We start from the raw sequence: 57,671 nt of genomic DNA, 5'->3' as shown, positions 1-57,671 counted from the left end.
CTCATTTCCAATTCTTCGTAGAAGTCAACTTGCGGTATCGTGTAAGTTGACAGGAGAATCGGCAGATCTTGATCAAGCGGAACAAGTTATTACTCGCACATGAATGCATGTTTGTTATCGTTACATTACCAATTTCGCCCTGCTTAGTAGTTTATATTATTACCATATATTAACGCAGTGTTGCATTAAAATATTTAGACATAAAGATGGCTGTCGATACTTTCTCGACAGCCTGAGAGCTGACTCTTGCGGTCAGCTGTTTTCGTTTTTAATAGATAGCTCTTCTTACATGCCTATGCTCCGTATACTTCAAATTCGAACAGCGAGTAACCATATGCTGTAGCTCGCGCTGTTGCATGTACTCTCACATATTTTGCCTGAGTTGCGTTGAAAGTCAAATCATCAACAGCGCCATCACCGGATGTCGTTGTGTATACGGTCGTCCAATTGCTTGGGGCTCCCGCATCATTTGAGACTTGAACCGTATAGGCAGTAGCATAAGCAGCTTCCCAATTCAGCTTCACTCTATTGATGGATTGGCTTGAATCAAGATTGACGTAGATCCACTGCGGGTCTACTCCCTCCACACTCGCCCAACGAGTAGCGGCGCTACCGTCAACCGCTTTGTTTCCTTCAAACCCCGCTCCTTCAACTGAGCTTGTAGTTGTCGTCTTGCCTGCTGCCAAATTGGCAACAGTTATTGACGCTCCATATACTTCGAAATCCCAAAGTGAATATCCATAAGCCGTACCTCTTGCCGTACCGTTCACCCTCACATACTTAGCGTTTTGCGCAGGGAATGTAATGTCATCAACTGCTCCATCTCCTGTATTCGTGCTGTAAACAGTCGTCCAATTTGTCGGTGTTCCACTGTCATTGGATAGCTGAATGGTATAACCTGAAGCATAGGCAGCTTCCCAATTCAATTTTACTTTGTTAACAGATTGGCTTGATCCCAGATTAACATAAATCGACTGTGGATCTACTCCCTCCACACTCGCCCATCTAGTTGAGCTGCTGCCATCAGTTGCTTTTGATGCTTCAAAACCTGTGCCCTCCGTTGTACTAGCGGTCGCTGGCTTGTTAAGCGCTAAGTTGACACCTACTGGAGAAGACGGCAGGGTCGTTGCACTTGCAATGTTGCTGTTACCTGACATATTTCCAGCTCCATCAACGGCTTTAACTGTATAACTATAAGCTGTACTTGCAGTCAGACCAGAATCAACGTACGACAAGCCCGTAGCAGTTCCGACCTGGCTACCCCCTCGGAAAATGGTGTAGCTCGTTACGCCGACATTATCAGTTGAAGCGTTCCAGCTTAGATTGATCGTGCTACTGGAAGACGCATTTGCTACCAATGCTCCAGGTACGGTTGGTGCTTGGTTGTCTGTTGTTCCTCCTACGACTGGTTTCCACCAGTTTCCGGACATAAACAGCATCGTCAACAAATTATAAGAATCATTGTAGTAACTTTCTTTTTTGTTTTTCATCCAGTCCCATCCCGCGTTAACCCAAGCCTGATGGCTAGTGTTCGTCGTACTCGCCGCTATAAACGGGGAAACGAATACGGCAGGCGCATAGCCTCCGTAAGTCGTTCCATTCAACTGGTATCCATCCCTTATGTTGCCCGGTATGCCATTTGCTTTCCCTTTAGCCCATGTCGCCATCTTGTCAGCAATTGCCTTACCTCTCGTATCTCCATACATTGCATAATCCATCACGATCCTGAGCGGTACACGGCTTGCATTATAGTAATATATATTGGTTTCTGGAAACTCATCCAAGAAACCTTCACCTGCTGGCTCCGGTGGATTGTTGATGACAAAATCTGAGATGAGTCCAGTAGTTGGTGAATACGTCTGGCTAAATGTTGTATAAACGTTATACAAATTGTCAATGACATTTAGCCACGTCTGATCACCAGTAAATTCATGGAACGCTTTAAGCTGCGCTAACATCCAGTCAGATGGACGAGTATTCAATGCGCTTTTTGAATCCCAGTCACCCAAATTTAGACGATTATTTGTTGTTACATTGCTAACTTTAATACCATTTGTAATCATATTTTGAGCTTCTGCCAAATAATTGATTGTTCCGCTTGATCCCCATTGCTTATGGGCAAGAAGCAAGGAATAAGCAATATCCAAATCTCCATCAGTAGCTGATCTGTAGTGTCCCTGAGCATTGATATGGTCAGCAACTATCCAGCCCATCAGATTAGCGTTTTTAGCACTCTTGAATGCTCTTGCCGTTTTAAATAACCCATTATAAATGCTCTGGGCATTGGCATCATGCCCTGCCATTAATGCCGTAATAATCATTCCATATCCTTGACTCTCTGACGATCCAAGGGCATTGAAACCCTGTTGGTTTCCCGTAACATGGCCTTTAACATAATAGCCCCCAGGGAGCGAGGATAAATCATTTTTCAAATACTGGGCTTTCCAGTAGTCATAATAAGTGGATACAGCCGTATTCATTGCAGCTTGTGTTACATGATTAGGTTTAATTATGCCCGCGTAGTTCACTGCCTGTGGAAACGGTTTTAATTCGCCAGCTGCGTGCACAACGTCTTGCCGTGGAGCCGGAATAACGATAAGCGTCAATAAGAGTAACGTTGCGAGTATAACAATTAATACCGGTTTTAGCCTTGGAGCTTTAAACACGATTTTCATTGGATTCACAATAACTCCTCCTTATAATGGTTTGACCACTTAAAGCATGAACTGCCTCCTTCCCACAAAAGTTTAAGCGCTTTAACTTTTGAATAAAAAAAAAGGAAAACGATGATGTGCTTATAAAATAGCATATCTCGAATCCCCTGAACATCCTTTTTTTAAAAAAATTTAAAAGAATGATACTATTTACGGTTACTCGACCGTTTACATAGTGAAATCCCCACCACTAGGCGGCCCAAATGATATTCTCTGCTGCAACTTGTTAATACTTCTGATCTTCTTCTAACCATGAATTATCGAGCAATCTTGAAAAGTGCGATGAATACGCCAAGCCCATTCCACTTTATTAATTAAAATAATGATGGCATTACGTAGGTGTCGCCCGGACAGACCTTACTTATTGCTAACATTGATAGCACTGAAGCAGGATGTGATGAGGAAAATTGACTGTACAGAGCGTACAAAAGCATATTCACAACAAATTAATTGAGAAGGTAATGGATGACTTAGTCAAGTTAGAGATATCAATTAGTGAAATTGCTTACCTACCGGGGTTCGAACATCCGCTATATTTTAGTAAACTTTTCAAAAGCACAACAAATGTATTTACATTGGATTTTAGAAACTCGTTCCATTGAACATACAATTTTACATTTTAAAGTGTCTGAGATTTTCAGTGCTAGCAAACAAAAAATCGTATACACTCATCCTTCTGCATAAACAAAAGCTTCAAGACTACAATAGTCTCGAAGCTTTTACATTTCTATTTCATTAACCTATTACTTTATTTGACCGTTACAGTCATTTCATTACTCGTTGTCATCCCAAATGAATTTGTTACTTCTATCTTATATTTGTAAACACCAGGTGCTTTACCCGTAATGGCATACTCTGCTGATTGTGCATTCGGAGAATTGTCTATGAGAGTACCCGTGTGTATTGGAGCTGTTCCTCCATCCTCATACAACTTCCAAGACGTCCCGTTATTCCCCCAATGAATATCAAAACGAATATTAAAAGCACTTAAATTGCTCCAATTGTTATGTGACAACGAAATGTTGCCTGGTTTTCCTGTTGCTAATATCGGAATCTGTACATGAATCTTTATCGGCGCTGATATCGTTTTTGAAATCGCTCCATTTCTAGCAATAATTCTATATTGGTGAGTAAACTTATCTATAATTGCTGCATCGCTGTATGTCGTACCCTTTACGTCTTGAGCTAGTATTTTGAATTCACTATTATTTATCGATCTATAAATATCATAACTTAATGCCCCATTAGACTTACTCCAATTTAATTCAACCGATTTTTTATGCAACTTGGCTGTCCCAGAAAAATCTCCTAGATGACTGTTTGAATCATATACGAATGATAGAGTAAATTCTGCATTCGGATTTGTAAAAAAAAGCATTATGCACATCATGAATAGGCATCCATTGATACAACTTTGTTGCATTGGCAAGTACAACTTCAACTAAAAAGTTTTTGTATATAATAATAGATGTACCAAATGGTCCTTTTATTAAAAATGGGTTTGAAGCAAATACGGATTGTCCATTTACCGTTTGCGTAGTGACTAGTGGATTCGGATTAACTTTTGAGTTATCTCCACTATCTACTGGATACAACTTTACTGTTCCCTCCACCGGAACACCTTGAACATCAGTAATTGAAACAGCTATTTTCTTCGGAAAATATTTGTACGATTCATTCGATGTTGGGATAAATCCGTTAGTCGCATTAATTAGATTAATTGAATGTTGATCCCAAGCCGTAGTAGCATAGCTATTGTTCATAACAGAGGGCGGTGATTCATACGTATCGCCACTAATTGGATTCGAGGAACTGCTCAACACATCGTATTGATATAGATCAAATGCATTTCCTAAGTAATGGCCAAATTCATGAATAAGTATTGCCGTATGGTTTTGATCAAACCAACCTTCCTTGCTATAGGCTCCAAATTGAATCGCTTTATCATCTTGATGATAGTAACTACGCTGAGTAAAGTTACTATAAACTAACTTCCCATCAGCATCTGGAAGTTTCATCTCCAGTGCTGCATCGCTTCCCTCTTGTGTATTTGGATACGTAAAAAATATAGGAATGATCGTAAGAGGTGAACTATTATTGAATCCCGCAGTGTTTAAGTTATTCTCTACTGCCCCTAATTGATCTAATACTTTATTTCTAAAAGTAGGCGAATCAACGTTATCGGGTATACCTACTTTCATGCGGTATTGCCAAGAAACAGAATTAGATGGAATGTGCGTATGAAATAAAATATCCCATCCCGTTTCATTCCCACCGTCCGTATATCTCATCCTAGCTGAATACATAGTATAGGGCTTTAGGTTCGTAAAAGTATAACCCCCCTCCTCGGCCGCATTATTTCCTCGTTCTTCTACTAATTCATATTCTCATTTCTCAAAATTATAATATTGTATCGAAAGCTTGTTACTGACATTACCCGAGATCGGGAATTTCACATCTACAACTGCTGAGTTTGTCGTAATAGATGTCACATTTATCGGTGGTTCCACAAAGCCATTCGCACATAATGGAATTGACGTGATCACATCTGAACCGTCTTCCGTATGAATCTGTTTGGCTGTTACATTCGAATTTTCTTCTACATGTGCACTTACTACACTTGGCAATGCAGACATTACTGACATTACCATGACTAGAATAATCAAACTTAGCCACTTCAACTTCTTAAACATTTCTCCTCTATCTCAATAAATTAGGTTTCACATTAATAGATTATAAAGAATGGAAGATGAAAAATAGTAGAATTTTAGGAGATAACAGCGACTATTCACAAATTTCAATTAATTTCCATATTTACCTCCTACCCTTCTTGATTCAGCATACTTATTTATAATTTTCATTGATGCATAATTTCCTCAACAAAAATAAACCCCGACCTCTTGAGGTCGGGGTTTTACTATCTATTCTTCCTGTACTTCCACTAGGTCAATAATTTGCTTAATATCTTTAACATTAAGTGCATCTGCAATTCTTTCAATATGGCTAAAGTTGATATTCTCTCTTTTCCCATTCGATAACTCACTCAAAGCAGCATGCCTAACATCGGACAGACGCGATAGCTCTCTCAATGTTATTTTATGTTCTTTAATCAATTCAGGAATTTTGACAACTACTTTCTTCATCTTCCGATCACCAACTATTATTTAATTTACCCATTGACTATACGCAAAAGCGTATCATATAATAAATTAATAAATGGTACGCTTTTGCGTAATTATCAATATAATGGAGCTGAAGTATATGGATGCAATGATTAGTGTCTATGAACAGCTAGTTGCGGAAGAGGAAGAGTTATTACAAAACATTGAGATCTGTGAGGGCTGTATTTCAGTAGTTTTTCAATACATTTCGGGTAAAGAAGATCCACAAATCGGCGAGTCCATACTCACTGCTATCCATACCATCGAAAAAGACTTGCAAACGGAGTTACTTCATTTGAAATTAGAGAAAAGCTTGTTGGCTAATAAGATAAAATTATTGAAAAGTTAAAATAACAGCACTTCCCGCAAATATCATAGCTGCTGGATTTCAATCTCTTATTACAATTACTTTTACAACATATCTATACAATCACAGCTGTACAACTTTATATTTGCATTAGTAAAATTGTATCTCTCCCTAATGAAACATCCCGACCTTAAGTGGTCGGGATGTTTCATTAGGGAGAGATGAATCGTAACTGTATAAGACCGTAATTCGCTTTCTAGGGCAGATAGGTGGATCTAATAAATAAATGGTGGAGTACATCCCACATTGCAATTTAATTTAGCCTCATTTAAACCGGACAAAGCCTTTATCTTAATAGGTAGTAAATACCATTATTTCAAATAATCCGTTTTAATATAACTATACAACTTATAATCAACTGCACTTTCCATAATCATATTCATATGGACAACAGGCTCTTCCTTGTTCTCATTATTGGACATGACCGTCTGCTGTACGGATGATTGATCTGGGGTTCCTTTTCCTAAATAATAAAAATCTGTTCCTTCATCATCATTCTTTTTTATGAAAACATGAACGTCTATCTGGTTTTCTGTTGCCCTTATGATTTTCTGTACTTCTTCTGACTTTAACGTTCTATTTCTTCTGGTATACCATTTAAAGATCGTTGGTGATAAAAATTCATCGCCATACTTAATACCAGAATCTAATTCATCATGTTTATTATATGTTACAAAAATCGGACAAGTACCGAATTTAGTCTTATATCCATACATAGTTGAGCTTTCATCAGTCTTCCAATTCAAAAGCTTACAAGCATCTTTCCTTGTATATTTTTGATATTTCGTCAGAGGTTGAGTAGAATCATAATCTTTTGCTTTTTGTTTCGCACATTCGATAATATCGGATATCATTTCTTTAAAATATGAATTCGTTTTTAAGCTTCCACTGATATCATCGTTTAGTGTTATTTCGTTAGTGTCATTCAAATGACAAATAGCCTTATTCCCATACTTCTCTTGTTGAGCCTTTACAAAAAATGATAAATTCATAACTCCAAAAACAGATGCAATCGTTTCTTCATCAACTCGACAATTCTTTTGCTCCAAAGCAGAAATATAATCAACCAATAATACGTGTTTTTGACTCATTAACAGATCAAGTAATATAGCTTCATGTGCTCGTTTCCCATCAAGTACCTCCATGGATAACATAATTAAAACTTTTTGTTCGTATGGAGTTAACGTTGGCACATCTTCATTGATCTTAGTTAAAAATTCATGATAGCTAGGGTATGCTTTTGTAATTACAACAGGGTCAATTGAATTATTGACTATGAAATCGTATAGATATGGTCTGCGACCAATTCTATTTTTCAACTCTTGATACGCTTCCCTCAATTTCTTAAGATCCGTTAGTCGACCATCATTAATTGACTTATAAATCTGTTCCTTGGCAATCTCCTCGAAATTAATCGTAGATACACCATTTATATAACTACTATCTTTCATCTTTCTACGAATATTATCTTTGTTAAAAGATTGATCTCCCGAAAGTGAGATTGGGATTAAATAGTTATTTTTATAGTTACCAATAAAATCAATAATCGTTACAAACTCTTTATCTTTATGCTTGCGCAGACCACGACCAAGTTGCTGTATAAAAACGATACTGGATTGGGTATTACGCAACATAACAACCTGATTAATACAAGGGATATCAATTCCCTCATTAAAAATATCAACAGTTATAATATATTCCAACTCACCATTATCAAGAGCCTGTATTTTCATCTCTCTTCTATTAATTGAGTCTTCTCCTGTAAGTGCTATCGTTTTATATCCTTTATTATTTAAAGCTACGGCTAACTGTTGTGCTTCCTCTTTTCGACTGCAAAAAATTAACCCCTTTACCTTACTACCTGAAAATCCGTAATACTCTATTTTTTCGATTAAATGATCCACACGACTATCCGTAACTAGCTTAGATAACATTGTCGTATCATTAATAACTTCCCCATCAAGAACAAGATCAGTAACTCCGAAATAATGAAATGGGCATAACATATCTTCATCTAATGCTTCTTGTAGTCGAATTTCATAGGCTACATTGTAATCAAACAATTGATAAATATTAAAATCATCCGACCTTTCAGGAGTAGCAGTCATCCCTAGCAAAAATTTAGGTTTGAAATAATCAATAACCCTTTGGTATGAACTAGCACCTGCTTTATGTACCTCATCTATCAAAATATAATCAAAATCTTCGGTATTGAATTGATTCAATACATCGATCTTTGACATCATTTGAATAGTTGAAAATAAATATTTTGCATTTATCCCTTTGTTGGTACTAGACAATAGGCCATATTCTCCTTCAAGTCCTCCGATAACTTGTAAGAAATCTGACTTAGCTTTAATTAAAATTTGTTCTTGATGAGCAATAAATAGCACTCTTTTAGGGTCAAAATTCCTTACATCAAAAGCTGATAGATAGGTTTTCCCTGTCCCAGTTGCTGATATGACTAATGCCCTTCGCTGGTTATCGATTCGCACCTTATTAAGATTATATAGAGCAGCTTGTTGCATTTTGTTAGGCTCAATGGTTGTACTTAGCGTCGAATCCTTTGACTCATGTGCTAAAGCAGCCATCTCTTCTTCAATAATCATCTTGGCTCTATATTGAACATAAGTTTTCTCATAGTTTATAATCCAAGCATCGTTTAGTGAACTCGCGCTATGCCATACTTCTTCAAATTGATCACGTATCTTTAGCATTAACTCATCATTTGGGTTTAAAACAAGCTTAACATTCCACTCGTAATTCATTTTCAATGCTTTTGCAGTCAAGTTTGAGCTACCGATAATAAGTGCATGATGTTCTTCATTATTGAAGATGTACCCTTTAGAATGGAAACCCTTTAGGTCTGTAAGACGCACATCCATATTTGATATTTTTAAAAGTTCTCGAAAAACTTTAGGGTGATTAAAGTATAAATAAGTGGAAGTTAATAGCCTTCCTCTGATTCCTTTTCGCTTCAAATCATAAAAATGAGTTTTCAAAGTTGCTAATCCACTTTCTGTCACAAAGGCAACTATGAACATAAAAGACTGACATTGAGATAACTGCTCTAAAACAGTTGAAAGTATATTTACATTTTTAGAAGGATTATTGATTAATAACTGAGGGGAGTAATTTATAAGATTCTCATCTAATGTGGGCATAATATTACTATACGACGTGGGTGCCATATTATGGGTTGTGTTTGTCAAGTTTTACCACTCACTTTAGTTTTAGCTTAATTGTAGTGCTACTGGAAACATATCACAATCAAATAAATGGAAAAAAGAGGACTTCTGCACTTTTCATGCTGATGTCCTCTTCAATAATTTGTTTTAGAGTATAGTAATAGCGGTATCTAGCTAACTACCTAGTATGTTGACCCATAATTTTTTGAATTGCAGGTACATCAGCAGGAGCCCAGTCTAGTGTATCTAATTCCTTATATGGTAACCACTTGATAGCAGCATGTTCTGTCAAAACTGGTGTTCCCTCTATAAGTCTGCAATAGAAAGTCGTCAAATGTACGATCCCAAAATCATATTCATACGTTGTATCATCAATATGATCACCAACTGCAATTGTACAATGCATCTCTTCTTTAATTTCACGGTGCAACGCTTCTTGCGCTGTCTCACCCGACTCAATCTTACCTCCTGGGAACTCCCATTTAAGAGCTAATGACTGGTTCGCCCCTCGCTGAGCACATAAAATTTTACCTTCTTGCTCAATTACAGCCCCAACAACATAAATATTTTTCTTCATAACATCCACCTATCCAAATGTTTTATTGCTTTTATCATACTTGTCGTGGGTGATGTGGGCAAGTTTTAAAGATATTAGTGATAGAGCTACAGCCCTTTATCGCCCGGCGACTCATTATTAGCTTTGTAAAAACCACAACTCCGAACATAATAGTACCATTTACTTCCATTTTACTAAATGTAACTAACGACTTCTTCAATTCCAAATCAACATAAAAAACAAAAAAACCGATCTCTGTGAAGTGACCCTTCAAGTAGACACTCTTAAAAACCTATGTGATAACATGAGGCAATAAGTGATCTTGGAGGGGATAATACCACCTCACGAGATCGGATTTTCCATTGACTTAAATACTCTAACCCTACTAATTAAGTCCAAACCATCATTTCGTTCAAAACTACATAATAATAGTAGACCACCAATTAGCTACTATTTGATTTTATCCTCTCCTGACCTAATCACCATACCTATTCCATGCTATAGTGAAAAATCGGTAACGCCTTTTTTATAGGAATATTTCAAAGCATATGTTTCTTCTTTTCCATAGGGCATTGTAGCAATTTTTATACGTGTATAATCAAGTCTACTATCTCTTAAAATCTTTTTTACCAAGGCTATGCTCCGCTCTTCTTCCGTAATGACACAAAAGATATTAAGCGCATATTTTTTCGGATCCGAAATGCATTTCCCCCTATCAAAGCCATCAACATGGCCTAAGTTAGCATTTGCTAAAGATATCTCCAAGTATTCCATTACTGTATCCCTTAACCAGTGGTCACGTTGGCTGCCTTTTTCGCTTTTGAGAGGATACTGTACCACTAACCAAAATTTTTCGCTCATTCAGATTCACCAGCCCGTATACAGATTATTGTGCACGTAGAAAGGTTATAACTAAAACATACAGCAAAAAAACGAAATTGAATACCAGCAATTACTCTCATATAAATCAGTCTAGCAAAGAAACATTGTAAAGGGTACGTTTATTAACAATAGCAAAAACCCCGACCTCTTGCGGTCGGGGTTCTACATGGTGGAGGCGAGGGGATTTGAACCCCTGTCCGAAGATCACGCCACACGGCCTTCTACGGGTGTAGCTGCAGTTTTGATGTCACCTATGGAGTCCCCCTGCAACACGGTACTCTATAGGTCAGCCTGATTGTCTTCTTCAGCACACCCCAGGCGGAGATGTGACAGCGTATTCCACTACTTGTTAGCCCCTATTCCAGTCACATGGACGATGCTGGGTAGAAGCACGCACACAGTTTCTTAGGCTGCGAAAGCGTAGTTGTTTTGTTGTTTGCCGTTTAATAGGCTTTAGCGTTGATGAAGCAGACGACTCCCTGCTACCCGCTAACACGCGCTCGTCCAATCCCCGTCGAATCCATAAACGCCCCCGATTGGGCATAAACGCTGCGTATGTCCCGCTCCGATCTCTCGAAGCCAATAACGGACAACCAAACGTCTAGCTGACAAAACGGGACTTCTGGATCAATGGCAATCTATTGACTGCACATATCAGTACATCTATTTGTTAATTCGTATTTCTTAATCCTTAGCTTACACATTTCGTACTGGCACAATACGTCGTTGCCGTACACTTAGTATACCACGAACTCTTCAAAAAAGCTCGGGGTTGTTGCTGGTAGTTCTGGCGTAATCCATCCATGGAAATAGTGGATTATCTAGCCACCTTCTGCTTCTCCCTGAGCGCACGCTGGATATCACGCAGTGCATCTTTCTTCGCGGCTGTATCGCGCTTGTCGAACTGCTTCTTACCTTTACCAAGTCCAATCAGTAGCTTAGCGTAGCCGTTGCGCACATAAATCTTCAGTGGCACGATAGAGTAGCCTTCCTGCTTCGATAGTCCTAGCAGCTTGCTTATCTGCGCCTTGTGCAGCAAAAGCTTCCTTGTACGTGTTGGATCGGTTGGGTTATGAATATTGCCTTGGTCAAATGGACTGATGTGCATGTTGTGGATGAAGATTTCACCATTTCGAATCGTTGCGAACGCATCACCTATGTTCGCTCTACCATTACGTAGCGATTTGATCTCCGTTCCCATCAGTACCATACCCGCCTCGAAGGTTTCCTCAATGAAATAGTCATGGGATGCCTTCTTATTCTGTGCGAGCTGCTTACCATCATTTTTCTTAGCGCCCATGCTAGTTCACCTCATTTCTGTTGCCTTCAAGATCAGCGACTCTGTTGGTTCATTGTAGCAACTTTACATTTGAAAATCAACAGCACCAGCTGGTAGACTTTCCATATAATAATACTTCCCCAAAAAATGCGAAAGACCGCCTCAACCAAAGGTCGAGAACGGTCTAACCGAGATTAAGCTATTAAAGCTTAACTACGTTTTCTGCTTGTGGTCCACGGTTGCCTTGAACAACGTTGAACTCAACGCGTTGGCCTTCTTCAAGAGTCTTGAAGCCGTCGCCAGAGATTGCTGAGAAGTGAACGAAAACATCGTTTCCGCCTTCAACTTCGATAAAGCCGAAACCTTTTTCAGCGTTAAACCATTTTACTGTACCTTGTTGCATGTGTAAAACCTCCAAAAATTTATTAATATGCGCCTGTTTCGTCTTTAAACAAAAAATTCACACATTGAAAAGGGTTTCATGACTCTAATGACACCCTTTTCAATATGTGAATTCAGGTTCATATCATCGATTGCCTTGAGTTTACTATACCAGCAGACAAAAAGCAAGTGACAAGCTTAAATATATTTTCCCATTATGTCCAGTTGACGGCACTTCCATTCCCTCAAAGGAAAAAAGAAATGCCGCCCTGAAATTCACCTTATATTTTCCATTATGCAACTCGGATTACTTGCGATTTTTACGAACAAAGGCTGCTGTTGCGTTGCCAGAGCTACCTTTACTTTTACGTTTCTTCTTTTTCACTATACTTACGTCAACAGGAACTGCGTCCGATTTCGGTTTTGCTTTGAAAACGCCTCTACTTGTTGTGTTGTTGCGACGTCCGCCGTCCCCGTCTTTAGCCTTACCTCTGTTGTCATTATTGCCGCCTCGATCATCTCGATTGGCTTCAGTATTACGTCCACCCCCGCCACGGATTGGAAGACCCCACATGTCTTTTCGTGAATCATTACGACTACGTGTTTCCGTTTCACTAGCGTTAGTCCGACTTGTACCTTCACCTTCCGATGCAAAGCCCCCAGACACTCCCTTAGTCTTCGGACTATCGGGATCGCTGATGCCGCCGTTGTCTCCCCATGGATTGCTGCCGCCTTGAGGTTTACCGCCTGGGCGACCTTGCTTGAACTTCCCACGCTCATTCCCTTTGCCTCCAGCTGCATTGCCAGCGATGCGACGTTGCGCTCCATTAGCATTATCACCGCTGCTTGCTGAGCCGCTAGGGCGACCAGTACCGCCTTGGCCTCCGCCTCCGCCTCCGCGTCCTCCACGGCCTGAACCTCTTCGTTCACGATCAGTTCCGCCTTGACCTCCTGTTCCACGATCACCACCGGAACTGCCACGTCCTCCGCCTGATCCGCCTCGATTGCCATAGCCCCCGCGCTTACGTCCACCGCCTGCGCCAAAGCCTGCATCTGCTACTCCTCTGTAACTGCCGCGCGGCTTCATATCGACCATTTCGAAATCGATATTAAACTCTTCCATATCGACACGTGCGACACGAATCTTCACTTCGTCGCCGATTCGGTATACCTTCGAGGTGCGCTCTCCGATCAGCACCATATGAAGCTCATGGAAGTGGTAGTAATCATCAGACAAATCGCTGAGTCTAATTAGGCCTTCTACTGTATTATCGAGCTCAATAAACATACCGAAGCTCGTTACACTGCTAATAATACCGTCGAACTCTTCGCCGACTTTATCAAGCATGAACTCACACTTTTTCAACTTATCCGTATCCCGCTCCGCATCGACCGCTACACGCTCCCGCTCAGACGAGTGCTGCGCAATCTCTGGCATACGAGCAGTTAGCATCCCATGTCTTGATTCCGTGAGCGCACCTTTTCCATCCAGCACCTCACGTATAACTCGGTGAATAGCAAGATCGGGATAGCGGCGAATTGGCGATGTGAAGTGGGAATAGAACTCCGCCGCAAGTCCAAAGTGACCTAAGCTCTCCGCATCATACTTAGCCTGCTTCATCGATCTAAGCATCATCGTAGAGATCACAGTTGCTTCTTTCTTGCCCTGAATCTCTTCTAACAGCGTCTGTAGCGCACGAGGATGAACGGAATTGCCTTTACCCTTAACGACATAACCAAAATTAGAAGCGAACTGCATAAATTTAAGCAGCTTCTCTTGATCCGGGTCCTCATGAATACGGTATAAGAAAGGCACGCGCAGCCAGTGGAAATGTTCCGCTACTGTCTCATTCGCAACAAGCATAAACTCCTCAATAATTTGCTCCGCTACCGAACGCTCACGTTTGACGATATCGACAGCTTTTCCAGCCTCATCGACAATCACTTTCGACTCCACGAAGTCGAAATCTATAGCGCCTCGCTTCATTCTTTGCGAACGCAGACGCATAGCAAGCTTCTCCATACTTGAGAACATACCCAGTAGATCTGCGTAACGCTCCTTCAATTCTGTCTCAGGCTCTTCTTCGCTCGCAGTCAGAATACGTTTCACATTCGTATACGTCATACGTTCAGTCGTACGAATAACACTCGTGAACACATCATGACGTACCCGTTTCAGCGTCTTCACATCAAATTCCATTTCGCAGGACAACGTAAGCCGATCCACCTGTGGATTTAGCGAGCAAATACCGTTCGATAAACGATGCGGCAACATAGGGATAACTCGATCTACGAGATAGACGCTGCACCCTCTGCGGAACGCTTCTTGATCGAGCTCGGATCTCTCCTTCACGTAGTAGCCCACATCTGCGATATGAACGCCTAGCAAGTAGTTGCCGTTCTCCAATATCTTCACATGAACAGCATCGTCAAGATCCTTAGCATCTTCACCGTCAATCGTAACGATGACTTCTTTGCGCAAATCTCGGCGACCTTGCTCCTTAATTTCTTCCTCTGTAATGACGTCAGGCGCTGCTTCTGCCTCAGCCATTACTTCTTCAGGGAAACCCTCCGGCAATTGATGCTTGCGAATGATCGATAGAATATCAACGCCGGGATCATTTTTGTGACCTAACACTTCCAAAATCTCGCCTTCTGCTGCTGAACGACCCTCCGGATAAGTGACGATCCGCACAACAACCTTTTGCCCTGAAACTGCGCCCTGGAAACGACCCTTCGCTATAAAAATATCCCGATTAATCCGTTTATCATCTGGTATTACAAATCCGTACACCTCGTGATTTTCGAACGTGCCTACGATCTGCGTAACTGCACGTTGAACGATGCGAGCGACCTCACCCTCCATACGTCCGCCGCCCTCGCTCTGCGACGTAATACGAACTAATACGATATCTCCATTCATTGCACTCTTCAAATCATTAGCGTGAAGATACACATCAGGATGATCCTTTTCATCCGGTATTAGAAAAGCGAATCCCTTCGCATGGGCTTGAATCTTGCCTCGTAGCAGATTCATTCTTTCCGGCACACCGTAGCGCTCATTTCGTGTCCGAATAACCTTGCCTTCATCCTCAAGCTTATTAAGCAGCTTTAGAAATTCCTTAAACTCAGCTGCACCCTCTATACGAAAGTGTACCTCTAGCTCTTGATACGTCATCGGCTTGTATGCCGTCTCTCTCATAAAATCAAGCAATTCCTGCTCTTTATCCATCATCAATAATTGTTCTCCTCAAGGAACCGCCGCAACTATAGCCCTGCTAACGGTTTATAGAATGTCATATACCATGTAGTATACACGATATGGAAGTCGTGCATCCGCTATTGCCCGGAAAAAACAAAAAAAGCGAGGAAAATCCTCGCTTTTTACAGAAGTCTTATTATTTTTGAACGAAATATGAAACAACAAGTGACAAAACAAAAAATCCAACCGCAAATGCTACTGTCAAACGCTGTAGAAACAGGTCTAAACCGCGAGCTTTTTGCTTACCGAATAAGTGCTCTGCACCACCAGTAATCGCACCAGACAAGCCAGCACTCTTACCCTTCTGAAGCAATACGACTGTAATCAAGCCGATTGAAAATAATACAAGCAAGATCTTCAATGTGATTTCCATTCAATCCACCTCCAGCGTAGCCGATCCCTAAAAACACATAAGCCGATTGTACCATAGCCAATCAGGATTTACAATAGTACAAGTTTATATTCAATTCCAGTTTCAGTACCCCAATTTTTTCAAATAATCAATATTAGCTTGAGCAGAATGTAATGAGCTCTTCAGAAAATGCTCCTGCTCCACAAATAAGTACTCCACTCCAGCAGGTTCTAGCTCCTTAAGCAGCTCTTTGCAACCCACAACACCTTCTCCAAGCTCAACATCTTTACGACCTTGGGCAAAGTCTCTGATGTGGACAAGAGGCACTCTTCCCTTGTACTTTCGAATGTAGTCAACAGGGCTATATCCCGCCATATAGACCCAGCCTAAATCGAGCTCCACAGCAATTAGTTCCTCAGGTACAAGCTCTAATAAAAGATCAATCGCTGGTTTCCCCTCTACGAGTTTAAATTCAAAATCATGATGATGAAGAGCATAGTTCATGCCTGCATCCTTCACTTGCTGACCGCAATGCGTCAACACTTCTGACAGGAACATTATATCATCCATTGTAGGCTGCTCTTGAATCGGAATCCAAGGTGTAACGATGTAATTAACACCTAACAATCCTGCATAGTCCAATTCCTTTGCAAAATCATTTTGCAGCTTTCCAGGCACCTTAAAGTTTAACGAAATGAATGTAGACGGAATAACTAGTCCCACTTGTTCCGCTTTCTCCTTAAGAATCGGAGCTTTCGCATTGAAATAACCCATAGGCTCAATTGCCTCATATCCCATCTCTGCTACTTTTTCCAATGTGCCCAAAAAATCTCGTTCTGCCTCGTCACGCAGCGAATACATTTGAATTCCGACCATCGGCTTTTTTCCCATTCCTTAGCTCCCTTTTCCTATGCAGCACACTATACTTTCATTATGCGCTTTGTACATCAGAGAGATACTTTGGAATATTGCTTCTAAGAAGCTCCGTTCAAAATAGTACGTATACGAGCGATTCGCTCACTAGCTATCCCCTCTAAGAAACTTCCATTATGTCGAACTCCCGAGCCGAAATGGACTTCTGGAACGCCCGTTGCGCGCAGGAAGTCACTGACGTTGTCACCATTCAAACCATAGCCGCCCATAATTTTAATGGCTAGCCCATGAGAGGTCTCTTGCAGAGCACGAATTGACTCGGTAGATTGTAGTGCCGGCAACGTCCCACCGGCTGTTAAAACTCGGCTTATTTGTGGATATTGAGCAAGTACATGTAAAGCCGTTTGTTTATCCTGCACCTCATCGAAAGCACGATGGAATGTAATATCGAGCCCTTCCGCTGTGCGAATAAATCGCTCCAATTGTCCGATATGAATATCCCCATCAACATCTAATGATCCTATTACGATACCCGCTGCTCCTGCTGCTCGAATGACCTCTATATCTCTAAGCATAATCGTCATATCGCTTTCACTGTAACAAAACGACTGGCTATGAGGTCTTACCATTACGTTAACCGGAAGCGAAGACGCCTTCACCGCAGCTTCAACTAAACCTACGCTAGGCGTTAGCCCGCCCTCAGCAATACCAGTGACAAGCTCAATCCGATCTGCACCACTTGCAGCTGCAATCTCAACATCTTCAACTCTAATGGCTATTACTTCGATGATCATTACTCGGCTCCCCTATCTTCGAACTAAATAACATATCCCGTCCTTGTTCCTCAATTGTATCATTATCGCCACTCGTCGCCAGTCTTTAGCAACACACAAAAAAAGAGCACACCCTATCGGGCATGCTCTTTCTCTATAATCAGCAGTTAAACTGCTAATAACTTATTTGAAGTTTTTCAAGTTGTAAAATGCTGCTTTGCCGCCGTATTGAGCTGTTGAACCTAATTGGTCTTCGATGCGAAGCAATTGGTTGTACTTAGCTACACGGTCCGTACGGGAAGGAGCACCAGTTTTGATTTGACCAGCATTGGTTGCAACTGCGATATCAGCAATTGTGCTGTCTTCGCTTTCGCCTGAACGATGGGAGATAACTGCTGTGTAACCAGCGCGTTTCGCCATTTCGATAGCGTCGAAAGTTTCAGTCAATGTACCGATTTGGTTAACTTTAACCAAGATGGAGTTACCTACACCTTTTTCGATACCGTCGTATAGACGCTCAGTGTTCGTTACGAACAAATCGTCACCAACGAGTTGAACTTTGCTGCCAAGTTTCTCAGTTAGCAACTTCCAACCATCCCAGTCATCTTCAGAACAGCCATCTTCGATCGAAACGATCGGATACTTGTCTACCCATGAAGCTAGAAGGTCAACGAACTCAGCAGGTGTGAAGGATTTTCCTTCGCCAGCAAGTACGTATTTGCCATCTTTGAAGAACTCAGTGGAAGCAACGTCCATACCTAGGAATACGTCAACGCCTGGCTTGTAGCCTGCGCGCTCGATTGCAGAGATAATTGTTGTAATTGCTTCTTCGTTGGAACCAAGGTTAGGAGCGAAGCCGCCTTCGTCGCCAACAGCTGTGTTAAGACCTTTATCATGCAATACAGCTTTAAGGTTGTGGAAGATTTCCGCACCGATGCGAAGAGCTTCTTTGAAGTCAGCAGCGCCAACTGGAAGAACCATGAACTCTTGAACATCGATGTTGTTGTCAGCATGCTCGCCGCCATTGATGATGTTCATCATTGGAACTGGAAGCGTCTTAGCGTTGAATCCACCAAGGTAAGTGTAAAGAGGTACATCCAAAGCGTCAGCAGCAGCGCGAGCAACAGCCATGGAAACAGCTAGAATTGCGTTAGCACCAAGTTTAGCTTTGTTAGGCGTACCATCAATTTGAATCATTTTGCGGTCGATAGCTACTTGATCAAGAGCGTCAAGACCGATGATTTCTGGAGCGATGATTGCATTAACGTTCTCAACCGCTTTAAGTACGCCTTTGCCAAGGTAACGAGATTTGTCGCCATCACGAAGCTCAACAGCTTCATAAGCGCCTGTGGATGCGCCAGATGGAACGATTGCACTACCTTTACCACCGGACTCAAGAGTTACTTCTACTTCTACTGTTGGATTTCCGCGGGAATCCAATACTTCGCGTGCGTAAACGTCAACGATAATTGACATGATGTAAACACTCCTTTTGATTTGAAAAATATTTAAACCCATACCCTAAGTCTACTATTTAGAGCCCAGTAATGTCGAGCCTGTCATCTCAATCGGTTTCGTAAGTCCAAGCAAATCGAGCATCGTTGGTGCAATGTCGGCAAGAATGCCGCCTTCGCGCAACGTCTCTCCTTCTCTTGTTACGATAAACGGAACCGGATTGGTTGTATGAGCAGTATGCGGTTTGCCATTCTCATCGAATACCATATCCGCATTACCGTGGTCTGCTGTAATAAGACATACGCCACCTTTTGCAAGAACAGCGTCTACTACTTTACCCAAACATTCATCCGTCACTTCAACCGCTTTAATCGTTGGTTCAAGCATACCGGAGTGTCCAACCATATCCGGATTTGCAAAGTTAAGAATAATCGCATCATGTTTATCCGCTTCAATTTCTCGAACGGTTGATTCCGCAAGCTCATACGCACTCATCTCTGGTTGAAGGTCATAAGTAGCTACCTTCGGTGAGTTAACAAGTACACGCGTCTCGCCAGGAAGCTCAGCTTCACGTCCGCCGCTGAAGAAGAACGTCACATGTGGATATTTCTCAGTCTCTGCTGTACGAAGCTGTGTTTTGCCATTCTGCGCAAGAACCTCGCCAAGTGTATTGTCCAAGTTCTTAGGTGAATAAGCTACATAGCCGTCTACTGTTTCACTGAACAATGTCAAGCAGACAAAGTGCAATTTAACGGGATGTTTCTCTCCACGATCAAAACCGCGGAAATCTTCATTCGTAAATACTTGAGACAATTGGATAGCACGATCTGGGCGGAAATTGAAAAATACGACTGCATCTTCAGATTCCACAAGACCAACAGGCTCGCCATCAACACCTACAATAACTGTTGGCATAACGAACTCATCATAAACTGATTTCGCATAGGATTCAACTACAGCTTCTAGAGGGTCAGTATATTTAGGACCTTCTCCATAAACCATCGCGTTATACGATTTCTCCGTACGCTCCCAGCGTTTGTCACGGTCCATCGCATAATAACGACCTTGTACGGTAGCAATTTGGCCTATGCCAACTTCTTGAATCTTTGCTTGTAGCTGTTCTACATACCCTTTTGCACTGTCAGGAGAAACGTCACGTCCATCCAAAAAGGCATGAATGTACACATCCTGAAGCCCTTCTTTCTTAGCAAGGTCAAGCAATGCGAACAAATGTCTAATGTGGCTGTGCACGCCGCCATCAGATAGAAGACCATAAAGATGCAGTTTTTTGCCGTTTTGTTTAACATGACGAACCGCTCCTAGAAGCGTTTCATTATCGTAAAATTCGCCGTCGCGAATTGACTTACTGATTCTCGTCAAGTCTTGATAAACGACACGCCCTGCACCAATGTTAAGATGTCCAACTTCAGAGTTGCCCATTTGACCCTCTGGCAAGCCCACTGCTTCTCCACATGCTGTCAGAGTAGTGTTTGGATATTGGTTCAAGTAACGGTCGTAATTCGGTTTATTTGCTTGAGCAACTGCGTTTCCCGTTACATCGTCGCGAAGTCCGAATCCGTCCAAAATTATTAATGCTACAGGCTTGCGAGAGGCCATATTACTTGGCCCCCTCGATCAATGCGATATAGGAAGCTGGCTCTAAGCTTGCTCCGCCTACTAGCGCTCCATCGATATCCGCTTGTCCCAAATACTCAGCTACGTTATTAGGCTTCACGCTGCCGCCGTATTGAATACGAACTTTTGCTGCAACCGTTTCGTCATACAGACCTGCAATAACGTTACGAATGTAGCCGATAACATCTTGTGCATCCTCGGAAGTAGAGGATTTGCCAGTACCAATTGCCCAGATAGGCTCATAAGCAACAACAACTTCAGCTGCTTGCTCTGCTGATAGTCCTTGGAAAGCTGCTTCTGTTTGCACTTTGCAAAGTTCTTTTGTTTGGCCAGCTTCTCGCTCTTCAAGCTTCTCGCCAACACATACGATAGGCGTCAAACCATGCTTAAATGCAGCATGAGTTTTCTTGTTTACGATCTCATCCGACTCAAGGAAATATGCACGACGCTCGGAATGTCCGATAATAACGTATTTCACGCCAAGATCCTTCAACATTAGTCCGCTAATTTCGCCAGTGAAAGCACCATTGTCTTCAAAATGAAGGTTTTGTGCTCCAATTGAAATTGTTGTACCTTTAGCTGCTTCAACAAGTGCTGGAAGCGCTGTGTAAGGTGCGCAAATTACGCTTTCTACGCCAGCCACTTCAGCTTTACCTTTCACTTCAGAAAAGAAAGAAACAGCTTCAGAAACTGTTTTGAACATTTTCCAGTTACCTGCAATAATTGGTGTTCTGCTCATCTCAATACCCCCGACACATAATGTAATATTTGTTTTCAATTGATATGTTTATTTTGAACTTACTTATCATTAAGAGCAACTACACCTGGAAGCACTTTGCCTTCCATGAACTCGAGGGAAGCACCGCCGCCAGTGGAGATAAAGTTCATTTGATCTGCAAGACCAAACTTCTCCGCTGCCGCTGCGGAGTCGCCGCCGCCGATTACTGTGTAAGCCGAAGTTTCAGCAGTTGCTTGCGCTACTGCAAGTGTACCATGGGAGAATGGCTCGATTTCAAATACGCCCATCGGTCCGTTCCAAACAACAAGCTTGGAGTTTTTGATCACGTCAGCATAAAGCTCGCGTGTCTTAGGTCCAATGTCGATGCCTTCCCAATCAGCAGGAATGCCGTCAATATCAACGATTTGTGTATTCGCATTTGCGCTGAAATCATCCGTTACGACAACGTCTACTGGAATCAGGAAGTTTTTGCCTAGCTTCTTCGCTTTTTCAATAAACTCAAGAGCTAGATCAAGCTTGCTGTTGTCCACTAGTGATTTACCAATTTCATGGCCTTGTGCTTTGAAGAACGTGTAGGAAAGACCGCCACCGATAATAATGTTATCGGCAAGTTCAAGCATTTTATCGATAACAGCGATTTTGTCCTTAACTTTAGAACCGCCTACGATTGCTGTGAATGGACGCTCAGGATTGTGAAGTGCTTTACCTAGAACTTCAAGCTCTCTCTCCATAAGAAGACCAGATACAGCAGGAAGGATATGTGCAATACCTTCTGTCGAAGCATGAGCACGGTGAGCAGCTCCGAATGCATCATTTACGAACAAGTCAGCCAGTTTAGCAAAAGATTTCGCTAATTCTGGATCATTTTTCTCTTCACCAGGGTAGAAACGTACATTTTCAAGCAACAATACGTCGCCATTTTCAAGAGAAGCTACTTGTGCTTCTACTGCTTCGCCGATTGCTTCATTAGCTTTCATAACTGGCTTGCCTAGAAGTTCAGCTAGACGAGCAGCGGATGCCGTATGACGAAGTTCTTCTACTACTTCACCGTTTGGACGACCCAAATGGCTTGCAAGAATAACTTTTGCGCCTTTTTCGATTAAGAAGTTAATCGTCGGAAGCGTCTCACGAATACGCTTGTCATCTGTAATGTTGCCATTTTCGATTGGCACGTTGAAGTCTACACGTACAAATACGCGTTTTCCTGCTAATTCTGTAATGTCACGTACACTTTTTTTATTCATGTATGAAACCCTCCTAAATATGTGGTAGTTACTTTATGGTCTCGTAGATAAGTAGACAAAAAGAGGAGGGCGCCCCTTCTTTTAAGGAAGGAACGCCCTCATGGTCAGACCCTGCGAAGGGTAATAGACCTAGGGCCGAAGCTCGCTATAAGGAGCTACGACCCGTCAGCTTTCTTTCCTTACAGACCTTTTTTTGCGATATAAGCAGCAAGATCAACTACGCGGTTTGAGTAGCCCCACTCGTTGTCATACCAAGAAATAACTTTAACCATGTTGCCTTCAACAACCATTGTAGACAAACCATCGATTGTGGAAGAAGCAGGGTCACTATTGTAGTCGCTTGATACAAGCGGCAATTCGTTGTAGTTCAAGATACCTTTCAAAGCGCCTTCGGAAGCTTCTTTGAATGCTGCGTTTACTTCTTCAACTGTAACGTTAACTTTCAATTCAGCAACTAGGTCAGTTACGGAAACGTTAGGTGTAGGAACACGCATAGCCATACCGTTCAATTTGCCTTTAAGTTCAGGCAACACTAGGGAAACTGCTTTTGCAGCGCCAGTGGATGAAGGAATGATGTTTTCTGCAGCTGCGCGAGCGCGGCGCAAGTCTTTATGTGGAACATCTAGAACGGATTGATCGTTTGTGTATGAGTGAATTGTGTTCATCATACCTTTTACGATACCGAACTTGTCGTTTAGTACTTTTGCAAATGGAGCAAGACAGTTAGTCGTGCAAGAAGCGTTGGAGATGATGTTGTGAGCAGCTGCATCGTATTTATCTTCGTTTACGCCGATAACGATTGTGATGTCTTCGTTAGAAGCTGGAGCGGAGATAATAACTTTTTTCGCGCCACCTTTAAGGTGAAGCTCAGCTTTTTCTTTGGATGTGAAAATACCAGTAGACTCAACAACGATTTCAGCGCCTACAGAACCCCAAGGAAGGTCAGCAGGGTTACGCTCTGCAAATACTTTAACTTCTCTGCCGTTTACGATCAAAGCGCCTTCTTTTGCTTCAACTGTAGCGTCAAGCGTACCATGAGTTGTATCGTATTTAAGAAGGTGAGCCAGCGTGTTTACGTCTGTCAAATCGTTTACTGCTACGATTTCAACCTCGGAATTGTTTAGTGCTGCGCGGAATACGTTACGACCGATACGTCCAAAACCATTGATACCAACTTTAACCATTTGAAATTCCTCCTAAGCGATTTTAAAATTTTATACATTTATTTCAAGACGCTATCTCGGCTATCGCCAAAGGCGGCCGTTATTCGTCGAGATGCCATTTACTACGTTTCTTGTTTACAAGATTTGTACTTTTTCATCAAGCAGGGCAACTATTTCATGAGCAGCCGCTTCATCTGTAATGAGCACGTCATTATGTCCGAATCGCATTACTGCTTCAATCGCTTCGCCTTTCCCCTTGCCGCCAGCTACTGCTATAACAACTTCAGTTTTAACAATATCCTCAAGGCGTAACCCTACTGTCTTCATTTTGTGGACGACTGCCCCGCTTCGGTCGAAATAAAATCCGAATGCTTCTGCTAATGCACCTTCCGACGCAATTGCTTCAACAAGTTCCCGATCAAGCTTTCTTCGCCTCGCCATGACCATCGCATCACCAATGCCGTGCACAACAATTCGTGCATTGCGGATTACTTCCACAATCTCTCGAATGTTAGGCTCCTGCATTAATGAAGCAAATGCTTCTTCACCCAAATGATCCGGTACATGCAATAAGCGATATTGTCCGCCTGTTCGCTTCGCCATCGTTGATGCCAGGGTGTTGGCTTGATAATCAAGACTTTCACCGAGTCCACCTCGTGCCGGTACGAACCACATATGCTTCATCACTGAGGAAGTCGTTAGTTGGTTAGCTACTTGCGCGATTGTTGATCCACCTGTTACAGCGACCACATCATTCGGCTTCATAACTTGTCTTAATACTTGGCAGCCCGCTCTTCCAAGCTCCCGTTTCGTTTGAACAGAGGATTCCGAATCACCTGGCACTACGATTACTTGCGTTAGACCAAAGTAGTCACGCAGCCTTTCCTCCATCTCAGACAAACCGAACATCGACTTGTATAATGGCTCAAGCTGTTCCAGCATCGTTTTGCCAAGTTCACTGATTCTCATACCTGCTGTATGGATCTCAAGCAAACCTTGATCCTTAAGAAAGTCTGTTTCTGCTCGCAGTACCCGCTCCGTCATCTCCAGCGTATTCGCTAAAGTCCGACGACCGATTGTATCCGATAGCATAACCTGATGCAGGATCAAATACCGTTTCTTCATTACATCTAGAAGATCTGGCACAAGCTGCTGCTGCAGTTCAATGATCTTTCGCATCTCTAATCCTTCACTCCATCGGTTCGAGCCCATTTGGCTCTAAGCATATATTGTGCCACGAGCTAGGGACCTCGTTTCCGAGTTTTGCAAGTTACTGGGACTCGATTCGTCCCGTATGAACTTTTTTAGTCCCACCTCTATCTTAACTAAAATTTGCTTCGTCTGCAAGACCTGAAATGAAGATGAAAACGATTACTATCGCAATTTACGTAAAATTTATTTTTGCCATCTCCCTTGCTTTCGCCCCATTAATAACATATAATCATTTTTGCTACTGTTTTTTGCAATATGCGCCCGTGGTCCAATGGATATGACGTAGGCCTCCGGAGCCTGAGATCTAGGTTCGATTCCTAGCGGGCGCGCCAATCATACTATAACCAAGCTGTTCTGCGATATACGCGGGACAGCTTTTTTGTTGTTTTGTATTTTTTGTATTTGTTTCATTATCACTTGTCTGTATTATTTACTCTTTGTTCTTTATTCTTTATTCTTTGTTCTTTATTCTTTATATAAATCATCTTTTAATCCTTTCTTTCTCTATTAATAGGTAAAGCGTGTCCAATAAGGGCATAGCGCTCCAAACTCGCAGTCACATAAGTACTCGAAGTTGATCAGTCGTTATTCATGGCGGGTGTCCAGAGGGCGCAGCGCCTTGGGGCCCTCCCTTGGAAGGGAGGGTTCGGGAGGGTTCGGGAGGGTTCGAAAGCTCTTATCAAGAGTCCCAATTGCCCCTCTGACTATCTTTGACTTTTACAAATCAATCCGTTATTATAGGAATACGATTCCAATATTAAAGCTTTTCGTTGACGAAGGAGGATTGGTTAGAGATGAATTTTGTGCCTATGGTAATTGAGCAAAGCAATCGAGGGGAACGCTCTTATGACATCTACTCTCGCCTGTTGAAAGACCGCATTATTTTTCTTGGATCTGGTGTGAATGACGTGGTGGCCAATTCTATCATCGCGCAAATGCTATTCCTCACAGCTGATGACCCGGAAAGAGATATTTCCTTATACATTAACAGCCCTGGCGGTTCCATTACAGCTGGTATGGCTATTTACGATACGATGCAATACATTAAACCAGATGTATCCACGATCTGTGTAGGTATGGCGGCTTCTATGGGCGCATTCCTTCTCACAGCTGGAGCAAAAGGCAAACGTTACGCATTGCCAAACAGTGAGGTTATGATTCACCAACCTCTTGGCGGCGCAGAAGGCCAAGCAAGCGACATCGAAATTCGTGCTCGCCGCATTCTGAAGATGCGTGATAAGTTAAACAACATCTTAGCGGACCGCTCCGGTCAACCGCTTAGCAAGATCGAAGTTGACACAGACCGTGACTACTTCATGAGCGCTCATGAAGCTAAAGAATACGGCCTAGTGGATAAAGTTATCGAGAACGCTACAACTGTGTAATCAATCGTAACTTAAAAGAAGCTTTCTGCCGATCCATTTCAATGGATATAGCAGAAAGCTTCTTTTGTTTCATATATTAGCTCATCCTTTATATGTTTCATGTAAGACAAATCATCTACTATTATGAAGTCGTTTTCTGAAAAAGACAGTACGCTACAATCAATCGATATTGTTCATTCTATTTTTTTATATAAGAAGTTAGTGCTCAATCTTTGCGTCGAAATAATCCAACCAGGAATAGCCAATGCTAAATCAGCACCTTCCTCACCACCGACCCATTTGAGTGAGCCTAGCTCCTTATCCAATTGAAAAATATTTTCCGAGTCCCCATCCCAATGGATTACATACGCATCTTCACCAAAAAGAGAATATTGACCTCCATTAAGTGACCACAATTGACTTCCTTCTCGTTCATACATAACAAGTGCATTTGAACCATACCAATACCCGGTTGTTATTTCTGGGTCTTCAAGTGATGTCATTTCCCTGGCCTCTTGAAAGGTCGACAATTTGCCTGTTGGAACATCATAAGCTTTATAAATAATATTTTCCTTGCCCAATTTCCGCTCCCCATATATGAAGGACTAAAGCATTCAATTAACAATCTATTCTCATCTAACCAATTTACAATATTAATTCTTTCCTCCGAAGAAGAGTTTAATGTTGACACAAGCTTACCATTACGATTATAAACAGAAATTCCTTGTGCCGACACAAGAATGGCATTATCTGATTGTACCCCTTGTTCATTACCCTTCTGCGCATACTCTAGGGCGAATCTACTGCCCTTCTTGTTCCATAGAACTTCAGGATTCGTTTGTAAAGAATCTTCTATGTTAAATTGTGAAACTACATTACCCGTTTTTGAGTCTACTATGCGGTAATCATTAGTCACATTCAAGTCACCTATCATAATGTTATACACGAACCTCTCGAGGTTCGGATCAGGGAACACTAAACTACGAGATGGGGCACTGCCTGGATCACCATAAGAGTGGTACAACTTTCGATGAGACTTACTCACCTCTAACATATTTAAGTCGACCACCCACAGCTTACCCTTTAAAGTGGTTATCATCATTTTAACCTTTTTCCCATACTCATCTTCAGCAAAATAGGTAGTTAATAATCCATCGTTCTCGTATTCTTTAGTATTTTTCTCTACCTCCCAAAATGGGGTGACATCGTAATAACTCCATTCTCCATGTCCAGCACCGCTACGTCATACACCAAACGATCATGCTCCACCATTCGCCTTGTAAATACTACATGATTTTCATCAATCATATCGACGCCATAGACACTAGAATAATCATCCCTTTGCGTTTCATACAACGGATATTTCTTCAAACTATTTTCATCAGGTTTCACAACCATAAGCTCATATCGTCGCTTTGTCTTTTCAGTTCCTTCCTTCTGATCCGGGCTATAATCAACAAGATGTACAACTGTACTTCCCATGCTGTCTTTCCCTATAATGTAACCGCCCACTCCGATTTCAAGCTGACAGCTGCCCAACGCAAACTCTGTTTCTAGACAAAGCGCCCCTTCCGCTTTTATCTCATCTTCTCTAACTGTTAACGGTGATGATGCTATAGTAGAAGCTACATTCAATGAGAGCAAATTTCCGTCTGAACTTGTACTTTGTAATGTGAGCTCGACTTCATTTTCTTTCTGGGACATTCCTTTATTGAAGAGTAGAAATAAAATTACAACCGCAATACCCGCAATTGCTATTAAAATGAGTTTGGTTCGCTCAGTCATCCTTTCCATCACCTTCCCTTAATATGTGAAGTTAGATTTCAAACAACTAGACATGCCTAATTTGGAAAATGTTTCTTTTTCAGCAATTACCCTCTGTGACCTCAATCACATCACATCGCTCATACAAGTGCTATATTGGCTTCAAAAGCTACATCTACAGAGTATCTATTTGGAGGCAAACCTATGGAAATTGAAGCCTTATTAAAAGTTGAGCAGCTTGCTTTGAAAAAGCTGCGGACTTACCAGCAAAGTATATGGCGCTACTTATCACGAGCCATTCTTGCTGGCATGTTCATCGGATTCGGCGTCATCGTCGCATTCAAGTCTGGAAGCCTATTTCACTTAGAACAGTCTCCCTTCACTTACCCAGTCGCGGCACTAATGTTCGGATCAGCTATCATTCTGATTAGCTACGGTGGCGGTGACCTCTTCACGGGCAATACGTTTTATTACAGTTACGCCGCCCTCCGCAAAAAGATGAGTTGGTCCGACACTTGGAAGTTATGGATATTAAGCTACGGAGGCAATTTGATAGGTGCGGCAGTATTTGCCTTCCTCATATGGATGACAGGGCTTTTCGCAGACCCGAGTGTAAATAGCTTTTTATTTGAAGTAGCTGAAAAAAAGATACATGCACCTACAATCCAACTTTTCTTCCGTGCTATTCTATGTAACTGGTTAGTCTGTCTCGCCTTCTTCGTTCCGATGACACTCAAGGGCGACGGTGCAAAAATGTTTGCCATGATGTTATTTGTTTTCTGTTTCTTCATCTCTGGTTATGAGCATAGTATCGCTAATCTATCGACCTTTGCCATTGCGTTAGTACTCGATCAGCCAAATACGATTTCGTTGGATGGCATTCTACACAATCTGATCCCCGTTACACTTGGCAACCTGATCGGAGGCGGACTATTCATGGCAGTCATGTATTATTACGTAAATAAACCTTTTATGGAGGATTAGATAAGCAACGCAAAAAATCGCCATCCGATTAATCGGATGGCGATTTTTTTCTGCATGACAAAAACAGATCGTTCCACAATTTAAGTCTAAACAGCAAAAAAGGAAGCTTGTCCGACGCTTTGCATAAACATGCGACGTGACCTCTTCCTTCCTTTTTATTGATTTTCTAGTTCTTCCTTGCTGACAAGCGCCACTAAAGCGTTTACAGCCTGTTCGGAATCTGAGCCGTCAGCACTTATTGAAATCTCTGTACCAGAGCTGATTGCCAAGCTCATAATCCCCATAATTGATTTTGCGTTAACCTTCTTGTCATCCTTCTCAACGAACACCTCGGAGGAAAACTTGTTTGCTTCTTGCACGAATAACGCTGCAGGTCTCGCATGAAGCCCCGTCTTGAGACGTACGACAACTGGAAGTCTTGTCATGGAAATCATACCCCCTATATTTTCTATAAAACATTTTCATGTAGGAAAAACAAGTCATTTACATCTTATTATATCATTATACAAGCAGTTGCACTAGGCATAAGTTGTTCCGCCACGTATTTTTTCCGCTAATTCGTCGATTTTGCGAAGACGATGGTTGACACCTGACTTACTGACCCTGCTTCTGAGCATTTCTCCAACCTCGGTTAAATTAAGATCCGGATGCAAAAGTCTAATTTCTGCAACCTCTCTAAGCTTATCCGGCAAGCTTTCCAGACCAATTTCTTTCTGCAATAGCTTTATGTTATCGATCTGACGAACAGCAGCTCCGATCGTTTTGTTCAAGTTAGCGGTCTCACAGTTAACGATCCGATTAACGGAATTACGCATATCGCGCATTATTCGCACATCCTCGAACTTGAACAGCGCTTGATGTGCGCCGATTATGTTGAGTAGCTCGATAATCTTTTCGCCTTCTTTGATGTAGAAAATAAATCCCTTTTTACGCTCGATGCATCTTGCGTTCAGATCAAACTTATTTGCAAGATCTACAAGTGCTCCGCAATGTTCTTCGTACATGGACGAAATCTCAAGATGATACGATGAGCCTTCCGGGTTGTTGACAGAACCGCCAGCCAGAAAGGCACCGCGTAAATATGATCGCTTGCAACAAGGCTTGCGAATCAATTCCTTATTAATACTATTATTAAACATAAAGCCCTCTGACACGATAGTCAGCTTGCTTAATATCTCCTGCACCATAGTTGGCATACGGACGATGTACACATTGTTTTTCTTAAGTCGCATTTTTTTGCGAACTAACAACTCCACGTGCACGTCAAAGTGTTTTTTGATCAGGGAATAGATTCTTCTAGCTATCGCTGCATTCTCCGTCGAGATGTCCAGAACGACCTTGCGGCTGGATAGACTGACCGAACCATTCATCCGTATAAGCGCCGATAATTCGGCAAGCTCACAGCAGCTGTCCGCTTCAATTAAAGTCAGCTCTTTTTTTGTTTGCGCCGCAAAAGACATTCTTCCTCACCTCTTTCTAAGCATCCAATTCTCAACTAATTTATATATATGATGGCTTAATCGTTCTGCGTCATGCCTTAGGAATGTGCGGAAGAGCACCAATCTGTCGGCAATGACTTCGTAACCTCGTTTTGTCACTTCATCAATGTCCAAATGAACAGCTTTTGAACCCATCTCAGCATATTTGCTTTCAACCTGAGGTGGAATTTCTCCGTCGTTCACAATAACATAATCAAATAAATGATGCCCGATATGAGCGTGAATTGCGTCGAGATGATCACTTACCGAATAGTTATCCGTTTCACCAGGCTGAGTCATTACATTACAAACAAACAGTTTTACAGCATCTGACTCACAAATTGCTTGGGCAAGCTTAGGCACCAAAAGGTTGGGCATAATACTTGTGTAGAGACTTCCCGGACCAATTAATATCGCATCAGCGCCTTGGATAGCTTCAACAGCTTCCGCAAGTGGCTCAACATCCGCCGGCTCAATAAACACCCGTTTGATCGCCTGACCTGCCTTTGGAATCATGGACTCTCCAGTAATAATCGTTCCATCCGCCATCTCAGCCTTCAAGACGATAGCCCGATTAGCAGCCGGCAGTACCCTGCCTCTAACAGCAAGCACTTGACTCAGCTGGCGCACTCCTGTAACAAAGTCACCAGAAATATCCGTCATAGCGGCCAACATTAAATTACCTAAGCTATGTCCAGCAAGACCAGTCCCGCTTTGAAATCGATATCGAAGAACTTCTGTAAGAAGCGGCTCTGCATCTGCAAGTGCCGTCAGTACGCTTCGAATATCACCAGGCGGCGGTATATTAAGCTCATTACGCAGAATGCCGGAACTGCCGCCATCATCCGCCACCGTTACGATAGCAGTTATATCAAGCGGCTTCTCCTTGAGTCCCCGCAGCATAACCGACAATCCTGTACCGCCGCCAATGACGACGATTTTGGGACGTCTAGCTATTTTTTGTATTGTCCCCATGCGATCCCCCCGCGTCAATGCTTATCGCGTTCAGAATCGCGATGGCTGACCCGTACTCGTTCCGTATCGCTACTTCCGAGTATCCTTCCCAAATATTCTGCAATAGCGACAGAACGATGTTTTCCGCCCGTACAACCGATTCCAATTACAACCTGACTTTTTCCTTCCTTGCGGTACAGCGGGATAAGAAATTGAAGCATATCAATAAGTTTGGTTAAAAATTGCTGGGTTTCAGGCCACTTCATCACATATTCGTACACTTCAGGAGTCTGCCCCGTATTAGGTCGCAAGTGCTCTACATAATGCGGATTAGGAAGAAAACGTACGTCGAAGATTAAATCCGCATCAATTGGGACACCATATTTGAAACCAAAAGAAGTAACATTTACTGAAAGATTGCTTTGTCCCAAATTTGTGAAGTGAGAAATAATCTTTTCTTTCAGCTGCAACGGCTTCAAAGTGCTTGTATCGATTACTTGTGAGGCTGATCCTTTTAAATCCTCTAGCAAGCGACGTTCACTATGAATCCCTTCTAGAGGCATCCCTTGCGGTGCAAGCGGATGTCTACGGCGACTTTCTTTATAGCGTTGTACAAGTACTTCGTCCCTTGCATCAAGAAACAGAATCTCACAACTAATTGTATGATGATCTTTAATATAAGCTAACGATTCCGACAACGCAGTAAAAAACTCTCTGCCGCGCAAATCGATCACGAGCGCTACTTTACCAATCTTGCCGTTCGATTGTTCAATTAACTCGGCAAACTTCGGAATAAGAACTGGCGGCAAATTGTCGACACAGAAAAAGCCAAGATCCTCAAGGCTCTGAACAGCAATTGTTTTGCCCGCACCCGACATACCAGTAATAATGACAAGCTCAGCCATTGTTGCTGTCGTTTCCATGAGAGCTACACCTACTATCCTCTTAGAATAAGGCCTGCCGCTCCCACTACTCCTGCATTGTTGCCAAGTGTAGCAGGAACGATCTTCACGCCTTCTTTTGCTTGTTCAAGTGTGTACTTCTCGAATACTTCACGAATTTGATCGAATAAGAAATCACCAGCTTTGGAAACACCGCCGCCAATAATAAAATATTGTGGATTAAGCAATATCGCAATCATCGACATCGACTTACCAAGATAGAATGCTGCACGACTTACGATACGTGCTGCAACCTCATCCCCTGCTTTAGCCGCATCAATAACATCTTTTGCCATAATGTTTTCTACTAACGATAATGAAGTACGGTCTCCGCGCGCAACAGCATCTTTCGCCATACGAATAATGCCCGTTGCTGATGAAACAGTCTCCAAGCAGCCCATCATGCCGCAGCCACACTGTATCGCTTCCAAATCAGGAACGATAGAAACATGTCCTAGCTCACCAGCCATACTCGCGAATCCTTCCACTATCTTACCATCTATAATAATACCGCCGCCTACACCAGTACCTAACGTGTAACATACACAATTAGCTACGCCTTTACCTGCTCCAGCCCATGCTTCACCAAGTGCAGCTACGTTTGCGTCGTTATTCACTTTAATTGTTTTCTGAAGCTCCTGCTCCAAGAACCCTTTAAGATCTGTGTTTAAAATATTTAAGTTGGCAGAAAACTTCACAAACCCAGTAGGAATATCAAGAAAACCTGCGATCCCAACTCCTACGCCATCAACCTGCTCCCACTGATATGAGGAATCAGCTACTATCTTCCGCGAGTAGCTTGCAATATTATGAAGGATAGCGTCCGTTCCTTTACTCGTTTCTGTCGGTCCTTCAAACGTGTGGAGCAGTTGTCCCTCCGCATCGCAAATGCCTACCTTAATTGTAGTACCACCGACATCGACTCCAACGTAAATCTTCTCAGACATTACTAAGCCACCTCGTTCATAAAGTTAACATTCTCTGTTCCAACTATAAGCCTTGTTACCACTCTGGTCAAGCGCATACGGGGGCCTTTACACCCCTGCCAAGCTCTGATTTCCTATTGCTTTTGCCCTATGATTTAAGTGAAAAAAGGACTGCACCCTTAAGCTCTCAGCTCTTAAGGTGAAGCCCTCCTCTATTCAACAGCCGATTTGCTCTTCGAGATTTACAAAGATTGGCTCCAATCATGTGTTACGCTGCCTTCGAGAAATCTTTCACAGTCGAGTGCTGCCATACAACCGCTGCCCGCAGCTGTAATAGCTTGACGATATTTAGTATCTTGAACGTCGCCGCAAGCGAATACGCCAGGTACATTCGTTTCGGTTGAACCGGGCTTCACAATGATGTAGCCATTCTCATCCGTATCAATTTGTCCACCAAGGAATTTCGTGTTTGGCGTATGACCAATTGCGATGAAGATACCGTCTGTTTCAATAACTTCCTCTTCGCCGGATTCATTGTTCCGTACTTTAAGACCTTTCACACCCATTCCACTAGCTACGACCTCAATTGGAGTTCGATTCAGGCTCCAACTAATTTTTTCGTTGCCACGAGCACGATCCTGCATAATTTTGGATGCACGAAGTTCTTCTCTACGGTTAACAAGCTCTACATTCGTAGCAAAACGAGTAAGGAAGTTAGCTTCCTCCATAGCGGAGTCGCCGCCGCCTACAACGATAATCTTTTTGCCGCGGAAGAAGAAACCGTCACAAGTTGCACAAGTGCTTACACCGTTGCCGACATTATCCTTCTCACCAGGAATACCTAGATATTTAGCGGATGCGCCAGTAGAAATAATCAAGCTCTCGCCAACAATTTCACCTTGACCTTCAACTTGCAACTTGAAAGGACGCTCCGACATATCGACGCTATTGACCCAGCCCGTTATAAATTTAGCACCAAAGCGCTCGGCTTGCTTACGCATATTTTCCATAAGCTCAGGTCCCATTATACCTTCGGGGAAACCTGGGAAGTTCTCTACATCAGTTGTCGTTGTGAGTTGGCCTCCCGGCTCTGGTCCTTCGATAATAAGAGGATTCATATTTGCGCGGGCAAGATAAATAGCCGCTGTCAGTCCTGCTGGACCCGTTCCGATAATAATAGATTGATACATCTCTTTCACCTCGTGAGCGATTAATCTTCCTTCAAATCTTGTGCAGAAAATACGGAGTTGATCGACTTCATCTTCTCCTTAATTCCGCATGCTTCATCAATAAGCTTTACATGTTTGCTAATTGTAGCAATTGATGTTCCATACCGCAGGGATACTTCATGATACGATATTGCACGGCGATGCATCTTAGCTGTCAAATATTCCAGCGCAGCAGCCCAGCTATCAGGCTTTGTAAGCTTCGGTACACTTGGATACATACGAGTAAGGAACTCAACCCATAATGTCATCATATCGTGCTGCTGAACAAGATCATAATGTTTGCTCATCCGGCTAATAGCAGATTGTGCAACAGCTTCCCACTTTTCGTCCCATTCCGGCAACCTTGATGGTACTCGATTTGGTTCTATGACCGTTTGTTTACCTTCAAGCAATACATGAAGCGGTTCTTGTACACCAATCGTCCGAAGAACGAACACTGCAATCTTCTTCAAATAGTCATCCTCATCAGGTTCAAGAAGGAACGCTCGCAGCACATCCTTCACTTCATTATCAGCAATCATTCCGAAAGCTTGAATGACCTGCAGCTTCGTATGATGATCGCCATGTCTCAGCGCCCAGAAAAAAGATGAGCGAACAAGTGGATCACGCTTCAAGTGATCAGGTATTCCACCAGTCGTCCTCTCCCATAACTTAAACTGCTCGTCAAATGGCAGATGATAGTGATAACTAATAGGAGAGGATGTTTCCCCATTTTGCACATGTGCAAGTTGGTCCATATAATAATCAGGAATTCCTGATTTCGGATCCAACTTCATTGTTTGCTTCCAAAGGCGTTCAGCTTCCTGCAATTTTCCAATATTGAAAGCAGCTACGGCAGCGTAATGATGGACGCAAGGATCTTGGTTAACATCGCTGTCTTTCAGCAATCGTATAAAATGGCGATAAGCAACACCGTGTTCTCCTAAGATACCCATTGTTGTAGCGAGTTTAAACACATGCTCTTGATGAAATGGTACTGTTTTTGTTAATTGATCTACTAACAACACCAAGTTTTCCTTATCTCCCTCATGCTGATAGAAGATAGCGAGATTACAAAGCGCATGAAGATTACCAGGCTCATGCTGAAGCACGCCTTGAATAGCCTCCATCGCTTTATCGAATATACCCATATAGTAATAGGCTAGTGCGAGATTATTCCGTGCAGCAAGGAAATCCGGCTGTTGCTCGGCAATTTCCTCAAGAATACGCACTGCCTCTGTAAATTTACCTTCTTCAAGCAAGTTGCGAGCCTGATCATGTTCCACGAGCCCCTGACGGGACTTGATGTTAGTCAGCTGTGTCGGTCGTTCAAGTTCATAGTGTAGCAGATCCATCATCTCTTCTGCTTCATCTAAATACTGACCATCCGCATCTTCCTGCAAATATTGAATAAGCGACCGTTCCGCCGCCTCATAGTTTTCCATGTTGGCATAATTGTTCGCCATATAGAAGTAACATTCTGTCATTGTAGGATCAAGATCATCGATTATCCAATTCAATATTTCATTAGACTTCTCGTAATTACCCATCTCAGAAAGAATGCCCGCCATATTGCAATGGTTAACAGGATTTTCTGGCTCGTATTCAACAGCTCTGCGGAAGTATTTCAGTGCCTTGTCATAATGGTATCGATCTAGTGAACGGACTGCTCTTTCGAAAAAAAACGTTGCATCCCATTGAATGGGTATCACCTTAGTCCCCTCATTAACAGCCACCTGCTTTTTTCTTTTCACCAGCAAGGCACCTCCTTCTTTTTCCGTTTTTTACGATTATACCATAGCCCCGACAACTCAACACGAAAGAATATGTGGGAAAATCGCGGACAGCATATAAGCCGTCCGCGATTTCTCCAAGGTGTTTCTATTCAATTACTTGGTTGCGAACTTATCGCTTTGTTATACACCTTTGTTTTTGAAAAGGGTACTAATTGATCCGCCGTCCAAAATAATACGAGTAGCTTCTGCAAGCAATGGAGCTACTGACAACACTTTGAATCTCTCAGGTGTTGATTCCGGCAACAAGATGGAATCCGTAACGATGACTTCTTTAATATTAGGATGATCTAAACGCTCAATGGCATTTCCTGAGAATAGTGGATGTGTCGCACAAACATATACATCTTCCGCGCCACGTTCCTTCAATCCTTCGACAACGTTCACGATCGTATTTCCAGTATCAATCAGGTCTTCAATAATAATCGGTGTCTGGCCCGCAACGTCCCCAATAACATGAGTTATGGATGATTCGTTATGAGCTGGACGTTTCTTGATCATAATTGCAAACGAAGTGTCCAAATAATTGGCAAGCTTCTCCGCTGTAGAAGCACGGCCTGCGTCCGGCGATACTACGACAGGGTTTTTAATATTCTTTGACTTCAGATAGTCGCTGATCAGATCAAGTGCTGTCATATGATCAACTGGAATATTAAAGAAACCTTGAATAGCAGGAGCATGAAGATCGATTGTGATGACACGCGTAGCTCCTACCGTCGTCAACACATCAGCCAGCATTTTAGCCGAAATAGGCTCCCTTGGCGCAGCCTTACGTTCCTGACGCGCATAACCGTAATAAGGCATAATGATATTTACAGTTCTTGCAGAAGCGCGTTTCGCCGCATCGATCATAACAAGCAATTCGACAAAATGCTCGTTAATAGGATGCGAGAACGATTGAACAAGAAATACATCACAGTTCCGAATCGTTTCTTCATAATGAACGTAAATTTCACCGCTCTTGAAACGGGACAATTTGATGGAACCTAGGTTCTGGCCTAGCTCGCTAGCTATCTTCTGAGCCAATACCGGATTAGACGAACCCGAAAAAATACGCACCTTGTCGCTTAACATGATACCCTCCTGAGCGTTTCAACCAATTAATTTAGAACATTCTCGAAAATCTTACTCGTCCTATTATACATTGATTTTTCGATATTTCAAAAAGGTATTCCTACTATTTTTCGACAAAGCTATGAAATTAGACACTTATCGCATTTTATTTGTTGTCGGCTTGCCGTGTCGGCTTGTAAGTTCTGCCAAAACATCGTCAAATGGTAGTCCTCTCTCACGGAGCAGTACCATAAGGTGAAAGAGCAAATCACTTGCTTCACTGCGAAGTTCGATGTTGTCCTTGTTTTTAGCAGCAATAATAACTTCAGCCGATTCCTCGCCGACTTTTTTCAATATTTTATCTACACCTTTATCGAATAAATATGTCGTATAAGCCCCTTCAGGTCTCTCCGCATAGCGCTCTGCGATAATACTCTCCAAGCTGCTAATAATACCGAATCGATCCGACGATTGTTCCGCTTCCTGCGTTTCTTGGTCTTCACCATTCGTACTAATTGCGATCTGATTGTAGAAGCAGCTATAACTGCCCGTATGACAAGCAGAGCCTTGCTGTTCTACACGTACAAGGAGCGTATCCCCATCACAATCATAAGCCATAGACGCGATACGCTGTGTGTTGCCGCTTGTCGCACCTTTATTCCAAAGCTCGCCTCTAGAGCGGCTCCAGAACCATGTCACGCCAGAATCAATCGATCGTAGCAAAGATTTTTCATTCATATAAGCAAGCATAAGCACTTCTTTGCTCTGTATATCTTGAACGACAGCTGGGACTAGTCCGTTTGCATCCCATTTAATTGATCCGATAATATCATTCCAATTACTTAACGTCACCTAACTTCAACTCCCTTCTTGCGCAAATCATCCTTTACTTCCCCTATCGTCATTTCTTTATAGTGGAATATGGTAGCTGCTAACGCTGCATCTGCACGGGCATTTTGGAATACATCATGGAAATGTTCAACACGTCCTGCACCACCTGAAGCAATAACAGGAATGCCAACGGAATCGGATACTGCCGCCGTCAACCTAACATCGAAGCCGTCCTTCGTACCGTCTGCATCCATACTCGTCAGCAGAAGCTCTCCCGCTCCCAAACGCTCCATCTCACGTGCCCATTCGAGCACCTTGATACCCGTCGTCTGACGTCCACCATGCGTATAAACTTCCCATTCACCCCATGTTGAATTGAACTTAGCATCAATAGCAACTACGATACATTGTGACCCAAACTTACGCGCCCCTTCGGATACGAGTGCTGGATTTTTGACTGCTGCCGTATTAATACCAATTTTGTCCGCTCCTGCACGCAGCAAACGTTTCATATCATCGACATGAGAGATGCCTCCGCCTACAGTGAATGGTATCGTAATTTCGCCAGCTGTACGCTTCACAACTTCGATCATCGTGGCCCGCCCTTCAACTGAAGCCGATATATCCAAAAAGACGAGTTCATCTGCGCCTTCTTGATCATAGGTAGCCGCAAGCTCTACAGGATCGCCCGCATCACGAAGATTAACGAAGTTAACACCCTTCACGACCCGTCCGTCCTTCACATCGAGGCAAGGGATAATTCGTTTCGCCAGCATGTTGTCCTCTCCTTCTACCAATTTATTATAAGGATGTCGTCGTTAGACCCTTTGGGCTTCCCGTTAACGTTAAAAAATTGCCCAGCAACGCCATCCCGAGCTCTCCACTTTTCTCAGGATGAAATTGCATGCCATACACATTATTACGTCCTACAATCGCTGTAACTGGACCATAATAATCCGTTGTAGCAAGTAAATCAGACTCCGCCTTAGGCTTCGCATGGAAGGAATGTACGAAATAGACATGCCCTTCGGTTAATCCCTTAAATAAAGGGGAGTTCTGTTCTCTGAACGATAATTTATTCCAACCCATATGCGGAATTTTATAATTGCCGCTAAATCGGATTACTTCTCCTGGCAGCAAGTCCAGTCCTTCATTCTGCCCGTACTCCGCACTTTCACTAAATAGAAGCTGCATTCCTAGACAAATGCCTAACATCGGCTTGCCCGAAGCTGCATACCTTTTGGCTACTTCGTCTAATCCCGTTTCACGCAGGTTCTGCATTGCATCACCATACGCTCCAACTCCCGGCAATATAGCTCCGCTAGCTCCAGAGATCGTTGTCGGATCTGCTGTTATGACCGCCTCGTAACCGAGACGTTCCACTGCTTTACTAACGCTATGCAGATTTCCCATCCCATAATCGATAATTGCGATCATTCTAGAGCACTCCCTTCGTTGAAGGAACTCCTTGCACACGTGGATCGATACTTGTTGCTTCATCCAACGCTCTTCCAAGAGCTTTGAACACAGCTTCTATCATGTGATGCGTATTTTGACCGTAGTGAACGATAACATGTAATGTGATTCTTGCTTCCAAAGCAAATTTCCAAAGAAACTCATGTACAAGCTCTGTCGAAAAGCTCCCAACCTGCGAAGACGGATATTGTGCTCTATATTCAAAATGAGGACGATTGCTCACATCGATTACAACTTGTGCAAGTGCCTCATCCATCGGTACAAATACACTTGCATAACGTTTAATGCCACGTTTATCTCCAAGCGCTTCACGTAACGTTTGGCCTAAACAAATACCGATATCCTCCACTGTGTGGTGATCATCAATATCGATGTCTCCTTTAGCGTCTACATTCAGATTGAACTGGCCATGCTTCGCAAACAAATCTAACATATGGTTTAAAAATGGCACATCCGTCTCTAGCTTCGCTTCGCCGCTTCCGTCTACTCCGAACGACAATGTAATGTCAGTTTCATTCGTTTTCCGTGCAACTGATGCTTCACGTACCGTTTTGTCTGTCATCGTTATCCCTGCTTTCTTCGTATCGTTGTTGATTCGAGTCGCATTTCTTTGAGCCTCGTTACTTCAAGTCTCGTTCTTTCTCTAGTCGTATTTCTATCGCTCTGGCGTGCCCTTCAAGCCCTTCATGCCGCGCCAGTGTCATAATTTTGTCGCCATTGGCAAAAAGTGCTTCCTTGCTATAGTAAATCAAACTCGATTTTTTCATAAAGTCATCCACATTAACAGGAGAGGAAAATCTCGCAGTACCATTAGTAGGGATAATATGGTTCGGTCCGGCGAAATAATCGCCAACAGGTTCTGAGCTGTATGGTCCAAGGAAAATTGCTCCTGCATTCTCGATGTAGCCAAGTAGCTTCATAGGATCTGCGGTCAAAATCTCCAAATGCTCTGGTGCGAGCTGGTTGACTACATCTATGCCCGCTTCTATAGAATCTACAAGCAGTACTGCGCCATAATTGTCGATAGAGCTTCTAGCAATCGCTTTTCTCGGCAACTGCTCTAACTGACGCTCCACCTCGGCGGCAACCGCCTCTGCAAGACTCTCCGAAGGTGTTATGAGAATCGCGGAGGACATCTCGTCATGCTCTGCTTGCGATAATAGATCAGCCGCTATGTAAGACGGCTCTGCCCCCTCATCTGCCAGCACTACAATTTCACTTGGCCCAGCAAAACTGTCAATGTCGACCGCACCGAACACCGCGCGCTTCGCCAGCGCGACATAGATATTGCCCGGTCCAGTAATCTTATCGACCGGTGCAATCGTTGCTGTGCCATATGCGAGTGCCGCTATGGCTTGAGCTCCCCCGACCCGGTACAACTCCTTGACGCCCGCTTCAGCGGCGGCAACGAGAATATACGGGTCGATACCAGCCTTGCCGCCGGTCGCTGGCGGCGTGACCATCACGATCTCCGGCACCCCAGCCACCTGTGCCGGAATAACATTCATCAGCACGGACGAAGGGTACGCGGCTTTGCCGCCGGGCACATATACGCCGACCCGCTTCAGCGGTCGCATAATTTGGCCCAGCATCGTACCGTCCGGCTGCAGATCCATCCACGAGTTGCGCAATTGCTTCTCGTGGAATTTTCGAATGTTCACAGCCGCCTCGCGGATAGCTGTGAGGAAAGCTTCGTCCACGCGATCATATGCCGCGTGGATTTCCTCTTGCGTCACGCGCAGCGCTGACGCATCAAGCTTTACCCCGTCGTGCTGCTCCGTATACCTAAGCAGCGCCGCGTCCCCTTCCGCCTTGACGTCTCCGACGATCCGCAAGGCTGCTTCATTTTGCTCCGGTGTCCCATATTCCACCTCACGCTTTAGCCCAAATTGCTCTGCTCGCATAATACGCACTCGCACCGCCCCCTTCAATATGCTCTATCGTATTCGTCCACTCGTTTTCTGAATTTTGAGATTCAGCTCAGCTCCCAATCTACGCTTTCTCTGAAATAACATCCTGCAGCTTATCACATAAGCTCTGAATGCTGTCATTTTTCATCCGATAGCTTACCCGATTAGCAATAAGACGGCTCGTAATACCAAATATAGATTCCATCTCAACGAGTCCGTTCTCTCTAAGTGTTTGCCCCGTTTCAACCATATCTACTATTCTATCGGCTAAACCGATTAGTGGGGCAAGCTCAATGGAACCATTTAGCTTAATAACCTCTACTTGTTGTCCCAACTCACGGAAATAAGCCGATGCCACGTTAGGATACTTCGTAGCTACTCTAGGCTGAATCGTCGGTTTCCAGTCAGGAAGAGCAATAACAGACATCCGACATTTCGCAATACCTAGATCCAGTAGCTCATAAACATCCTTTTTTTCTTCCATTAGCACATCTTTACCAACAATTCCGATATCCGCTACACCATATTCTACATAGGTCGGTACATCTACCGGCTTCGCCATAATGAACTCCATCTTAGCGTCTGGCAACTCTATAATGAGCTTACGAGTATCATCAAAGTCGCTTGGAATAGGCAGACCTGCTTCACGAAATAACTTCGATGCCTGCTTATAAATCCGTCCCTTTGGCATTGCCACCTTCAATATATTCTTTTCAATATTGCTGCTCATGTGGCACTGCTCCCTTCAACTGTTGTGCTAACGTAGGACCGCAGGGTTGTATAGTGTTTTCCCTTGTATACAAATGCATCAGCCGCTTCTGCAACAGCTTTAAGTCCTTCCGGTAAACTCACTACACGATCTGTCAGTACACTTTTCCCTTGGCTTCTGAGCAGCTGTGCCTCAGACAATGCCGCATCTCTGCCATCACTATCGTATACAATAAGAGTCTGCTCTTCTTTGCTATCCCTCTCGGCACCAAGCAGTTCTAGTATTCGTGTCGTCTTTAGTGCAAAGCCTGTAGCAGCAGCCGGCCGGCCGAATTGCGAGAGTAAATTGTCATAACGCCCTCCACTCACAACTGGGAATCCCATATCAGCGGCATATCCTTCGAAAGTCATTCCTGTATAATAGGAGAAATCTCCAATCATCGTCAGATCAATAAGCACATGATCACATACTCCGTAAGACTTCAGAACATCCCAAAGCTCGCACAAATGTTGAATCGATTTGCGAGCTGTCTCATCCGAGCTTAACAAGATCGCTTGATCGCATATTTCTTGTCCGCCGCGTAGCCGCACGATACCTTCCAATACACGACGTGCAGGCTCCTCTAACGACAGCTTACGCAACTGCTCACGATAGCCAACATGGTCTCGACCGAGTAAACAAGCCTTTAGAAGCTTCTGCTCCTCATCACGACCAGCTAACATCTCCTCCAACAATCCGTTCAAAAATCCTACATGTCCGATCGCTATCTTGAACCGTTCCACACCAGCTGCCTTAAGTGAAGCAATTGCGAGTGCAACAACCTCAGCATCCGCTTCCGCTGATGAGTCGCCAACAAGCTCAACTCCCGTTTGGAAAAATTCAGCTTCGCGCCCAGCCTCTTCTTCAATAGAACGAAATACATTGGAATGATATGACAACCGTATTGGAAATTCTTCTTCTTTCAATAACGAAGACACTACCCTCGCAATTGGAGCTGTCATATCCGATCGCAGAACAAGAGTAGTTCCGCGATTATTTAGCAGCTTATATAATTTCTGGTCAGACGTTGAGCTTGCAACGCCTACCGTATCGTAATATTCCATCGTTGGTGTAATAATTTGCTCATAGCCCCAGCCTTGCATACAAGCAAGTACTTCACGCTCAATATGCCTTAGTTTCTTAACCGCAGCAGGCAAATAATCTTTAACGCCAATTGGCTTTTCAAACATCTTTGGTTTAGACATTGGCAATCTCCTTTGAGTACTTTCATGCATTAAAGTGCTACCATGTTACCATGCTAACAAAATAAAGAGTTAGTCGTAATATTAGCATGCTTATTACTTACTCGTCAAGCAGATACTGGACTCGTTTGTCACTAAAAAAAAGATGCCCTAAGGCATCCACTGTACGGTACTGACCGAACAAACCGTCTTACAGATATTGCCTCGCAAACGCTGTCATTACTAGTTAGGCTGTAATTGATTCTTTCTTTTTCTTTTCGATATGTTGAATTGGATTCCCTCCAACGAATGCATGAGCAGGAACATCCTTATTCACCAAGGAGCCCGCTGCAACAACAGCATGATCACCTATCGTAACACCAGGTAAAATTGTTGTATTGGCACCGATCATGACATGATCACCAATTTTCACATCGCCTAGTCGATACTCTTTAATGAGATATTCATGAGTTAAAATTGTCGTATTATACCCAATGATCGTGTTTTTCCCCACACTAATCCGTTCAGGGAAAAACACGTCCACCATTACCATTAGGGCGAAGGCAGTGTGTTCTCCTACCTTCATCCCTAGTACATGCCGATATAGCCAATTTTTCCATGACAATATTGGACAGTAGCGAGCAATCTGAATAATTATAAAGTTACTAATACCCTTTACTCTGCTGACGGTCGAATATATTTGCCACAGTGCATTCGGTCCCTCTACAGGATACCGTTCAACGTCTCTCAAGTGGGCTCACCCCATCTAAATGAATGAATACAATTCTTTCATATCATCAATTACATAAGATGCTCCTGCATCTTTAAGAACTTGACCACCCTTAAGCGACCACGCTACTCCAACTGCAATTGCACCCGCTGCAACTGCAGACTGCATATCCACCGTACTGTCTCCAACCATAATCGTTGTTGCAGGATCAGCTCCAAGTTGCTCAATCGCTTTACTTACCGGTTCTGGATGTGGCTTTGGATGAGTTACATCATCTATGGATACGATTGTATCCACATATTCATTGATGCCGACAAACTTGAGACCTCTCTCAGTTGTTAACCTCATTTTGGTCGTTACAATGCCAACTTGGATGCCTTGACTGTGGAGCTGTTCCATTACTTCAACAACATGATCAAACGGCTTGACCATCTCATCATGCAAACGAAGATTAACTTCACGATAAGCTGCTACTAAGGGACTTACTTCATCCAGTCTAGAAAACAGCTTCATCTGGTCAGTCAATGGCTGTCCCATGCTTGGTATAATATGTTCACGACTAAAGTCTTCTGGCACATAACCTTTTAAAGATTCTAAGAACGATTTAATAATAAGCTCATTTGTATCCAAGATGGTTCCATCCAAATCGAATAACACTGTACGTATTTTTTTCATAACTGTACTTGCCTCCTAGATATTTTCATCCATATTTGCTTGTATGGTGTATGTGAGACCTTCTCTATGGATTTATCCACCTTGAGGCTTGCACACTTTGAGCAACTTGTTTATCTGTTTATCTGTTTGCCTTGTTTGTTTTACTTATCTTGCTTTTCTTTCCCTTTTTTACTCGTTGTTTCTTCTACACTTGCTACTTGCTCGCCATTACGTTCAGGACGAGTTGTAATGACAGGATCTGAATAATAAACAGGAACCTTAATCGTTATACGTCTTACAATAATAAATATAATTGCCCCGATAATAAGCAACAGAGCTATCGCCTGTGAAATACGAATATTTCCATAGGATGGATCCAAATATCCTGGATCGAATACTCCATTCATTGGTGACCATAGTCCATTAATCACATCAGCCAACCAACTTGGACCGATAAATGCCAAGCTGTCCGTTCTTAATCCTTCAATAAAGAATCTTCCGATGGAGTACCAGATGAAGTAAGCAGCCATTAGCTCTCCAGCTCGCAAAAATTTCTGACGACGAAGAATGCACAATACCGCTAATCCAACTAAGCACCACAGTGATTCATACAAAAATGCTGGATGACGGAATGCGCCTTCCGGAAAAGCACTATCCACAATAAACATGTTGTCAACGATAAATTTAGGGATAAATAATGTATTTCTTAGGAACTCCTCACTTACAGGACCTCCATATGCTTCTTGATTTATAAAGTTGCCCCAACGTCCAATCAACTGTCCTACCAAAAGCCCCGGTACACTTATATCTACAATTCGCCAGAAGCTATAACCTTTATATTTGGAGTAGATGATCCCGCATAAAAATGCGCCGATAATCGCCCCATAAATGGCTATTCCACCTTCCCAAATTTTAAAAACATCAAGAGGATTATCCTTGTAATCTTCCCATGAAAACGCAACGTAATAAATACGTGCTACAATTATAGCTGATGGCGCACCAATCAGTAGAAGATCCATAAAAAAGTCCGGTTTAATTCCGAAGCGCTTACCCTCTTGACTCTGCACTATCAAACCAATAAGAGCACCTAAACCTAATATCAATCCGTACCAGCGTACCGATAAAGGTCCTATCTCGAATACAACTGGATCTATTGCGAGTGTATACATTGTTCCTATCTACTCCTTTATCCGTAATTGGCCAATCTCTAAACCTTTTTATCCATTACTGCATCAATCGAAGTCATCCGCATCATCTGCAATCGTTTCAGTCAGCTTGTTCGTAAACTGTAGTGCCGCATTATATCCCATACGCTTGAGTCGGAAGTTCATAGCCGCAACCTCGATAATAACTGCTAAGTTACGACCCGGTCGAACGGGAATTGTAACGAGTGGAACATCCGTATCGATAATACGAGTCGTCTCTTCGTCAAGACCAAGTCGATCATATTGTTTGTCTTGCTGCCAGTTCTCTAGCTTAATAACGAGTCCAATCCGCTTTTGCGTTCGGACAGCACCCGCACCAAATAGCGTCATCACATTGATAATTCCTAGACCACGAATTTCGAGCAAATGACGGATAAGTTCCGGTGCAGTACCATGAAGCTGACCATCAGACGTTTGGCGAATTTCTACTGCATCATCCGCAATTAGTCGATGGCTTCGCTTAACAAGCTCAAGCGCCGTCTCACTTTTACCAATCCCGCTTCCACCCGTAATAAGCATTCCAACGCCGTATACGTCTACAAGAACACCATGGATAGTTGCAGTCGGAGCCAGCTTGCGCTCTAGAAAATCAGTAATTCTACTTGAAAGAATAGTCGTCGCTACATTACTTCGAAGGACAGGAATATTCGTTTCGTTTGATTGTTCAATCAATTCTTTAGGTGCTTCCAGCCCTCTGGTTAAAATAATACATGGTGTCTCTTCATGACAAAGACGCACCATCCGATTTTTTCTTTCTTCGCTATCGAGCATGTTCAGGAACGATACTTCCGTTCTTCCTAGAAGTTGTACACGCTCACTTGGATGGTAGTGAAAGTATCCTGCCATTTCAAGACCAGGTCGATATAGATCATCGACAAGAATATTGCGCTTCAGTCCGTCCTCACCCGCTACTATTTCCATTTGAAACTGTTTCACTAGCTCAGACACTTTAACCTTTTTCGGCACTATATAGACCTCCTTCATAGAGCAATGGCATTATATGATTATGTATACGTTTTTCCCAATGTCTTCATCGTAATGCAAATAGGCGCCGAACGCAACGTTGCCATTGCTCGGCGCCTACTCTTTATTTAATCTTCACAACTATATTCTCCAAGACATAACCCGGATATTGCCCAATCTCGAACGTAAGTGGCTGAACATAGTATCTTCTCGGAATGCGATAATTATAAGTACCCATCAAACTTTCGCCTACGCCATCAGGATCACCTCTCACACTGTTCCCGTCAGATTCAAATTGAAATTCATTACCTTCTGCGTCTTTAAATGAACTATTATATTTGAACAATTCATATCCTCGCATCACTTTACCTGGATCATCACCTTGCTCTAACTCCATAGTTACATCAATATGATTATCCTTCTTCGTAACTTCCGCTAATGACACCTTCGAATCCGGTGCTGCAATAATCTCCCCAGTATCCGTATTCATTACTAGTTTTAAATCCCGTTCAGTCATCATTAATCCTTTTGAAGTAAGTGTTAACTGCTTAGGCTTTTGGAAATAACTACTTTGAAAATGTCTAGTGATTTGATTATCCAACTCTCCCCTACCCACATTCGTCTTATAAATTATTCCACGCTCATCAACGAGTTCCAAATCAATAAAATCATTTAACTGTTTTGAGTTATGAGGATCACTTTCGATGTCGATAGATACTTGAAGCGGTGTTATTAGCGCTGAACGAATCGTTAATTTTTGACCAGCGACCTCAATCGTTTTGTTCACTTCGATATGTTCAACCATTCCTGCGAATTTATTATGATCAATTGGTATGTTTACTTTTAACCACTCCGTACCTACCTGAAGCTTAAATTGAATCTCATGGGGCACAGGCGCATCTGGTGACATTAAAATATCTAAATATTCCTGTACTCCACCATTCTTATCTACAACTTCCTCCGAAGTATTATAAGACATTATCGATGCTACAATACTATCCCCATTTTCATCTCTTAGATCATACTTAAGAAATGACGTATCTTCTTCATTAATACCTGGTCCCTCAGCCGTATAAAAAAGAACGATGCGCTGGGAGTCAGCAATAACTCCATTTACAGTAAACTTAAAACCGTTTCGCTCATCGGACACATTTATAGGTTGCATAAAGTCATTATTGATGGCTGATAGTAATGACTTATCATAAGAAATCATCTCTACAAAACGACTAAATCCCGGGATCTCCTTCATCACAGCAGCAAAAACGGGAGAAATTCGGACAAAGGCAGTTAACATTAACATCAAACAAATTGCCGCAGCACCCATCTGTAAAGTGATCCGTGTTCTTCTTTGTTTTATAGATCTTTTGCGTCCCTGAATTACCCCATTCAATATGACTGCATCCAACTTTTGCTGCAGCTCAGAATGTCCTTCTACATTCATTAAAGAATTAATCTCTTGTTTATCTTTCATCAATTTTTCTATTTCAAGCTCAAAATGATCGTCCCGCTCCTTGTCATCCTTCTTCCACGATTGTTCCATGACGAAGCACCCCCTCTCCGTTGTTCATACTCTGTCTCATTTGTTTCAGCGCCTTATGCAGCCAAGTTTTAATCGTTCCATCTGGCTTATCCAGTAACTGAGCTATTTCTGTAATTGTCATGTCTCTATAATATTTCAGCACGATTACCATGCGATAATTTGGCGGCAATTTCGCAATTTCTTCCGCCATACCCATCCGCTCTATTACTTCATGTCTAGATTCTGGTCCGCCCAGGTGAATGATTTTGTCACTATTTGATGGTTTCTCTCGTTTTTTCTTCTTTCTTTCATCCATACAAACATTTATCAGTATTCTAATCATCCAAGTCGTAAATAACCCTTCATCACGTAAGCTTTTGCGCTTCGTCCACACACGACAAATTGTTTCTTGAATGGCTTCCAGTGCATCCGATTCGTTCCTCATATAGGCAAAAGCGATCCCATACATTTTATTTTTGTCGCTTTCTATTTTTCTTAGCAGCGCTTCATCATCTTTTCGAAAATCACCCATAGACATTTCTTCATTGTTCATGCCTTCCCTCCCAGACCTTGCAGCTTGCTCCGCTTGGTATCCATTAGACGTTTCAACTCAACAAACGGTTTTGTTCCTCCAAAAAATTAACAAAAAAAGAGCCCTCGGAAAATCCGAAGACTCTTTTATATACGATTAATTAGCTTTCAAAAATGTTAAGTTCAGTCTCTTTATCGAACAAGTGAACCTTGTTCATATCAAGAGCTAGTTTAACAGTTGCACCGTCACGAAGACCTGAGCGGCCATCTACACGAGCGATTACTGTTTCTGTGCCGATACCGTTAAGGTATAGGTACATTTCGTGACCAAGGTTTTCCGCAACCTCTACAATCGCATTAACGATTGTGTTAGGGGATGCTTCAAGGAATACTGGCTCTTCATGAATATCTTCTGGGCGTGTGCCAAGAATAACTTCTTTACCAATATAACCTTTGGAACGAAGAGTAGCAGCCTTGCCTTCAGGAACAACAACGTCAACGCCTGAAGCTTTGAATCGAACTGTTCCACCTTGCTCAGTCAAGGAACCAGTGATGAAGTTCATGGAAGGAGCACCGATGAAGCCTGCCACGAAAATGTTTACTGGGTTGTTGTAAAGCACTTCTGGAGAAGCCGTTTGTTGAATGAAACCATCCTTCATAACAACGATACGGTCACCCATCGTCATTGCTTCGATTTGGTCATGTGTTACGTAGATTGTAGTTGTTTCAAGGCGTTTCGTCAGCTTGCTGATCTCAGCACGCATTTGTCCACGAAGTTTAGCATCCAAGTTGGAAAGAGGCTCATCCATCAAGAATACTTGCGGCTCACGAACGATCGCACGGCCTAGAGCAACACGTTGACGTTGACCACCAGAAAGTGCTTTTGGTTTACGGTCAAGCAAATGCTCGATATCTAGAATTTTAGCAGCTTCACGAACACGTTTGTCGATGTCTGCTTTTTTGAATTTACGAAGTTTAAGACCAAATGCCATGTTTTGGTAAACGTTCATATGCGGGTAAAGTGCATATGATTGGAATACCATCGCGATATCGCGATCTTTAGGAGCTACGTCATTTACAAGACGGTCGCCGATGAACAATTTACCTTCCGAAATTTCTTCAAGACCTGCAATCATACGGAGAGTAGTCGATTTACCGCAGCCGGATGGTCCGACCAATACGAGAAATTCTTTGTCCTTGATGTCTAGGTTTACATCCGTTACTGATGCTTTGTCTGATCCCGGATATTTTTTGTAAATGCCTTCTAAGCGTACGCCTGCCATGATAAGTTATCCCCCTAAAAAGAAATATCGTTATAGGTCTATCTTATCCCACAGTTAGTCTTGTGACTATGCACATACTTTACAAAAAAATTAATTCCTTTTCGTAACTTTGTACAAAAGTAATATAATCTTTACCAAAACAGCATCTCTAAACTGGCGAACATCAAGTCCTGTCTCCTGTTTTAGCTTGTCCAACCGATAAAGAAGTGTATTTCGATGTATATACAGCTTTTTGGCTGTTTCACTTACGTTACAATCTAATGAGAAAAATGTCTCTAACGTAGCAAGCATCTCTACCTCAACAAATAAATCGGTACGCTTCAATGATTGCTCCAAATATTTTGCACGATGCACTTCTGGTATTGCGTTTAATAACCTCTCTAGCTGCATCATCCACGGACGATGAATATTCGTGCCTACATGAAATTTTCTGCCTAAGTTAATCGTTTCTCGAAGTGTTAATGTCGTCTCTATCATTGCTCTTGCTGGTGCTACTGGATAAGTAACAGCGAGATGACACTCGCCTAACCACTCGCTTGCCAACATTTCATGAAGCCCAAGCGCAATATACGCTAAGCTATCTTCAATTGACTCTTCTTCAGAATGATCAAATACTTCAGCATCTTCATCTTTTAGCAAAGTGAGTGGTCCCCATATAAGCCATTCTTGGCTTTTGAGTGGAATTAACAATATTTCATCGGACAAAAATGATCTTAGAAGCTTCTCTAATTCTAAAAATGAACTTCCTGCAGCTGCTGATTGTTCTGTTATAAGTAGGAATGGTATCATTTCGTGATATAGTCGGTTGCCCACTGTAAGATGGTCAGGCAAGGAATGAATTGGCTCACTAGACTCAAGCTGTTCCCCTATCCACTCATTTAACTTCATTGCTAAACGTTCCGAATCGGACATAGAAGCCGTCATCTTCTGCATTTTATGCCTATTTGCCAGCTGTAATGTCCAACTGACCAGTTCCTTTTCCTTTTCACTCATGGCATTACCACTCACAATAAGGACCGTTAATGTCTTCCCATCTACTTCAGCAATAAACCATGTATTATTCTGCTTAACTCCCCATAGACCTGGTGATACTCTATCATTCATACTTCCAACATTAGAAATTGAATCTGAATCTTCGATAAATTTTTCCCAATCTGATACGTCTTTTGTGGTTACTTGAATTGGACAGTTTAATATTTGCTCCAGCGGCTTTAACCAGTCTGTCGTACTCATATTTGTGCTCCACTCTCCATGAAAGGCGCTCTTTTCCGTCATTGTACCACATCAACCAATCTTATTCAGCACTGCGATCCTCAATTGACCCGTTAATAGGTTCATGATAGTCTTTAACTGAGAAAACATATTTTTCAGATTAAAACATATAAAATAAATCTACTATACAATTCATCCAGTTCGTCGATGAACTTAAAGGAGATGCATTTCAATGTCTAATTCAATTGTTATTATCTCAGGAAGTCCGAATGCTACATCACGCCTAAACGGCATTATCGATTATGTAAATACTGCATTAGACAAAGAAGGATACCCCGTTAAAACGATAACGGTCGTCACTTTACCTTCTGAAGATTTGATACATTCTCGCTTTGGCAGCCCAAGTATTGTGGAAGCAAACCATTTAGTAGAAAATGCTGCAGCAGTCATTATTGCAAGTCCTGTATATAAAGCTTCTTATACCGGTGTTCTAAAAACGTATATTGACTTGCTTCCGCAAAATGGTTTAGAGGGCAAATTAGTATTACCATTGTTTATCGGGGGAACACTAGCACACCTCCTATCTATCGACTATTCCCTTAAGCCGGTATTGGCATCGATGGGTGCACGTCACTTCATAAAAGGCGTATATGCAACTGATGATCAAGTAGATCGCATCCAAGACGGATCGAGCATAACTAAATTCGAAGTGAAAGAGGAGTTATCGGGACGACTTCAAGCTTCCGTTCAAGAATTAATTGAGGAACTTAGCCTTAGATCCCGTCTCTCTTAAAATAAACCAAAAAAGCTACATGCGAGTCACGAAGACTCTTCCATGTAGCTTTTTATCGTTATATCGTTAGTTCCTCGCTTCTATTTCATCTACAAACGTCCATGCTTCACTCGCTGGAATCACATCTACTTTAATGTAACGACCATTAATACTGCTCAGATTTGTTAAGCGATACGTATGTGTCAGATCATTGCTGCTGTGAGCTGGTTTAGCTACTGTACCAACATCCGTGAAACTGCTATTGTCCGAAGATACTGAAAACCGTACTTCTTTGGGTAAAAAAATGTAAACAGACTCTACTTGAAGGAAATTTGCTTTCATTTCTCTAATCGATTGTGATTGACCGAGATCAATTACAAAACTATACGGTGCAGAAGTATTCCTGCCTTGCCATGCTCCATCTCCATAGTCCGTAGAACCATGTAAACCATTTGTTAATTCTATACGCTCTGAGTCAGGGTAAGAACTATTATCCGGAGTCGAATGAGTGTAGGATTTACCCGCCGACAAAATATTTGGATAAGCATCTACTGGTGTAATTACTGATAGCATAGTGGTCATAGGAGAATGGTTGCCAGCTCCATCAAAAGCTCTAACCGAATATGTATACGAAGTGTTCGGCAGTAGCCACTTGTCCGTAAAACTAGTAGCTGCATTATAATTCGTGTGAACGATATTTCCGTTGCGTAAGATTTGATAGCCTGCAACACCAGTATTATCGATGGATGTCATCCACTTTAAGTTAACCGTCGTTGAATCTGTTGCCGTTAGCGTCATATCCGCTGGCACCGAAGGTGCAGTTGAATCCATTATACTTGTAGTCAAATAATTTCTATAGGTCGCATAATACACAGGATTGACGGTTTGCGGACTCATATAATGGTTAAAACTGAAGCTCGTGTAGTGACTTACGTAAGGCTGTACTGCCCGCATATTTGCTATCATAAGCTCCATATTCATCGGATTATAGTTCTTATCAAAATTTTCGGCATTCGCCCAGAGTACCGTGCTTGATCCAGATGCGATTATCGCATTTTTTGTCGCTGCAAACCAACTCGCTAATTCTGCTGTATTCGCATGGTTCGCACCTACGCCATCCTGCACAGCTACAATATCGATATTAGCTCGGCTCAAAATGTAACTCCACATTGACTCCCAGCCTGCAGGTGTCATTCCACCAGCAACATTAAAAAAAGGAGAAATCATAATCGGAAGCCCAGGTGTAATTAAATCTGCTACTGATGTTACTTTATTATAAAAATCAGTCAATCGTTGCCATTCCACTGATGTCGGCAAGTGCCAATTATCTACTTCAAAACTCAAGTACCAACCTTTGAATGAAGAGTAGCTTCCGTATTTGCTCCATAAATCTCCAACCAATTGTTCAGAAATTGACGCTTGCTCGTTAAGCCAGCTGACATTATTAGCATAGTGCTTAAACCAATCATCATTGGCTTGGAGACCAATATAAATATCAATTCCGTATTGTGCACCCATCTGAAGTGCCTGGCCAATAATATCGTTAGACGTATTTTGCACTAGTCCTGATACCGAAGTTGGATAAGTCGATGTTCCGTTCTTTGTATCAGCTGACCATTGTAAGATCAAATGATTAATACCAACTTCCTTCATGGACTGAAATTCTTTTTGCCAGTCATTTTGACTCCACTTATCTGCAAGCTGTGGTTGTAGGAAAGTTCCGCCTAATCTTACAATACCCGTAGAAATAGGAAGCGCCTCCATAACTCTCCACTCATCAAGAAACGACCATGTACTAGAAGTACTACTGACGATCATTTCGACATATCTTGCTGTTATAGGTGATGCGGAAGAACAGTTGTAAGAGATGCGAGCAATATCATTGCTTTCCCCTTGTTGACCAAGTGAACATGCTTTTTGAAATGAAACATTATCAGATGAATAATTGAATGAGACCTGCGTTGGTGTTTGTATTCCTGCTCCAGTATATTTGTAAAAGCCAGCATCGAATTGTTGAAACGTTTTTGCTGAACCTAAGTCAACTGAAATTGTATAGCTGCTTTGATTGAATCTTCCCTGCCATGCTTGATCGGCAAGGAACGGTGTTGCTGTCAGACCATCAGTAAGCTCTTTTCCTCCACTATCTGGATAGGAGACATCAGATGTAACGCTTGACGAATAACTGCTGCCAGCTAGTAGATTAACAGCATTTGCTGAAATAGAAGCTGCTGGCATAACGCATGTTAGTATAACGATTATACAAAGTACCATTAGTATATTTTTATGGATCTTCCTCGATGGCAAAGCACTTCTCATGAATCATTCTCTCCTTAAGATTTGATTTAAAGAAAATGTGCTAGTTACATATTTAACAATGTTCTTATTTCTAAGACTTTACTGAAATCCTATTACTTATATTTTATCGTTATTTTTTCAGTCATTACTTATAGCTTCCGAATCATAATTGCTTTTCACTCCTGTTCTTCTCATGTTGTTTGGTTAAGAAGGATATATTCCTCCACTCATTAGTTTGTAAAATATCACCAAAATAATTATAGTACTTACTCTAATCATTATCAATAATTTTACAAATCATATGTATTGTTGGTTCATTTGATATCTTATTGTATGTTGGATATCAACTTTTTTATAGTTATAATCAAATAACCCCTGCTACTAAATAGTAGCAGGGGTTATTTGATTATTAATATGATTAGATGGAAAACTATCCGGAGTATACACATACAGCTTAGCTATACTATTTTTTGCAAACAAAAAAGAGAGGCTTGGCCTCTCTCTTTATTAGACGTTCATGGATTTAAATACTGGTGAGCCATGAAGGACTCGAACCTTCGACACCCTGATTAAAAGTCAGGTGCTCTACCAACTGAGCTAATGGCTCTTGATGTAAAAATGGTGGAGGATGATGGATTCGAACCACCGAACTCGAAGAGAGCAGATTTACAGTCTGCCGTGTTTAGCCACTTCACTAATCCTCCACGTGCTGTGTCTGACTGCCAAAAGCAGAAAGAAACTATGGTGGCTCGGGACGGAATCGAACCGCCGACACGAGGATTTTCAGTCCTCTGCTCTACCGACTGAGCTACCGAGCCTTACCTTTTTAAAAAAATGGCGGAGCTGACGGGATTCGAACCCGCGGTCTCCTGCGTGACAGGCAGGCATGTTGGGCCACTACACCACAGCTCCGCAATAAAATAATGGTGGAGGATGACGGGATCGAACCGCCGACCCTCTGCTTGTAAGGCAGATGCTCTCCCAGCTGAGCTAATCCTCCATATGGTAGCGGCGAAGGGGATCGAACCCCCGACCTCACGGGTATGAACCGTACGCTCTAGCCAGCTGAGCTACACCGCCACATTTTGCACCCCGATAAGTGTCACTTGAAGCGCTCGGGGTCGCTATCAAGGTCAGATAATGACATAACCAAATGTCATGTACAAATCAATTAGTTTTTATGGAGCTTGTCCATATCAACATTATGATTGCACCCTGAAAACTGGATACGAAAGAATAGCTTGAATTACTTTAGCTGTTGTTTGTAGGTTGTATGATCCAGGTAATTTTCTCATTGTCTTCGACAAGGAAGAAAACACCGATACAAACATTATAGGATAAGCCCTCGACCGATTAGTATTCGTCAGCTCCGTACATTACTGCACTTCCACCCCGAACCTATCAACCTCGTCGTCTTCAAGGGGTCTTACATACTGGGAAATCTCATCTTGAGGGGGGCTTCACGCTTAGATGCTTTCAGCGTTTATCCCGTCCGTACTTGGCTACCCAGCTATGCTCCTGGCGGAACAACTGGTACACCAGCGGTACGTCCATCCCGGTCCTCTCGTACTAAGGACAGCTCCTCTCAAATTTCCTACGCCCGCGACAGATAGGGACCGAACTGTCTCACGACGTTCTGAACCCAGCTCGCGTACCGCTTTAATGGGCGAACAGCCCAACCCTTGGGACCTACTTCAGCCCCAGGATGCGATGAGCCGACATCGAGGTGCCAAACCTCCCCGTCGATGTGGACTCTTGGGGGAGATAAGCCTGTTATCCCCAGGGTAGCTTTTATCCGTTGAGCGATGGCCCTTCCATTCGGTACCACCGGATCACTAAGCCCGACTTTCGTCCCTGCTCGACTTGTAGGTCTCGCAGTCAAGCTCCCTTATGCCTTTGCACTCTTCGAATGATTTCCAACCATTCTGAGGGAACCTTTGGGCGCCTCCGTTACATTTTAGGAGGCGACCGCCCCAGTCAAACTGCCCGCCTGACACGGTCCCTCTACCGGTTTCACGGTAGTAGGTTAGAACTCCGATACGATCAGGGTGGTATCCCAACGTCGCCTCCACACAAGCTGGCGCTCATGCTTCAATGGCTCCCACCTATCCTGTACAGATCGTACCAAAGTCCAATATCAAGCTGCAGTAAAGCTCCATGGGGTCTTTCCGTCTTGTCGCGGGTAACCTGCATCTTCACAGGTATTAAAATTTCACCGGATCTCTCGTTGAGACAGCGCCCAATTCGTTACGCCATTCGTGCGGGTCAGAATTTACCTGACAAGGAATTTCGCTACCTTAGGACCGTTATAGTTACGGCCGCCGTTTACTGGGGCTTCGGTTCACAGCTTCGGATTGCTCCTAACCGCTCCCCTTAACCTTCCAGCACCGGGCAGGCGTCAGCCCGTATACTTCGCCTTACGGCTTCGCACAGACCTGTGTTTTTGCTAAACAGTCGATTGGGCCTATTCACTGCGGCCCCCTCGGGCTATTAACCCTACCGAGGCACCCCTTCTCCCGAAGTTACGGGGTCATTTTGCCGAGTTCCTTAACGAGAGTTCTTCCGCGCGCCTTAGCATGCTCTGCTCGCCTACCTGTGTCGGTTTGCGGTACGGGCACCTTGATCTAACTAGAGGCTTTTCTTGACAGCCGGAGTACATG

Annotated in this window: 51 protein-coding genes, 7 tRNA genes, 1 rRNA gene, 1 other RNA gene and 1 pseudogene (1 of these 61 running past the window's edge); 5 read left to right on the top strand and 56 right to left on the bottom strand. The window is 42.7% G+C overall.

What is annotated here, in order from left to right:
* Window positions 1–293: 293 nt before the first annotated feature.
* The 6 genes and pseudogenes from MFF31_RS11090 to MFF31_RS11065 form a co-directional block, all read right to left on the bottom strand.
* Window positions 294–1,157, bottom strand: a complete 864-nt coding sequence (locus MFF31_RS11090) for a discoidin domain-containing protein (RefSeq protein WP_238188567.1) — start codon at window positions 1,155–1,157, stop codon at window positions 294–296.
* Between the two features lie 246 nt (window positions 1,158–1,403).
* Window positions 1,404–2,591 (bottom strand): annotated as a pseudogene (locus MFF31_RS11085) (family 8 glycosyl hydrolase); the annotation flags it as partial.
* A gap of 871 nt (window positions 2,592–3,462) precedes the next feature.
* The gene (locus MFF31_RS11080) at window positions 3,463–3,999 is read right to left on the bottom strand and encodes an early set domain-containing protein (RefSeq protein WP_238188050.1); all 537 of its coding nucleotides are present in this window, start codon (window positions 3,997–3,999) and stop codon (window positions 3,463–3,465) included.
* Window positions 4,000–4,039: 40 nt separating this feature from the next.
* Entirely contained in the window at window positions 4,040–5,005 is a 966-nt protein-coding gene (locus tag MFF31_RS11075) for a hypothetical protein (protein WP_248565460.1), read from the bottom strand.
* Between the two features lie 96 nt (window positions 5,006–5,101).
* Complete coding sequence (locus MFF31_RS11070) at window positions 5,102–5,407, bottom strand: hypothetical protein (RefSeq protein ID WP_238188048.1); 306 nt, start codon at window positions 5,405–5,407, stop codon at window positions 5,102–5,104.
* Between the two features lie 228 nt (window positions 5,408–5,635).
* Entirely contained in the window at window positions 5,636–5,857 is a 222-nt protein-coding gene (locus tag MFF31_RS11065; RefSeq protein WP_238188047.1) for a helix-turn-helix domain-containing protein, read from the bottom strand.
* Between the two features lie 118 nt (window positions 5,858–5,975).
* Between MFF31_RS11065 and MFF31_RS11060 the strand changes: the two genes are divergently transcribed.
* Window positions 5,976–6,224 (top strand): hypothetical protein, encoded by a 249-nt coding sequence (locus MFF31_RS11060; RefSeq protein WP_238188046.1) that lies wholly within the window; start codon window positions 5,976–5,978, stop codon window positions 6,222–6,224.
* Window positions 6,225–6,553: 329 nt separating this feature from the next.
* On the opposite strand, the gene MFF31_RS11055 is transcribed toward MFF31_RS11060, so the two are convergent.
* The 16 genes from MFF31_RS11055 to MFF31_RS10980 all read right to left on the bottom strand — a co-directional run bounded on the left by MFF31_RS11055 (window position 6,554) and on the right by MFF31_RS10980 (window position 25,203).
* Entirely contained in the window at window positions 6,554–9,454 is a 2,901-nt protein-coding gene (locus tag MFF31_RS11055; protein ID WP_483874646.1) for a DEAD/DEAH box helicase, read from the bottom strand.
* Between the two features lie 154 nt (window positions 9,455–9,608).
* Window positions 9,609–10,007 (bottom strand): (deoxy)nucleoside triphosphate pyrophosphohydrolase, encoded by a 399-nt coding sequence (locus MFF31_RS11050; RefSeq protein WP_238188045.1) that lies wholly within the window; start codon window positions 10,005–10,007, stop codon window positions 9,609–9,611.
* Window positions 10,008–10,484: 477 nt separating this feature from the next.
* Complete coding sequence (locus tag MFF31_RS11045) at window positions 10,485–10,847, bottom strand: hypothetical protein (protein ID WP_238188044.1); 363 nt, start codon at window positions 10,845–10,847, stop codon at window positions 10,485–10,487.
* 188 nt (window positions 10,848–11,035) lie between these two features.
* Window positions 11,036–11,402, bottom strand: a transfer-messenger RNA (tmRNA) gene (gene ssrA, locus MFF31_RS11040).
* Window positions 11,403–11,685: 283 nt separating this feature from the next.
* Window positions 11,686–12,168, bottom strand: a complete 483-nt coding sequence (smpB, locus tag MFF31_RS11035; protein WP_238188043.1) for an SsrA-binding protein SmpB — start codon at window positions 12,166–12,168, stop codon at window positions 11,686–11,688.
* 181 nt (window positions 12,169–12,349) lie between these two features.
* The gene (locus MFF31_RS11030) at window positions 12,350–12,550 is read right to left on the bottom strand and encodes a cold-shock protein (RefSeq protein ID WP_197938460.1); all 201 of its coding nucleotides are present in this window, start codon (window positions 12,548–12,550) and stop codon (window positions 12,350–12,352) included.
* 285 nt (window positions 12,551–12,835) lie between these two features.
* The gene (rnr, locus tag MFF31_RS11025) at window positions 12,836–15,760 is read right to left on the bottom strand and encodes a ribonuclease R (protein WP_238188565.1); all 2,925 of its coding nucleotides are present in this window, start codon (window positions 15,758–15,760) and stop codon (window positions 12,836–12,838) included.
* Window positions 15,761–15,926: 166 nt separating this feature from the next.
* Window positions 15,927–16,163, bottom strand: a complete 237-nt coding sequence (gene secG / locus MFF31_RS11020) for a preprotein translocase subunit SecG (protein WP_238188042.1) — start codon at window positions 16,161–16,163, stop codon at window positions 15,927–15,929.
* A gap of 102 nt (window positions 16,164–16,265) precedes the next feature.
* Window positions 16,266–17,033, bottom strand: a complete 768-nt coding sequence (locus MFF31_RS11015; RefSeq protein WP_238188041.1) for a sugar phosphate isomerase/epimerase family protein — start codon at window positions 17,031–17,033, stop codon at window positions 16,266–16,268.
* 83 nt (window positions 17,034–17,116) lie between these two features.
* Entirely contained in the window at window positions 17,117–17,809 is a 693-nt protein-coding gene (locus tag MFF31_RS11010) for a copper homeostasis protein CutC (RefSeq protein WP_238188040.1), read from the bottom strand.
* Window positions 17,810–17,971: 162 nt separating this feature from the next.
* Entirely contained in the window at window positions 17,972–19,264 is a 1,293-nt protein-coding gene (gene eno, locus MFF31_RS11005) for a phosphopyruvate hydratase (protein WP_238188039.1), read from the bottom strand.
* 54 nt (window positions 19,265–19,318) lie between these two features.
* Window positions 19,319–20,860, bottom strand: a complete 1,542-nt coding sequence (gpmI, locus tag MFF31_RS11000; RefSeq protein ID WP_238188038.1) for a 2,3-bisphosphoglycerate-independent phosphoglycerate mutase — start codon at window positions 20,858–20,860, stop codon at window positions 19,319–19,321.
* A 1-nt stretch (window position 20,861) separates the two neighbouring features.
* Window positions 20,862–21,617, bottom strand: a complete 756-nt coding sequence (gene tpiA / locus MFF31_RS10995; RefSeq protein WP_238188037.1) for a triose-phosphate isomerase — start codon at window positions 21,615–21,617, stop codon at window positions 20,862–20,864.
* Between the two features lie 59 nt (window positions 21,618–21,676).
* On the bottom strand, window positions 21,677–22,861 hold the full coding sequence (locus MFF31_RS10990; protein ID WP_238188036.1) for a phosphoglycerate kinase: 1,185 nt from the start codon (window positions 22,859–22,861) through the stop codon (window positions 21,677–21,679).
* 179 nt (window positions 22,862–23,040) lie between these two features.
* Window positions 23,041–24,045: a type I glyceraldehyde-3-phosphate dehydrogenase gene (gene gap / locus MFF31_RS10985; RefSeq protein ID WP_238188035.1), complete on the bottom strand. Its 1,005-nt coding sequence runs from the start codon at window positions 24,043–24,045 to the stop codon at window positions 23,041–23,043.
* A gap of 114 nt (window positions 24,046–24,159) precedes the next feature.
* A complete protein-coding gene (locus tag MFF31_RS10980) occupies window positions 24,160–25,203 on the bottom strand; it encodes a sugar-binding transcriptional regulator (protein ID WP_238188034.1) in 1,044 nt (347 codons plus the stop codon).
* 290 nt (window positions 25,204–25,493) lie between these two features.
* On the opposite strand from MFF31_RS10980, the gene MFF31_RS10975 reads away from it, so the two are divergent.
* Window positions 25,494–25,568: transfer RNA gene (locus tag MFF31_RS10975), tRNA-Arg, on the top strand.
* A gap of 462 nt (window positions 25,569–26,030) precedes the next feature.
* On the top strand, window positions 26,031–26,621 hold the full coding sequence (clpP, locus tag MFF31_RS10970; protein ID WP_238188033.1) for an ATP-dependent Clp endopeptidase proteolytic subunit ClpP: 591 nt from the start codon (window positions 26,031–26,033) through the stop codon (window positions 26,619–26,621).
* A 173-nt stretch (window positions 26,622–26,794) separates the two neighbouring features.
* Here the strand turns inward: clpP and MFF31_RS10965 are convergent, their stop codons facing one another.
* From MFF31_RS10965 to MFF31_RS10955, 3 genes are all read right to left on the bottom strand, one after another.
* Window positions 26,795–27,103: a hypothetical protein gene (locus MFF31_RS10965; protein WP_238188032.1), complete on the bottom strand. Its 309-nt coding sequence runs from the start codon at window positions 27,101–27,103 to the stop codon at window positions 26,795–26,797.
* The gene (locus tag MFF31_RS10960) at window positions 27,100–27,654 is read right to left on the bottom strand and encodes a hypothetical protein (RefSeq protein ID WP_248565458.1); all 555 of its coding nucleotides are present in this window, start codon (window positions 27,652–27,654) and stop codon (window positions 27,100–27,102) included. Before MFF31_RS10960 ends, MFF31_RS10965 begins: the two co-directional genes overlap by 4 nt.
* 128 nt (window positions 27,655–27,782) lie before the next feature.
* Window positions 27,783–28,385 carry a hypothetical protein gene (locus MFF31_RS10955; protein WP_238188030.1) on the bottom strand — a complete coding sequence of 201 codons (603 nt, stop codon included), beginning with the start codon at window positions 28,383–28,385 and terminating at the stop codon, window positions 27,783–27,785.
* 183 nt (window positions 28,386–28,568) lie between these two features.
* Between MFF31_RS10955 and MFF31_RS10950 the strand changes: the two genes are divergently transcribed.
* Window positions 28,569–29,348 carry a formate/nitrite transporter family protein gene (locus tag MFF31_RS10950; RefSeq protein WP_238188029.1) on the top strand — a complete coding sequence of 260 codons (780 nt, stop codon included), beginning with the start codon at window positions 28,569–28,571 and terminating at the stop codon, window positions 29,346–29,348.
* Window positions 29,349–29,503: 155 nt separating this feature from the next.
* Here MFF31_RS10950 and MFF31_RS10945 read toward each other — a convergent pair whose 3' ends face one another.
* From MFF31_RS10945 to MFF31_RS10835, 23 genes are all read right to left on the bottom strand, one after another.
* Entirely contained in the window at window positions 29,504–29,773 is a 270-nt protein-coding gene (locus MFF31_RS10945) for an HPr family phosphocarrier protein (RefSeq protein WP_197938437.1), read from the bottom strand.
* 93 nt (window positions 29,774–29,866) lie between these two features.
* On the bottom strand, window positions 29,867–30,808 hold the full coding sequence (gene whiA / locus MFF31_RS10940; protein ID WP_238188028.1) for a DNA-binding protein WhiA: 942 nt from the start codon (window positions 30,806–30,808) through the stop codon (window positions 29,867–29,869).
* A gap of 6 nt (window positions 30,809–30,814) precedes the next feature.
* Window positions 30,815–31,801 (bottom strand): gluconeogenesis factor YvcK family protein, encoded by a 987-nt coding sequence (locus MFF31_RS10935; RefSeq protein ID WP_282570446.1) that lies wholly within the window; start codon window positions 31,799–31,801, stop codon window positions 30,815–30,817.
* Between the two features lie 14 nt (window positions 31,802–31,815).
* On the bottom strand, window positions 31,816–32,703 hold the full coding sequence (gene rapZ / locus MFF31_RS10930; RefSeq protein ID WP_238188027.1) for an RNase adapter RapZ: 888 nt from the start codon (window positions 32,701–32,703) through the stop codon (window positions 31,816–31,818).
* Between the two features lie 14 nt (window positions 32,704–32,717).
* Window positions 32,718–33,668 (bottom strand): ROK family glucokinase, encoded by a 951-nt coding sequence (locus MFF31_RS10925; RefSeq protein WP_238188026.1) that lies wholly within the window; start codon window positions 33,666–33,668, stop codon window positions 32,718–32,720.
* Window positions 33,669–33,889: 221 nt separating this feature from the next.
* Window positions 33,890–34,837, bottom strand: a complete 948-nt coding sequence (gene trxB, locus MFF31_RS10920) for a thioredoxin-disulfide reductase (protein ID WP_238188025.1) — start codon at window positions 34,835–34,837, stop codon at window positions 33,890–33,892.
* Between the two features lie 20 nt (window positions 34,838–34,857).
* Window positions 34,858–36,609, bottom strand: a complete 1,752-nt coding sequence (locus tag MFF31_RS10915) for a tetratricopeptide repeat protein (RefSeq protein ID WP_238188024.1) — start codon at window positions 36,607–36,609, stop codon at window positions 34,858–34,860.
* A gap of 162 nt (window positions 36,610–36,771) precedes the next feature.
* Entirely contained in the window at window positions 36,772–37,722 is a 951-nt protein-coding gene (locus MFF31_RS10910; protein ID WP_238188023.1) for a ribose-phosphate diphosphokinase, read from the bottom strand.
* Between the two features lie 135 nt (window positions 37,723–37,857).
* Entirely contained in the window at window positions 37,858–38,553 is a 696-nt protein-coding gene (gene hisIE, locus MFF31_RS10905) for a bifunctional phosphoribosyl-AMP cyclohydrolase/phosphoribosyl-ATP diphosphatase HisIE (protein ID WP_238188022.1), read from the bottom strand.
* Entirely contained in the window at window positions 38,550–39,308 is a 759-nt protein-coding gene (gene hisF, locus MFF31_RS10900; protein ID WP_238188021.1) for an imidazole glycerol phosphate synthase subunit HisF, read from the bottom strand. The genes hisIE and hisF overlap by 4 nt, the downstream gene beginning before the upstream one ends.
* Window positions 39,309–39,333: 25 nt before the next feature.
* On the bottom strand, window positions 39,334–39,969 hold the full coding sequence (gene hisH, locus MFF31_RS10895; RefSeq protein WP_238188020.1) for an imidazole glycerol phosphate synthase subunit HisH: 636 nt from the start codon (window positions 39,967–39,969) through the stop codon (window positions 39,334–39,336).
* A gap of 1 nt (window position 39,970) precedes the next feature.
* Complete coding sequence (gene hisB / locus MFF31_RS10890) at window positions 39,971–40,570, bottom strand: imidazoleglycerol-phosphate dehydratase HisB (RefSeq protein ID WP_238188019.1); 600 nt, start codon at window positions 40,568–40,570, stop codon at window positions 39,971–39,973.
* Between the two features lie 58 nt (window positions 40,571–40,628).
* The gene (gene hisD, locus MFF31_RS10885; RefSeq protein WP_375541312.1) at window positions 40,629–41,912 is read right to left on the bottom strand and encodes a histidinol dehydrogenase; all 1,284 of its coding nucleotides are present in this window, start codon (window positions 41,910–41,912) and stop codon (window positions 40,629–40,631) included.
* A gap of 88 nt (window positions 41,913–42,000) precedes the next feature.
* Window positions 42,001–42,648 carry an ATP phosphoribosyltransferase gene (gene hisG / locus MFF31_RS10880; protein ID WP_238188017.1) on the bottom strand — a complete coding sequence of 216 codons (648 nt, stop codon included), beginning with the start codon at window positions 42,646–42,648 and terminating at the stop codon, window positions 42,001–42,003.
* Window positions 42,645–43,871: an ATP phosphoribosyltransferase regulatory subunit gene (locus tag MFF31_RS10875; protein ID WP_238188016.1), complete on the bottom strand. Its 1,227-nt coding sequence runs from the start codon at window positions 43,869–43,871 to the stop codon at window positions 42,645–42,647. The genes hisG and MFF31_RS10875 overlap by 4 nt, the downstream gene beginning before the upstream one ends.
* A gap of 223 nt (window positions 43,872–44,094) precedes the next feature.
* Complete coding sequence (locus MFF31_RS10870; protein ID WP_238188015.1) at window positions 44,095–44,598, bottom strand: acyltransferase; 504 nt, start codon at window positions 44,596–44,598, stop codon at window positions 44,095–44,097.
* A 15-nt stretch (window positions 44,599–44,613) separates the two neighbouring features.
* Window positions 44,614–45,252, bottom strand: a complete 639-nt coding sequence (gene ppaX / locus MFF31_RS10865; RefSeq protein ID WP_238188014.1) for a pyrophosphatase PpaX — start codon at window positions 45,250–45,252, stop codon at window positions 44,614–44,616.
* A 140-nt stretch (window positions 45,253–45,392) separates the two neighbouring features.
* On the bottom strand, window positions 45,393–46,400 hold the full coding sequence (lgt, locus tag MFF31_RS10860) for a prolipoprotein diacylglyceryl transferase (RefSeq protein WP_238188013.1): 1,008 nt from the start codon (window positions 46,398–46,400) through the stop codon (window positions 45,393–45,395).
* 63 nt (window positions 46,401–46,463) lie between these two features.
* The gene (gene hprK / locus MFF31_RS10855) at window positions 46,464–47,402 is read right to left on the bottom strand and encodes an HPr(Ser) kinase/phosphatase (protein ID WP_282570445.1); all 939 of its coding nucleotides are present in this window, start codon (window positions 47,400–47,402) and stop codon (window positions 46,464–46,466) included.
* A 121-nt stretch (window positions 47,403–47,523) separates the two neighbouring features.
* Window positions 47,524–48,939, bottom strand: coding sequence for a DUF4179 domain-containing protein (locus tag MFF31_RS10850; RefSeq protein WP_238188011.1), 1,416 nt, complete (start codon window positions 48,937–48,939; stop codon window positions 47,524–47,526).
* Entirely contained in the window at window positions 48,914–49,471 is a 558-nt protein-coding gene (locus MFF31_RS10845; RefSeq protein ID WP_238188010.1) for a sigma-70 family RNA polymerase sigma factor, read from the bottom strand. The genes MFF31_RS10850 and MFF31_RS10845 overlap by 26 nt, the downstream gene beginning before the upstream one ends.
* A 139-nt stretch (window positions 49,472–49,610) precedes the next feature.
* Entirely contained in the window at window positions 49,611–50,732 is a 1,122-nt protein-coding gene (locus tag MFF31_RS10840; protein WP_238188009.1) for an ABC transporter ATP-binding protein, read from the bottom strand.
* 90 nt (window positions 50,733–50,822) lie between these two features.
* Window positions 50,823–51,965: a PucR family transcriptional regulator gene (locus MFF31_RS10835; protein ID WP_238188008.1), complete on the bottom strand. Its 1,143-nt coding sequence runs from the start codon at window positions 51,963–51,965 to the stop codon at window positions 50,823–50,825.
* A 211-nt stretch (window positions 51,966–52,176) separates the two neighbouring features.
* On the opposite strand from MFF31_RS10835, the gene ssuE reads away from it, so the two are divergent.
* Window positions 52,177–52,737 carry an NADPH-dependent FMN reductase gene (ssuE, locus tag MFF31_RS10830; RefSeq protein ID WP_238188007.1) on the top strand — a complete coding sequence of 187 codons (561 nt, stop codon included), beginning with the start codon at window positions 52,177–52,179 and terminating at the stop codon, window positions 52,735–52,737.
* Between the two features lie 66 nt (window positions 52,738–52,803).
* On the opposite strand, the gene MFF31_RS10825 is transcribed toward ssuE, so the two are convergent.
* From MFF31_RS10825 to MFF31_RS10790, 8 genes are all read right to left on the bottom strand, one after another.
* Window positions 52,804–55,032 (bottom strand): DUF4434 domain-containing protein, encoded by a 2,229-nt coding sequence (locus MFF31_RS10825; protein WP_238188006.1) that lies wholly within the window; start codon window positions 55,030–55,032, stop codon window positions 52,804–52,806.
* Between the two features lie 510 nt (window positions 55,033–55,542).
* Window positions 55,543–55,618, bottom strand: a tRNA-Lys gene (locus MFF31_RS10820).
* 12 nt (window positions 55,619–55,630) lie between these two features.
* Window positions 55,631–55,715: transfer RNA gene (locus tag MFF31_RS10815), tRNA-Tyr, on the bottom strand.
* A 38-nt stretch (window positions 55,716–55,753) separates the two neighbouring features.
* A tRNA-Phe gene (locus MFF31_RS10810) sits at window positions 55,754–55,829 on the bottom strand.
* Window positions 55,830–55,846: 17 nt separating this feature from the next.
* A tRNA-Asp gene (locus tag MFF31_RS10805) sits at window positions 55,847–55,923 on the bottom strand.
* 12 nt (window positions 55,924–55,935) lie between these two features.
* Window positions 55,936–56,011 (bottom strand) — tRNA-Val (locus MFF31_RS10800).
* 3 nt (window positions 56,012–56,014) lie between these two features.
* Window positions 56,015–56,091 (bottom strand) — tRNA-Met (locus MFF31_RS10795).
* A 253-nt stretch (window positions 56,092–56,344) separates the two neighbouring features.
* Window positions 56,345–57,671, bottom strand: a 23S ribosomal RNA gene (locus MFF31_RS10790); it runs 1,604 nt beyond the window's last position.

This window comes from Paenibacillus sp. L3-i20 (genome assembly GCF_022180385.2).
Taxonomy (GTDB): Bacteria; Bacillota; Bacilli; order Paenibacillales; family Paenibacillaceae; genus Pristimantibacillus.
The sequence above is the reverse complement of the archived record's forward strand: the minus strand, read 5'-3'. Positions and strand labels throughout refer to the sequence as shown.

Coding starts and splice junctions, on each gene's coding strand:
- MFF31_RS11090 (WP_238188567.1), bottom strand. CDS start 1,157: ATGTCAGGTAACAGCAACATTGCAAGTGCAACGACCCTGCCGTCTTCT.
- MFF31_RS11075 (WP_248565460.1), bottom strand. CDS start 5,005: ATGAGATATACGGACGGTGGGAATGAAACGGGATGGGATATTTTATTT.
- MFF31_RS11070 (WP_238188048.1), bottom strand. CDS start 5,407: ATGTTTAAGAAGTTGAAGTGGCTAAGTTTGATTATTCTAGTCATGGTA.
- MFF31_RS11065 (WP_238188047.1), bottom strand. CDS start 5,857: ATGAAGAAAGTAGTTGTCAAAATTCCTGAATTGATTAAAGAACATAAA.
- MFF31_RS11060 (WP_238188046.1), top strand. CDS start 5,976: ATGGATGCAATGATTAGTGTCTATGAACAGCTAGTTGCGGAAGAGGAA.
- MFF31_RS11050 (WP_238188045.1), bottom strand. CDS start 10,007: ATGAAGAAAAATATTTATGTTGTTGGGGCTGTAATTGAGCAAGAAGGT.
- MFF31_RS11045 (WP_238188044.1), bottom strand. CDS start 10,847: ATGAGCGAAAAATTTTGGTTAGTGGTACAGTATCCTCTCAAAAGCGAA.
- smpB (WP_238188043.1), bottom strand. CDS start 12,168: ATGGGCGCTAAGAAAAATGATGGTAAGCAGCTCGCACAGAATAAGAAG.
- MFF31_RS11030 (WP_197938460.1), bottom strand. CDS start 12,550: ATGCAACAAGGTACAGTAAAATGGTTTAACGCTGAAAAAGGTTTCGGC.
- rnr (WP_238188565.1), bottom strand. CDS start 15,760: ATGGATAAAGAGCAGGAATTGCTTGATTTTATGAGAGAGACGGCATAC.
- secG (WP_238188042.1), bottom strand. CDS start 16,163: ATGGAAATCACATTGAAGATCTTGCTTGTATTATTTTCAATCGGCTTG.
- MFF31_RS11015 (WP_238188041.1), bottom strand. CDS start 17,033: ATGGGAAAAAAGCCGATGGTCGGAATTCAAATGTATTCGCTGCGTGAC.
- MFF31_RS11010 (WP_238188040.1), bottom strand. CDS start 17,809: ATGATCATCGAAGTAATAGCCATTAGAGTTGAAGATGTTGAGATTGCA.
- eno (WP_238188039.1), bottom strand. CDS start 19,264: ATGTCAATTATCGTTGACGTTTACGCACGCGAAGTATTGGATTCCCGC.
- gpmI (WP_238188038.1), bottom strand. CDS start 20,860: ATGGCCTCTCGCAAGCCTGTAGCATTAATAATTTTGGACGGATTCGGA.
- tpiA (WP_238188037.1), bottom strand. CDS start 21,617: ATGAGCAGAACACCAATTATTGCAGGTAACTGGAAAATGTTCAAAACA.
- MFF31_RS10990 (WP_238188036.1), bottom strand. CDS start 22,861: ATGAATAAAAAAAGTGTACGTGACATTACAGAATTAGCAGGAAAACGC.
- gap (WP_238188035.1), bottom strand. CDS start 24,045: ATGGTTAAAGTTGGTATCAATGGTTTTGGACGTATCGGTCGTAACGTA.
- MFF31_RS10980 (WP_238188034.1), bottom strand. CDS start 25,203: ATGCGAAAGATCATTGAACTGCAGCAGCAGCTTGTGCCAGATCTTCTA.
- clpP (WP_238188033.1), top strand. CDS start 26,031: ATGAATTTTGTGCCTATGGTAATTGAGCAAAGCAATCGAGGGGAACGC.
- MFF31_RS10965 (WP_238188032.1), bottom strand. CDS start 27,103: ATGACATCACTTGAAGACCCAGAAATAACAACCGGGTATTGGTATGGT.
- MFF31_RS10960 (WP_248565458.1), bottom strand. CDS start 27,654: ATGTTAGAGGTGAGTAAGTCTCATCGAAAGTTGTACCACTCTTATGGT.
- MFF31_RS10955 (WP_238188030.1), bottom strand. CDS start 28,385: ATGACTGAGCGAACCAAACTCATTTTAATAGCAATTGCGGGTATTGCG.
- MFF31_RS10950 (WP_238188029.1), top strand. CDS start 28,569: ATGGAAATTGAAGCCTTATTAAAAGTTGAGCAGCTTGCTTTGAAAAAG.
- MFF31_RS10945 (WP_197938437.1), bottom strand. CDS start 29,773: ATGACAAGACTTCCAGTTGTCGTACGTCTCAAGACGGGGCTTCATGCG.
- whiA (WP_238188028.1), bottom strand. CDS start 30,808: ATGTCTTTTGCGGCGCAAACAAAAAAAGAGCTGACTTTAATTGAAGCG.
- MFF31_RS10935 (WP_282570446.1), bottom strand. CDS start 31,801: ATGGGGACAATACAAAAAATAGCTAGACGTCCCAAAATCGTCGTCATT.
- rapZ (WP_238188027.1), bottom strand. CDS start 32,703: ATGGAAACGACAGCAACAATGGCTGAGCTTGTCATTATTACTGGTATG.
- MFF31_RS10925 (WP_238188026.1), bottom strand. CDS start 33,668: ATGTCTGAGAAGATTTACGTTGGAGTCGATGTCGGTGGTACTACAATT.
- trxB (WP_238188025.1), bottom strand. CDS start 34,837: ATGTATCAATCTATTATTATCGGAACGGGTCCAGCAGGACTGACAGCG.
- MFF31_RS10910 (WP_238188023.1), bottom strand. CDS start 37,722: ATGTTAAGCGACAAGGTGCGTATTTTTTCGGGTTCGTCTAATCCGGTA.
- hisF (WP_238188021.1), bottom strand. CDS start 39,308: ATGCTGGCGAAACGAATTATCCCTTGCCTCGATGTGAAGGACGGACGG.
- hisH (WP_238188020.1), bottom strand. CDS start 39,969: ATGATCGCAATTATCGATTATGGGATGGGAAATCTGCATAGCGTTAGT.
- hisB (WP_238188019.1), bottom strand. CDS start 40,570: ATGACAGACAAAACGGTACGTGAAGCATCAGTTGCACGGAAAACGAAT.
- hisD (WP_375541312.1), bottom strand. CDS start 41,912: ATGCGAGCAGAGCAATTTGGGCTAAAGCGTGAGGTGGAATATGGGACA.
- hisG (WP_238188017.1), bottom strand. CDS start 42,648: ATGAGCAGCAATATTGAAAAGAATATATTGAAGGTGGCAATGCCAAAG.
- MFF31_RS10875 (WP_238188016.1), bottom strand. CDS start 43,871: ATGTCTAAACCAAAGATGTTTGAAAAGCCAATTGGCGTTAAAGATTAT.
- ppaX (WP_238188014.1), bottom strand. CDS start 45,252: ATGAAAAAAATACGTACAGTGTTATTCGATTTGGATGGAACCATCTTG.
- lgt (WP_238188013.1), bottom strand. CDS start 46,400: ATGTATACACTCGCAATAGATCCAGTTGTATTCGAGATAGGACCTTTA.
- MFF31_RS10850 (WP_238188011.1), bottom strand. CDS start 48,939: ATGGAACAATCGTGGAAGAAGGATGACAAGGAGCGGGACGATCATTTT.
- MFF31_RS10845 (WP_238188010.1), bottom strand. CDS start 49,471: ATGAACAATGAAGAAATGTCTATGGGTGATTTTCGAAAAGATGATGAA.
- MFF31_RS10840 (WP_238188009.1), bottom strand. CDS start 50,732: ATGGCAGGCGTACGCTTAGAAGGCATTTACAAAAAATATCCGGGATCA.
- MFF31_RS10835 (WP_238188008.1), bottom strand. CDS start 51,965: ATGAGTACGACAGACTGGTTAAAGCCGCTGGAGCAAATATTAAACTGT.
- ssuE (WP_238188007.1), top strand. CDS start 52,177: ATGTCTAATTCAATTGTTATTATCTCAGGAAGTCCGAATGCTACATCA.
- MFF31_RS10825 (WP_238188006.1), bottom strand. CDS start 55,032: ATGAGAAGTGCTTTGCCATCGAGGAAGATCCATAAAAATATACTAATG.